The sequence below is a fragment of the Amycolatopsis sp. NPDC058340 genome, from assembly GCF_042723975.1.
Classification (GTDB): Bacteria; Actinomycetota; Actinomycetes; order Mycobacteriales; family Pseudonocardiaceae; genus Amycolatopsis.
In genome coordinates this window covers 1-43,165 of the sequence record NZ_JBHXIB010000067.1, presented here as the reverse complement: position 1 = coordinate 43,165, position 43,165 = coordinate 1, and the positions used below count along the sequence as shown (strand labels likewise).

The 43,165-nt window shown below is 69.8% G+C and carries 39 protein-coding genes; 28 read left to right on the top strand and 11 right to left on the bottom strand.

Features of this window, described 5'->3' with window-relative positions:
• Positions 1–57: 57 nt before the first annotated feature.
• Complete coding sequence (locus ACFWIW_RS38575; RefSeq protein ID WP_378373019.1) at positions 58–855, bottom strand: SDR family NAD(P)-dependent oxidoreductase; 798 nt, start codon at positions 853–855, stop codon at positions 58–60.
• Between the two features lie 14 nt (positions 856–869).
• Positions 870–1,589 carry an SDR family NAD(P)-dependent oxidoreductase gene (locus ACFWIW_RS38570; protein ID WP_378373018.1) on the bottom strand — a complete coding sequence of 240 codons (720 nt, stop codon included), beginning with the start codon at positions 1,587–1,589 and terminating at the stop codon, positions 870–872.
• Between the two features lie 114 nt (positions 1,590–1,703).
• On the opposite strand from ACFWIW_RS38570, the gene ACFWIW_RS38565 reads away from it, so the two are divergent.
• The 4 genes from ACFWIW_RS38565 to ACFWIW_RS38550 all read left to right on the top strand — a co-directional run bounded on the left by ACFWIW_RS38565 (position 1,704) and on the right by ACFWIW_RS38550 (position 6,809).
• Positions 1,704–3,569: a primary-amine oxidase gene (locus tag ACFWIW_RS38565; RefSeq protein WP_378373017.1), complete on the top strand. Its 1,866-nt coding sequence runs from the start codon at positions 1,704–1,706 to the stop codon at positions 3,567–3,569.
• Positions 3,570–3,750: 181 nt separating this feature from the next.
• Complete coding sequence (locus ACFWIW_RS38560; RefSeq protein ID WP_378373016.1) at positions 3,751–4,542, top strand: molybdenum cofactor biosynthesis F family protein; 792 nt, start codon at positions 3,751–3,753, stop codon at positions 4,540–4,542.
• A 3-nt stretch (positions 4,543–4,545) separates the two neighbouring features.
• Positions 4,546–6,180 (top strand): amidohydrolase, encoded by a 1,635-nt coding sequence (locus ACFWIW_RS38555; RefSeq protein ID WP_378373015.1) that lies wholly within the window; start codon positions 4,546–4,548, stop codon positions 6,178–6,180.
• 41 nt (positions 6,181–6,221) lie between these two features.
• Complete coding sequence (locus ACFWIW_RS38550) at positions 6,222–6,809, top strand: TetR/AcrR family transcriptional regulator (protein WP_378373014.1); 588 nt, start codon at positions 6,222–6,224, stop codon at positions 6,807–6,809.
• 66 nt (positions 6,810–6,875) lie between these two features.
• Here ACFWIW_RS38550 and ACFWIW_RS38545 read toward each other — a convergent pair whose 3' ends face one another.
• Together ACFWIW_RS38545 and ACFWIW_RS38540 are read right to left on the bottom strand one after the other, a co-directional pair.
• Positions 6,876–7,811 carry an alpha/beta hydrolase gene (locus ACFWIW_RS38545; RefSeq protein ID WP_378373013.1) on the bottom strand — a complete coding sequence of 312 codons (936 nt, stop codon included), beginning with the start codon at positions 7,809–7,811 and terminating at the stop codon, positions 6,876–6,878.
• Entirely contained in the window at positions 7,808–8,794 is a 987-nt protein-coding gene (locus ACFWIW_RS38540) for a methyltransferase dimerization domain-containing protein (RefSeq protein ID WP_378373012.1), read from the bottom strand. Before ACFWIW_RS38540 ends, ACFWIW_RS38545 begins: the two co-directional genes overlap by 4 nt.
• Before the next feature lie 234 nt (positions 8,795–9,028).
• On the opposite strand from ACFWIW_RS38540, the gene ACFWIW_RS38535 reads away from it, so the two are divergent.
• The 5 genes from ACFWIW_RS38535 (at position 9,029) to ACFWIW_RS38515 (ending at position 14,935) form a co-directional block, all read left to right on the top strand.
• Positions 9,029–10,771, top strand: coding sequence for a dipeptide ABC transporter ATP-binding protein (locus ACFWIW_RS38535; RefSeq protein WP_378373011.1), 1,743 nt, complete (start codon positions 9,029–9,031; stop codon positions 10,769–10,771).
• Positions 10,768–12,348, top strand: a complete 1,581-nt coding sequence (locus ACFWIW_RS38530; RefSeq protein ID WP_378373010.1) for an ABC transporter substrate-binding protein — start codon at positions 10,768–10,770, stop codon at positions 12,346–12,348. The genes ACFWIW_RS38535 and ACFWIW_RS38530 overlap by 4 nt, the downstream gene beginning before the upstream one ends.
• Positions 12,345–13,289, top strand: a complete 945-nt coding sequence (locus ACFWIW_RS38525) for an ABC transporter permease (protein WP_219152478.1) — start codon at positions 12,345–12,347, stop codon at positions 13,287–13,289. Before ACFWIW_RS38530 ends, ACFWIW_RS38525 begins: the two co-directional genes overlap by 4 nt.
• Positions 13,286–14,206: an ABC transporter permease gene (locus ACFWIW_RS38520; RefSeq protein ID WP_378373009.1), complete on the top strand. Its 921-nt coding sequence runs from the start codon at positions 13,286–13,288 to the stop codon at positions 14,204–14,206. Before ACFWIW_RS38525 ends, ACFWIW_RS38520 begins: the two co-directional genes overlap by 4 nt.
• Positions 14,207–14,281: 75 nt before the next feature.
• On the top strand, positions 14,282–14,935 hold the full coding sequence (locus ACFWIW_RS38515; protein WP_378373008.1) for an alpha/beta fold hydrolase: 654 nt from the start codon (positions 14,282–14,284) through the stop codon (positions 14,933–14,935).
• Between the two features lie 55 nt (positions 14,936–14,990).
• Here the strand turns inward: ACFWIW_RS38515 and ACFWIW_RS38510 are convergent, their stop codons facing one another.
• Positions 14,991–15,932 carry an aldo/keto reductase gene (locus ACFWIW_RS38510; protein ID WP_378373007.1) on the bottom strand — a complete coding sequence of 314 codons (942 nt, stop codon included), beginning with the start codon at positions 15,930–15,932 and terminating at the stop codon, positions 14,991–14,993.
• Positions 15,933–16,001: 69 nt separating this feature from the next.
• Between ACFWIW_RS38510 and ACFWIW_RS38505 the strand changes: the two genes are divergently transcribed.
• Positions 16,002–16,718: an SDR family NAD(P)-dependent oxidoreductase gene (locus tag ACFWIW_RS38505; RefSeq protein WP_378373020.1), complete on the top strand. Its 717-nt coding sequence runs from the start codon at positions 16,002–16,004 to the stop codon at positions 16,716–16,718.
• Here ACFWIW_RS38505 and ACFWIW_RS38500 read toward each other — a convergent pair.
• Positions 16,635–18,014 carry an amidohydrolase gene (locus tag ACFWIW_RS38500; RefSeq protein ID WP_378373006.1) on the bottom strand — a complete coding sequence of 460 codons (1,380 nt, stop codon included), beginning with the start codon at positions 18,012–18,014 and terminating at the stop codon, positions 16,635–16,637. The two genes, ACFWIW_RS38505 and ACFWIW_RS38500, sit on opposite strands and share 84 nt — an antisense overlap.
• Positions 18,015–18,064: 50 nt before the next feature.
• On the opposite strand from ACFWIW_RS38500, the gene ACFWIW_RS38495 reads away from it, so the two are divergent.
• The 3 genes from ACFWIW_RS38495 to ACFWIW_RS38485 are packed head-to-tail and all read left to right on the top strand — an operon-like array spanning position 18,065 to position 21,056.
• Positions 18,065–19,168, top strand: coding sequence for a zinc-binding dehydrogenase (locus ACFWIW_RS38495; RefSeq protein WP_378373005.1), 1,104 nt, complete (start codon positions 18,065–18,067; stop codon positions 19,166–19,168).
• Positions 19,169–19,176: 8 nt separating this feature from the next.
• A complete protein-coding gene (locus tag ACFWIW_RS38490) occupies positions 19,177–20,136 on the top strand; it encodes an aldo/keto reductase (protein ID WP_378373004.1) in 960 nt (319 codons plus the stop codon).
• Positions 20,133–21,056, top strand: a complete 924-nt coding sequence (locus tag ACFWIW_RS38485) for an alpha/beta hydrolase (protein ID WP_378373003.1) — start codon at positions 20,133–20,135, stop codon at positions 21,054–21,056. The genes ACFWIW_RS38490 and ACFWIW_RS38485 overlap by 4 nt, the downstream gene beginning before the upstream one ends.
• Here ACFWIW_RS38485 and ACFWIW_RS38480 read toward each other — a convergent pair.
• Positions 21,040–22,485, bottom strand: coding sequence for a GMC family oxidoreductase (locus ACFWIW_RS38480; protein ID WP_378373002.1), 1,446 nt, complete (start codon positions 22,483–22,485; stop codon positions 21,040–21,042). The two genes, ACFWIW_RS38485 and ACFWIW_RS38480, sit on opposite strands and share 17 nt — an antisense overlap.
• A gap of 138 nt (positions 22,486–22,623) precedes the next feature.
• Here ACFWIW_RS38480 and ACFWIW_RS38475 point away from each other — a divergent pair, with 138 nt between their 5' ends.
• Entirely contained in the window at positions 22,624–24,057 is a 1,434-nt protein-coding gene (locus ACFWIW_RS38475; protein ID WP_378373001.1) for an aldehyde dehydrogenase family protein, read from the top strand.
• Positions 24,054–24,725 carry a GntR family transcriptional regulator gene (locus ACFWIW_RS38470; RefSeq protein WP_240598958.1) on the top strand — a complete coding sequence of 224 codons (672 nt, stop codon included), beginning with the start codon at positions 24,054–24,056 and terminating at the stop codon, positions 24,723–24,725. The genes ACFWIW_RS38475 and ACFWIW_RS38470 overlap by 4 nt, the downstream gene beginning before the upstream one ends.
• A 15-nt stretch (positions 24,726–24,740) precedes the next feature.
• Here the strand turns inward: ACFWIW_RS38470 and ACFWIW_RS38465 are convergent, their stop codons facing one another.
• Positions 24,741–25,634 carry a hypothetical protein gene (locus ACFWIW_RS38465; RefSeq protein ID WP_378373000.1) on the bottom strand — a complete coding sequence of 298 codons (894 nt, stop codon included), beginning with the start codon at positions 25,632–25,634 and terminating at the stop codon, positions 24,741–24,743.
• A gap of 184 nt (positions 25,635–25,818) precedes the next feature.
• Here ACFWIW_RS38465 and ACFWIW_RS38460 point away from each other — a divergent pair, with 184 nt between their 5' ends.
• Positions 25,819–27,207, top strand: a complete 1,389-nt coding sequence (locus ACFWIW_RS38460; RefSeq protein WP_378372999.1) for an alpha/beta fold hydrolase — start codon at positions 25,819–25,821, stop codon at positions 27,205–27,207.
• A 34-nt stretch (positions 27,208–27,241) separates the two neighbouring features.
• Positions 27,242–28,153 carry a DUF2268 domain-containing protein gene (locus ACFWIW_RS38455; protein WP_378372998.1) on the top strand — a complete coding sequence of 304 codons (912 nt, stop codon included), beginning with the start codon at positions 27,242–27,244 and terminating at the stop codon, positions 28,151–28,153.
• On the opposite strand, the gene ACFWIW_RS38450 is transcribed toward ACFWIW_RS38455, so the two are convergent.
• Both ACFWIW_RS38450 and ACFWIW_RS38445 read right to left on the bottom strand, forming a co-directional pair.
• Entirely contained in the window at positions 28,131–28,742 is a 612-nt protein-coding gene (locus ACFWIW_RS38450) for a VOC family protein (RefSeq protein WP_378372997.1), read from the bottom strand. The genes ACFWIW_RS38455 and ACFWIW_RS38450 overlap by 23 nt on opposite strands.
• Before the next feature lie 77 nt (positions 28,743–28,819).
• On the bottom strand, positions 28,820–30,406 hold the full coding sequence (locus ACFWIW_RS38445; RefSeq protein WP_378372996.1) for a choice-of-anchor A family protein: 1,587 nt from the start codon (positions 30,404–30,406) through the stop codon (positions 28,820–28,822).
• Positions 30,407–30,582: 176 nt separating this feature from the next.
• On the opposite strand from ACFWIW_RS38445, the gene ACFWIW_RS38440 reads away from it, so the two are divergent.
• Together ACFWIW_RS38440 and ACFWIW_RS38435 are read left to right on the top strand one after the other, a co-directional pair.
• Positions 30,583–31,545, top strand: coding sequence for a permease (locus ACFWIW_RS38440; protein ID WP_378372995.1), 963 nt, complete (start codon positions 30,583–30,585; stop codon positions 31,543–31,545).
• A complete protein-coding gene (locus tag ACFWIW_RS38435; RefSeq protein ID WP_378372994.1) occupies positions 31,542–32,189 on the top strand; it encodes a TIGR03943 family putative permease subunit in 648 nt (215 codons plus the stop codon). Before ACFWIW_RS38440 ends, ACFWIW_RS38435 begins: the two co-directional genes overlap by 4 nt.
• Here the strand turns inward: ACFWIW_RS38435 and ACFWIW_RS38430 are convergent, their stop codons facing one another.
• Entirely contained in the window at positions 32,190–33,098 is a 909-nt protein-coding gene (locus ACFWIW_RS38430; protein WP_378372993.1) for an XRE family transcriptional regulator, read from the bottom strand.
• Positions 33,099–33,288: 190 nt separating this feature from the next.
• Between ACFWIW_RS38430 and ACFWIW_RS38425 the strand changes: the two genes are divergently transcribed.
• The 9 genes from ACFWIW_RS38425 (at position 33,289) to ACFWIW_RS38385 (ending at position 43,049) form a co-directional block, all read left to right on the top strand.
• Positions 33,289–35,415 (top strand): metallophosphoesterase, encoded by a 2,127-nt coding sequence (locus ACFWIW_RS38425; protein ID WP_378372992.1) that lies wholly within the window; start codon positions 33,289–33,291, stop codon positions 35,413–35,415.
• 299 nt (positions 35,416–35,714) lie between these two features.
• Positions 35,715–36,929 carry an MFS transporter gene (locus tag ACFWIW_RS38420; protein WP_378372991.1) on the top strand — a complete coding sequence of 405 codons (1,215 nt, stop codon included), beginning with the start codon at positions 35,715–35,717 and terminating at the stop codon, positions 36,927–36,929.
• A complete protein-coding gene (locus ACFWIW_RS38415; RefSeq protein ID WP_378372990.1) occupies positions 36,926–37,825 on the top strand; it encodes a TolB family protein in 900 nt (299 codons plus the stop codon). The genes ACFWIW_RS38420 and ACFWIW_RS38415 overlap by 4 nt, the downstream gene beginning before the upstream one ends.
• Complete coding sequence (locus ACFWIW_RS38410; RefSeq protein WP_378372989.1) at positions 37,822–38,850, top strand: hypothetical protein; 1,029 nt, start codon at positions 37,822–37,824, stop codon at positions 38,848–38,850. Before ACFWIW_RS38415 ends, ACFWIW_RS38410 begins: the two co-directional genes overlap by 4 nt.
• 8 nt (positions 38,851–38,858) lie before the next feature.
• A complete protein-coding gene (locus ACFWIW_RS38405) occupies positions 38,859–39,959 on the top strand; it encodes a sensor histidine kinase (RefSeq protein ID WP_378372988.1) in 1,101 nt (366 codons plus the stop codon).
• Positions 39,956–41,026 carry a histidine kinase gene (locus ACFWIW_RS38400; protein ID WP_378372987.1) on the top strand — a complete coding sequence of 357 codons (1,071 nt, stop codon included), beginning with the start codon at positions 39,956–39,958 and terminating at the stop codon, positions 41,024–41,026. Before ACFWIW_RS38405 ends, ACFWIW_RS38400 begins: the two co-directional genes overlap by 4 nt.
• Positions 41,005–41,661 carry a response regulator transcription factor gene (locus ACFWIW_RS38395; RefSeq protein WP_240598989.1) on the top strand — a complete coding sequence of 219 codons (657 nt, stop codon included), beginning with the start codon at positions 41,005–41,007 and terminating at the stop codon, positions 41,659–41,661. Before ACFWIW_RS38400 ends, ACFWIW_RS38395 begins: the two co-directional genes overlap by 22 nt.
• 82 nt (positions 41,662–41,743) lie before the next feature.
• Positions 41,744–42,283: a hypothetical protein gene (locus ACFWIW_RS38390; RefSeq protein ID WP_378372986.1), complete on the top strand. Its 540-nt coding sequence runs from the start codon at positions 41,744–41,746 to the stop codon at positions 42,281–42,283.
• A gap of 142 nt (positions 42,284–42,425) precedes the next feature.
• Positions 42,426–43,049 carry a hypothetical protein gene (locus ACFWIW_RS38385; RefSeq protein ID WP_378372985.1) on the top strand — a complete coding sequence of 208 codons (624 nt, stop codon included), beginning with the start codon at positions 42,426–42,428 and terminating at the stop codon, positions 43,047–43,049.
• Positions 43,050–43,165: the final 116 nt, after the last annotated feature.

The window sequence follows — 43,165 nt, the reverse complement described above, 5'->3', positions numbered from 1 at the left end:
CGCGAAAGCCACTTTCGCAACCTTGAAGGTTGCGAAAGTGGCTTTCGCATCACCGCGCTAAGAGCCCATCCCCGCCCGTTCGAAGGCCAGCGTCGGCAGATCGACCGCGTGCGCGCCGCCGTCCGCCACGATCACCGCACCGGTGATGTACGACGATTCCGAGGATCCCAGGAACCGCACGATCGACGCGATCTCTTCCGGTTCGGCGGGACGGCGCAGCGGGACCTCGGCGGTCACCCGCCGGTAGCCCTCGTCGTGGCCGCCGTCGAAGCCCGCCGCCTCGGCGAACTGGTCCATCTCGCCGTCCGCCATCGGCGTGCGCACCCAGCCGGGACAGACCGCGTTCGCGCGGACGCCTTTCGGCCCGTAGTCGCGGGCGATCGAGCGCGTCAGCCCGATCAGCGCGTGCTTCGCGACGGTGTAGCCGGCGACGTTCGGCCCGGCGAACAGTCCGGCCAGCGACGACACGATGACGACCTGGCCGCCGGTTTCGATCAGCGAAGGCAGCGTGGCCCGGCAGAACACGAAGGCACTCGACAGATTCGAGCGCAGCGCCAGTTCCCATTCCTCGTCACCGGTGTCGACCACCGAGGACAACCCGTGCCCGCCGGCGTTGGCCACCACGACGTCCAGCCTGCCGAACTTGCCGGCGATCTCCGCCACGGCGTTCTCGGCGGCTTCGCGATCGCTGGCGTCGCACGAGACGACGTGCGCGCCGGTTTCCGCGGCCACCTTCTCCAACGGCTCGAGCCGCCGTCCGAGCACCACCACCTGGGCGCCTTCATCGGCGTACCGGCGGGCGACGGCGGCGCCGATTCCGGTACCGCCACCCGTGATCGCGACAACCTTCTTCACTTGCGGAGTCCTTTCTAAGCGGGAAAACCGGAGCGGGCCGAGACGCCGAAGTCGGCGAGCACGGCCTGGCCGTTGACCGCCCGCGAGCGCGCGGACGCGAGGTGGAGCACCTGCCAGGCGACCTCCTCCGGAGCCTGCACCGGGAACGCGGGATCGTCGAGCACTTCGCCGAGATCGCCGCGTGCCATCGGGGTGTCGACCACCGACGGGCAGACGCAGTTCACCCGGACACCGGGGAGATCCACCGCCAGCGCCCTGGTCATCGCGACCACGGCGCCCTTCGAAGCGCAGTACGGAACCATGCCGGGCGCGCTGGTGAACGCCGAGTCGCTGGCCAGCAGCACCACCGAGCCACCCGACGCGGTGAGCCAGGGCGCGGCGTGTTTGACCAGCAGGAACTGGCCGGTGACGTTGACCGCCATGAGCGTGGCGAAATCCGCCGCGGCGGTTTCGGTGACCGGCGTCCCCACCGGGCCGGAGATCCCGGCACAGCCGACCACGACGTCGAGACCGCCGAAGCGGCTCACCACGGTGTCGATCGCCGCGGCCACCGACGGCTCGTCGGTCACGTCGGCCCGCACCGCAAGGAGTCCGTCGGCCAGGGTGGGCACGGGTGCCCGGTCGAGGGCGCCGACCCGCGCGCCCTCGGCGAGGAACGCCTGGACGCAGGCAAGGCCGATACCGGATGCCGCGCCGGTCACCAGCACGGCCTTGCCCGCGAGATCCAGTCCCATGACGTCATCCTCCGGTCCGGACCTTTCACGGAGCTTGGCCGTCAGTGCACCCTTCTTGTCGGCAGCCGCATGACGGCCTTTTCAGCCGCGGCGGGAGCGGCAAGACTGCGAAGCATGACCAGGCCGCATCCACTCGACCCGCTGACCGCCGACGAACTCACCGCAGGCCGAGCGATCCTGACCGCCGAAGGCCTGCTCACCGCCACCACCCGGTTCCCGGCCGTGCTGCCGGTGGAGCCGGAGAAGGGCGACGCCTCCCCCGACCGCCGAGTCCGGTACACGCTGCTGGACACCGCGACCGGCGAGGCCCGCGACGTGGTCGTCTCGCTGGCGAAACGCGAAGTTGTCTCCACCGAGGACTGTGGCCCGGGCCAGCCCGCGTACCTGTTCGAGGAGTACGACCTCGCCGCGTCGATCACCAAGGCGTCGCCGGAATGGCAGGCCGCCATGGAGCGGCGCGGGCTCGGCGACCGGATCGAGCACGCCTTCTGCGCCCCGCTGGCGCCCGGGTTCTTCGGCAGGCCGGACGAGACCGGCCGGGTCATCCGTTCGCTGACGTTCCTGCGCGACGACGCGTCCGACAGCCCGTGGGCGCATCCGGTCGAGGGCCTGATCGTCCACATCGACCTGACCGGGCAACGGGTCATCCGGGTGGAGGACGAGGGGGACATCCCCGTGCCGCCGGAGCACGGCCGCTACGGCGACGTCCCGGCTCGCACCACACTCAAGCCGATCGAGATCACCCAGCCGGAGGGGCCGAGCTTCACCGTCGACGGCAACGAGGTCACCTGGGAGGGCTGGGAGCTCCGCGTCGGCTTCAACGCCCGCGAAGGCTTGACGCTGCACCGGATGAGCTTCCAGGACCGGTCGGTGCTGCACCGCGCGTCGGTACCGGAGATGGTGGTGCCCTACGGCGACACCGCGCCCGGCCGGTTCTGGATCAGCTACTTCGACGCGGGCGAATACCTGCTCGGCAAGAACGCCAACGACCTGCGGCTGGGCTGCGACTGTCTCGGCGTCATCCACTACTTCCCCGCGTTCGTCGCCGACGACCACGGCCACCCGGTCGAGATCCCGCGCGCGATCTGCATGCACGAGGAGGACTACGGGATCCTCTGGAAGCACACGGATCTCGACGGCCGCGCCGAGGTCCGCCGGTCGCGGCGGCTGGTGATCTCGTCGATCTCCACCATCGGCAATTACGACTACGGCTTCTTCTGGTACCTCTACCTCGACGGCACGGTGGAACTGGAGGCGAAGGCCACCGGCATCGTGTTCGCCGGCGCCGCAAGTCCGGGCACGGATCACCCGCACGCCAACGAGATCGCCCCCGGCCTGTTCGCGCCGGTACACCAGCACCTGTTCTGCGCGCGGCTCGACGTGGCGATCGACGGCGAACGCAATTCGCTCGTCGAGGTCGACGTCGAACGGGTCCCCATGGGCGAACGGAACCCGTACGGGAACGCGTTCACCTGGAAGGAAACCCCGCTGCGCACCGAGCAGGAGGCGCGGCGGTTCGCGGATCCGGCCAAAGCGCGGGTCTGGGAGATCCGCAGCGCGGAGCGGACCAACCGCCTCGGCTCCCCCACGGCGTACCAGCTCGTGCCACGGCCGTCCGCGACCCTGATGGCGCAGCCGGAATCGACCGTCCACCAGCGGGCGACGTTCGCCACCCGTCACCTGTGGGCGACGCCGTACCGCGCCGATGAGCGTTTCCCGGCGGGCGACCGCCCGAACGCGCATCCGGGCGGCGCGGGGCTGCCCGACTGGACGGCCGCCGACCGCGACCTCACCGACACCGATCTCGTGCTGTGGCACGTGTTCGGCCCGACCCACATCCCGCGTCCGGAGGACTGGCCGGTCATGCCGGTCGACTACTCCGGCTTTTCTTTGCGCCCCTATGGGTTCTTCGACCGAAACCCGGCCCTCGATCTGCCCTCCGGCGCCGCTGACGACCACTGTTCCGCCCACGAGCACTAGGGGCCTGTTGGCGGAGCTGAAGATGTAGCCCGAAAGCGACCAAGGCGTGAACCGCCCGGCCGAAGGCCCCGCTATCGCGGTGGCAGGGCGCCTGAACCACCAACTTGACATGAATACCAGACCACGCCCTGCCGACGCCGATCGCGGACGCGGGTTCACCACAGACACTAGGACTTCCCCGATGCCCGAACTGACCCTCTCCGACACCTCCACCTGGCTGCCGCTGGACGGACTCGCCCCCGGCTTCGACGCGAACAAGGCGCCAACGGTCGGCGACCTGCACGGCCGGACCTTCGAACTCGCCTGCGAAGACGGCACGACGTTCACCGCCGCCTTCTCCGGCACCCGGATCGAGTGGACCTACCGCGGCTCGGGCACCGACCGCTGCGAGACGTTCCTGGTCGACGACGACCTGTACTACGTCCAGTTCCACCCGCAGGCCCGGCAAGAGGAAGCGTTCACCTTGCTGCTCGATGTGCGTCGCGGCCGCGCGCTCCTGGTGCTCAGCAAGATCGGCGACACCTCGCCGCGGGTCACGCAGTCCTTCGTGGCGGCCACGATCGGCGGTATCGAGCCGACCGGGGAACCGGTCGCGCCGACCACGTCGCTGGTCGGGCGCCGGGTGCTGTGGGTGTACAGCACGGAGCACGCGTACGAGCACGTCTACCTCAGCCCGCACTGGTACACCTGGCAGTGCCTGGCCGGGCCGGAGCGTGGGCTCGCCGACACCGACGAGAACTCGGTCTACGAACTGCGGCCGGGGATCTACGTCTTCGCCTGGCGGGAGAAGGTGATCCCGTGCGCTTCGGTGACCGTCGCCGACCATCGTGACGCGAAGCGGCTGCGTTCGCACGGTGTCCTTTTCGGACTGGACGCCACCGGCAGCACTCCCACCCACTTCACCTTCGGCGCGCACGGCAGGCTGCTGAGCACCACCGTGCACCCCGAGGCGTACGACCCGGCCGGGAGCTGAGCCTTGACCGCCGACATCGTCCTCACCAACGCCACGGTGTACACAGTGGACGGTCATCGTCCGTGGGCGTCCTCACTGGCCGTCAAGGACGGCAAGGTCCTGTCGCTGGAGGACATCGAACGCGGGCCGAGCACCGAGGTCGTCGACCTCGGCGGCGCGTTCGTGATGCCCGGCCTGGTCGATGTGCACAACCATCACGCCCTGGCCGGGCGCGCGGCGCTGTTCGAGCTGAACTTCGGACTCGACGCGGACCTGGACGACATCCTCGCCGCGGTCCGCGAGCGTGCCGCCGGGCTCGGGCCGGACGAATGGGTGGTCGGCGGTGCTTGGGCGTCCACGCTGGTCGGCACCCTTTCGCGGGTCTCGGCCCGGCACGCGCTCGACGAGGCTGCCGGCGGGCGTCCGGTCATGCTGTCCGACGACAGCAGGCACAACCGCTGGGTGAGCAGCCGGGCCTTGGAACTGGCCGGCGTCACCGCTTCGACGCCCGATCCGGCCGGTGGGGAGATCGTCCGCGCCCCCTCGACCGGGGAGCCGGTCGGCGTCCTGCTCGAAGCGGCGGGCGTCGCCGTCGAGCGGGCGCTCAGCGAGACACGGACGCTCACCGCGGAGCAGCACGTGGCGGCGTCGCGGCACGGCATCGGCACGCTGCACTCGTACGGCGTCACGGCGTTCCAGGACGCAGGTGTCTCCGCGGACATCCTGGGCGCGCTCAAGGCGCTCGACGACGCGGGCGAACTGCACGCCTGGGTGGTTTCGTCGCTGCTGATCAACGACCCCATCTTCGGTTTCGACCCGATCGGGGCACCGTTGCTGGAGGTCGCCGGGCAGTACCGGAGCGAGCATCACCGGCCGGACTTCGTGAAGATCTTCCTCGACGGGGTCCCGCCGACGCGGACCGCCGCCTTCCTGGAGCCGTACCTGCCGGACGCCGCGCACGGGGCCTGCCACCACGGCGCCACCACCATGCCGGGTGACGAACTCGTGGGCTGGCTGCGCACGGCGGCCGCGGCGGGGCTGTCGGCCAAGGTGCACTGCACCGGGGACGCGTCGGTGCGCGCGACGCTCGACGCCGTCGAGAAGGTGCGCGCCGAAGGCTTCGCCGACGCGCGTTTCCAGGTCGCGCACGGCCAGTTCGTGCACCCCGACGATCTCCCGCGCTTCGCCGCGCTGGGTGTCGCCGCGGACATCTCGCCGTTCCTGTGGGTACCCGGCGTCATCCCGGCGGCCATCGCCGAGGTGCTGCCCGGCGACCGGGCAGGCCGGATGCAGCCGAACCGGTCGCTGCTGGACGAGGGCGCACTGGTGGCGGGCGGTTCGGACTGGCCGGTCAGCGAGTCGCCGAACGCGTGGGAGGGCATCCACGGCCTGGTCACGCGCCAGGATCCGACCGGCACGTTCCCCGGCGCGCTGTGGCCCGAGCAGGCGATCACCCTCGCCGAGGCGATCGAGGTCTTCACCCTGGCCGCCGCGCGCGCGATGGGGCTGGGCGACGTCACCGGTTCGCTGGCCCCCGGGAAGTCGGCGGATTTCGTCGTGCTGGACCGCGATCCGTTCCGAACCGATCCGTCCGCGCTCGTCAAGACAAAGGTGACGCAAACGTGGTTCGCCGGGCACCGCGTGTATCAGCGGGCCTGATCTCCTACACTGGTAGAAGAACCAGTGCGGGAGGTCTGCCGATGCCGAAGATCATCGACCACGACGAGCGGCGCAGCCATATCGTCGACGTCACCTGGGACTTGATCACCCAGGGCGGGATCGAGGCCGCCACCATGCGCGAGATCGCGGCGGCCGCCGGCTTCGCCAACGGCGCGCTCAAGCTGTACTTCCCGAGCAAGGAAGACATCATCCAGGCCACCTACGAACGTGCGCTCGGCATGATGCGCGAGTACGTGGAGCTGGACGAACTACGTGGGCTGACCGCGCTCCGCGAGCTGTGCGTCTCGTCGATGCCCATCGACGAGGACCGCATCGCCGCGGGGCGTGTCCTGCTCACCTTCTGGCAGCTGTCGCTGACCAACCCGAAACTGCAGGACAAGTACCTCGAGCACATCCGCTCGTGGCGGGGCCTGCTGCACCGGTACATCACCGAGGGCCGCGAAGACGGCGACATCGTCACCGAGACGCCCGACGAGCAGCTGGTCGACGAGGTCGTGCTGATCAACGCCGGGGCGAACGTGATGAGCCTGGTCGCCGGGGAGTTCTCGACGATCGCATTGCAGCGGCAGCACCTGGAGTCGTTCTTCGAGCGCCTCACCCGCCCCTGACGCTCGTGAGTGGTAAGGACGGTTCTAACCGTCCTTACCACTCACGAGGCCCAACGCGGTCGGGACCTACCTACGATCGTCGAGGGTCCGGGTCAGGAAGCTCGCCACGTGCCGGTGCGAGCGCGGCGAAGCGGGAAGATCCGTATAGAGACCGTAGAACCCGTGGATCTGGCCCGAATACCGCGTCAGCTCCACCTGGGTCCCGGCATCGGCCAGGCGTCGCGCGAACTCCTCCCCTTCGTCGCGCAGCACGTCGTACTCGGCCGTGAGCACCAGCGCCGGCGGGAGCCGGGTCAGATCGTCGGAGCGCAGCGGCAGGAGGTACGGATCGTTCAGGTGCGCCGGATCCGGCACGTACTGCTCGAAGAAGAACCGCATCGCCCCGGCGGTCATGCCGAAGCCCTCGGCGAAGTCCACATAGGACCGGAAGCCGTCGTCCGGATGAGCGTAGACCGGGCAGATCAGCACCTGCGCGGCCAACGGCGGGCCGCCACGGTCACGGGACATCATCGACACCACCGTCGACAGGTTGCCGCCCGCGCTTTCCCCGCCGATCGCGATCCGCGTCCCGTCCACCGAGGGACCGGCGCCGCCCGCGGCGAGCCATTCGACGACCGCGTAGCAGTCGTCCGGGGCCGCCGGGTACGGGTGCTCGGGTGCGAGCCGGTAGTCGACCGCGACGACGGCGACCCCGGCCGCGTTGCACACCGCCCGCGACGCGACCTCGTTCTCGTCGATCGAGCCGATCGTCCAGCCACCGCCGTGGATCCAGACGAACGCGGGCACCGGCGCCGCGGCTTCGGGCAGATAGATCCGCACCCGCACGCCGGAAGGCAGGACGTGGTCGGTCACCGAGGCGACCTCTTCCACCGAATCGGGACGTCGCCACGAAGCGGCGAAGGCGGCGCGCAACTCGGGAGCCGTCAGGGGCCCGGCCGGCGCTTCCGCCGGAGCGCTGCGGGCCAGCAGTTCCTTGACCGCGGGATCGAGGGTCACGGTCACACCGCTTCCGCGACGAGGACGCGCGGGCTGCCCGGCAGCGCGAGCCGGTCGGTGACCCGCCAGCCCGCCGCCTCCAGCCAGCCACGGACTTCGGCCTCCGGATAGACGACCGTCCCGTCGATCACCAGGTACTCCCCCGCGTGCAGCGCGTCGATCGGCCGCTGGACGGCGTCGTCGTCGAGGAAGAAGTCGAGCAGCAGCAACGTCGCCCCCGGCGCGGCCGCAGCGCGGGCGTTGCGCAGGATCTCCGCGTTCTGCATCGCGTCGAAACGGTGGACGACGTGGTTGACCATCACCAGGTCGAACTCGCCGTCGGGGCGCGCGGTGGGCGTTTCCGCGCCGATGACCGTCGCACGATCCGCGAGCCCCGCCTCGGCGGCCGCGGTGGCGACCGACTCGGCGAAGGCCGGGTCGAAGACGAAGGTGGTGCGCAGTTCTTCGTTGGCCTTCATGGCTTCGACGGCGAACGCGCTCGACAGGCCACCGAGGTCCAGCGCCTTCCGGTGCGGGCCGAAATCGTACGCGCGGGCCAGCATCCTGGCGTGCAGGGCGTTATACGTCATGACGCCTGCCATGAACGTGCCCCAGCGCGCGTCGTCCATCTCCAGCTTGCCCGGCTCGCCGCTGTCGGCCGTGTGGCCGAACTGCAGCCAATGCGGGTAGCTGATCGAGTCGAGGAACGTCAGGAACGGCGCCAGATCGAGGTCCCCGCCGCCCAGGTACTCCGCGGCATCGGCGGCCAGCGCGTAGCGACCGTCCACACGGGACAGAAGGCCGAGTGATGACATGGCGTCACCGAGGATGCGGGTGATCTTCTCCGGTTTGCCGGTCTTCTCCGCCAGTTCCGCGGCCGTCAGCGGCCCGGCGGCGAGCGCGGTGAACAGGCCGGTCCGGCTCGCCGCGAAGAGTTGCTTGGCCGCCATGTACCCCACGGCGATGTCCACGATCCGCTCGGGACCGGCAGTCTTGGTCGACCCGCTCACGGGCGCCCTCCTTAGCTCGTTTCCGCCGAGAGTCTACATGTGTAGACAAAAGAATCCAGTGCTAGTTTTCGCCTACTGCCAGGGAAAACCCGTCGGATATCAACTTCCTACATTCGTAGAATATACCCATTGACAGCGCACTCCCCCAGTGTCAACATGCGTAGAACCACCCCCGCCGGAGGTCCGTTCCCCGGCAGTGCGGTCCGCTCCGGGCGGGCTCGGGAAAGGGGATTCATGACCCTGCTCGAATTACGAGAACTCACCGTCGGTGTGATCGCCGACGAAACCGAACGCGAACTGGTCCGCGAACTCTCGTTCGACCTCGACCAAGGCCGGACACTCTGCGTGGTCGGCGAATCCGGCAGCGGTAAAACGGTGACGGCCTTGTCGATCATCCGGTTGCTGGAATTCGTCGCGCCGGTGTTCACCCGCGGCGAGATCACTGTCGACGGCGTCGATCTCACGCGGCTTTCCGCCGACGAGATGCGCGCGTACCGCGGCCCGCGGATCGGCATGATCTTCCAGGAGGCGCTGGATTCGCTCAACCCGGGTCAACGGGTCGGCAAGCAGCTGATCGAGGCGTACCGGAAGCCCGGTTCCCTGCCACGGCAAGCCGCGCGCAAGGGAACGCCGTTGCACCGCGAGGCCGAAGCGAAGGCCCGAGGCCTGTTGACCGAAGTCGGCCTCACCGACACCGATCGCGTGCTTTCCCTGTACCCGCACCAGATGTCGGGCGGGATGCAGCAGCGCGTGATGATCGCGCTCGCCCTGATGGCCGATCCGGGCCTGCTGATCGCCGACGAGCCGACCACGGCACTGGACGTGACCACACAGGCGGAGATCCTCACCCTGTTCGACCGCGTCCGCCGCGACCACGGCACCGCGTGCGTCTTCATCACGCACGACATGGGCGTGGCCGCGCAGGTGGCGGACCGGATCGCGGTCATGTACCGCGGCGAACTGGTCGAGCTCGGGTCCACAGAGGACATCCTGCACTCGCCGAAGCACCCCTACACCAAGGCGTTGCTCGACTGCGTCCCGCGGCTCGGGGTGAGCAGACGCGACGGATTCCCCACCATCTCCGAAGCACTGCTCGAAGCCGCGATGAACGGCGAATCCGCGGTCGCGACCGAGACCAGGTCCTTGAGCCGCCCAGAAACCCGGGAGACGAGCGAGGGCACCGCGCTCGTCATCGACTCCGTGTCCAAAGTGTACGGACGACGCGGCCGGTTCTCGCTGAGCCGCGAGCCCGAGGTGCACGCGGTCAAGGACGTCTCACTGGAGATCGCGCCGGGTGAGTTCTTCGGCCTGGTCGGGGAATCCGGTTCGGGCAAGACCACGCTCGGCCGTCTGGTGAGCGCACTGGAAACCCCCACCGAGGGCACCATCTCCTTCGGCGAGCACCGGTGCACGCCGTCCGGGCTCGATGGCGACGAGCGCGCGTTCCGCCGCCGTGCGCAACTCATCTTCCAGGACCCGCAGAGCTCGCTCGATCCCCGGCACACCGCCGCCAGGATCATCGCCGAGCCGTTGCGGGAGCTCACCGGACTCCGCGGCGCGGAACTCGACCGCCGTGTCACCGAACTGATCGACGAGGTCGGACTTCCCTCCGACACCGCGAAGAAGCTGCCCTCGCAACTGTCCGGCGGACAGCGGCAGCGCGTCTCGATCGCCCGCGCGATCGCGGCCGAACCCGACCTCATCGTCGCCGACGAGCCGACCTCCGCGCTCGACGTCTCGGTGCAGGGCCAGGTGATGAACCTGCTGCTCGACCTGCGGCGCACCCGCGCGCTCAGCTTCCTGTTCATCACGCACAACCTCAGCCTGGTGCTGTCGGTCGCCGACCGGGTCGGCGTCATGTACCGGGGCGAACTGATCGAGATCGGCGGACCGGACGAGATCCGGCTCCGCGCCCGGCACGACTACACCCGCCGTCTGCTCGCGGCGAATCCCGAAATCGGAGTGCGGAACCCATGAGACGAACCCTGACCTCGGCCGCCCTCGGCTTGGCGACCGTCCTGCTGATCGGCTCGTGCATGGGAGGGCAGGCAGCCGGTGGCGCCGCCGACGGTCCGCCGAAGCCCGGCGGCAACCTGAACGTCGCCGTGCCGACCGACCCGCAGTCCCTCGACATGGTCGCGAACCCCGGCCAGGTCACCGCGCATATCGGCAACATGATGTACGAAAAGCTGTTCGAGGTGGACCGCGGTTTCACCGCCCGGCCCATGCTGGTCGAGGACTACACCACCAGTCCGGACAGGCTCACCTACACCTTCAAGCTGCGCCAGGGCGTCACCTTCCACGACGGCAATCCGCTCACGTCCGAGGACGTCGTGGCGAGCCTGAAGCGGTGGCAGCAGGTGCACCGCACCGGTCAGCTGGTCACGCCGGACATCGAGGCGATCACGCCGACCGACCCGGCGACGGTGACCATCAAGCTCAAGAAGCCGCGCTACCCGCTCATCAACGAACTCGCCGGCGCGGGCACGGAGATCTACGAGGCGAGGAACCTCGCCGGTGTCGCGCCGACCGGTTTCGGCCAGGAGAAGGCGATCGGGACCGGGCCGTACAAGCTGAAGAGCTGGGACATCGGCCGCGAACTGGTGCTTGAGCGCTACACCGGCTACAAGTCAAGGTCCGAAGAGGACTGGGGCGGGCAGGCGGGCGCCAAGCACGCCTACCTCGACACCGTGACCTACAAGGTGGTCTCCGACCAGGACGCGCTGATCAACGGCCTCCAGACCGGCCAGTGGGACCACATCATGCCCACGAACGACCAGTACGAGCCGCTGCGAAACAACCCGGCCGTGGTCGTGCACAACCTGCCCGGCGGCAACGACAACGTGGTGATCCCGAACTTCAACACCGGCTCGAAATTCGCCGACCCCCGTGCCCGCGAAGCGCTGAACCTGCTGCTGGACAAGCCCGCCATCAACGCGGCAACCGGCGGCAGCAAGGACCTCACCCTCGAAACCGGCGCCTTCGCCTCGCCCGACAACAAGCAGTTCTATTCCACCGCGGGCGAAGAGGTCTACAAGGCGCACGACCCGGAGAAGGCCAAGCAACTGCTGGCCGCGGCCGGGATCACCGCCGGGGCGACGATCCGCATCGTCACCACGAACTCGTACCCGGAGTTCGGCAAGTGGGCCGTGCTGATCCAGGACAGCCTCTCGAAGATCGGCATCAACACCAAGATCGACACCTTCGACTTCGCGACCATGCTCGGCACACTGACCAAGGAACCGGGCGGCTGGGACATCACCACGCTGTTCTTCGACTCGGCGCTCACCTCGCCCGCGCAGATGCCCGCGCTCACCCTGGGCACGCTGAACGGTTCGACCTCGCCCGAGCTGGACGGCCTCATGGCCGAGTTCAACGCCTCGACGACGCCTGAGCAGGCGAAGGCGGTGGTGGACAAGCTCCAGGCGTTCACCTGGAAGCAGCTTTCGGTGATCACGCTGAGCCAGTCCAAGCTGTATGCGGCCTACTCCCCCAAGCTCAAGGGCTACGGCGACTTCTACCGCGTCTTCTGGAACACCTGGCTGGCGTCATGACCGGTCTGCTGCTGCGGAGGCTGCGCGACCTGGTGATCATCTTGGTGATCGTCGGGACGATGATGTTCTTCGTCATCCGCCTGATCCCCGGCGACCCGGCGCAGGCGATCCTCGGCCCGACCGCGCGACCGTCCGATGTGGACGCCCTGCGGGAGAGCATGGGGCTGAACGGGACGCTCTGGGAGCAGTACTTCAGCTGGGCCGGAAACGTGCTGCGAGGCGACTTCGGTACGTCGATCACCTATCACGCGCCGGTGCTCGGCGTGGTCGCCGACCACATCCTGCCGACGCTGACCCTCGCCGTGCTCTCGACGGTGATCAGCTTCTTCCTCTCGGTCGCGATCACCTCATGGCAGGCGGTGTCGCCGCGCAATCCGGTGGCACGGGCGCTGGACCGGCTCTCTGCGCTCGGCATGGCGATGCCGGACTTCTGGATCTCCCTGATGCTCGTGCTGGTGTTCTCGGTGACGCTGCGCTGGTTCCCCTCCAGCGGCTACGAGAACCTGTTCACCGATCCGGCGACGGCGGTACCCGCGCTGGTGCTCCCGCTGACCGTGCTGGTCATCGGGCAGACCGCGTTGTTCGTGCTCACCCTGCGGGAAAGCCTGCTCGGTGAGCTGCCGCTGGCATACCTGCGCACCGCGCGGGTCAAGGGGCTGTCGGAGCGGCAGGTCATGACCAAGCACGTCCTGCCGAACGCGCTGATGCCGCTGATCACCCAGCTGGGCAGCAACTTCGCCATGCTGGTCGGCGGGATCGTGATCATCGAGTCCATCTTCGTCGTGCCGGGGCTCGGCCATCTGCTGATGGGCGCGGTGTCCACCCGCGACTTCCCGCTGATCCAGGGTGTGACACTGTTCGTCGCGGTGCTGTTCGTGCTGGTCAACCTGCTGGTGGACCTGTCGTACGCGCTGCTCGACCCGAAGGTGCGTGTCTCGTGAGCGTGGCTCTCGTGGAAAAGACGTCGCCGGTGCGCGAGAAGCCCTCGTCCGGCCGGGCGGCCCGGGTGTTCCGGCGCAACCGGATGCTGGTGATCACGACGGCGATACTGGCGGTGATCGTCCTGGCCGTGATCGTGCTGCCGTTCTTCCTGCCGAGCGTCAGCGCGACCGACCCGGTCAACCGGCTGCTGCCGCCATCGGCCGCGCATCCGCTCGGCACCGATTCGTTCGGCCGGGACGTGCTCGCCCGGCTCGTGTCCGGCGGCCGTGCGTCGCTCGGGCTTTCCGCCCTGATCACCCTGTGCGCCGCCTTCACCGGACTGGTGATCGGGCTGATCAGCGGCTTCTTCCGCGCGGCCGACGCGGTGCTGATGCGGGTGATGGACGCCTGGATGTCGTTCCCGGCGATCATCCTCGCGATGGCGCTGGCGATCTCGCTCGGCGCGAGCATCTGGACCGAGCTCATCGCGCTGACGGTGATCTTCACCCCCTTCACCGCCCGCGTCATCCGCAGCCGCGTGCTCGGCATCGCCGGCCGCGCCTACATCGGCGCCGCCCGCGTCTCGGGGATGAGCCGGTGGAAGATCCTCGTCGTGCACGTGTTCCCGAACGTGCTGCCGCTCGCGCTGGTGCAGGTGGTGATTCTGTCCGCGGCGGCGATGCTGGTGGACGGGGCGATGAGCTTCCTCGGTCTCGGTATCGCTCCCCCGACCCCGACCTGGGGCAACATGATCGCCGAAGGCCGGTCGTACCTGGTCCAGGCGCCCTGGCTGGTGATCGCTCCCGGCGTGACGATCATGGTGTGCGTCTTCCTGCTGAACCTCATCGGATCGTCGCTGCGGATCGCCGTCGACGCCCGCGCGCGGACGCTGAGCGAAATGCAGCGCCTGCGCACCCGCCGCCCCTCCGGCAGCTGAGAAAGGATCCCGTTGTCCGCCACTACTTCCCTGGCCGTGCGCCGGTTCGCTCCCGAAACCGTCTCAGGCCCGCCTGTGCTGTTGGTGCATGGCTTCGCCTCCGACGGGCACACCGACTGGATCACCACCGGCTGGCCGTCCGCGCTCACCGCCGCGGGGCGGGAGGTGTTGATACCGGACCTTCCCGCGCACGGCTCCAGCCCGGCCCCCTCGGGTTCGCTCGGTGCCGCCGCGATCACCGGGGAACTGACCCGGCTGGTCCGTGATCTGTCCGAAGTGGACGTTGTCGGGTATTCGCTGGGCGCCCGGCTGGCTTGGGACCTGCCCGCGCGCGCACCGGTCCGGCGGCTCGTCCTCGCGGGGGTGAGCCCGTTCGAACCGTTCGGCGCCGTCGATGTGGCGGCGGCGCTGGCCTTCGCCGGCGGCGGGAAGGCTCCGTCGGATCCGCTGACCGGGATGATCGCGCGGATGATCACCGCGCCGGGGCGGAATCCCGCCGCGCTCGCCCGGTGCATCGAGGATCTCCGCACCGAACCTTTCGCGCCGGTTGCCGGGGCCGTTTCGGTTCCTACGCGGTTCGTGGCGGGGGTCGAGGATCCGGTGAGCCAGGGCATCGAGACGTTGGTGGAGCTGGTGCCCGGCGCTGATCTCGTGCGGGTTCCCGGGGATCACGGCGGGGCTTTGCGGAGCGCTGAGTTCAAGGCGGCCGTCCTCGATTTCCTCCAGTAGGCCTCGTGAGTGGTAAGGACGGTTCTAACCGTCCTTACCACTCACGAGCCCAAGATCAGAAGGTTCCGTCCGCGGCCACGCCCCGGTCCAGCCACAGCTCCGCAAGAGCCGCCCGCACCTCCGCACCCCGAGAAGCCGCCAGAGCGACAGCGCCCAGATTGTCCTCCAGCTGCGCGAGACGGCTCACCCCGAACAGCACGTTCGCCACCGGCTCGTACGCCAGACAGAACGCGAGAGCCAGCTGCGAAGAACTCACCCCGAAGTCCCCGGCCACGGCGGCGACGCGCGAAGCGGCGTCACGGATGGAGTCCCGGATGCCGCCCGGATCCGCGCCGATCTTCCGCGAAGGGGTCTTGCCGAGCAACACACCACCCTCGAACACGTCCGACGCCTGCAAGGTCAGCCGCCCCGCCTCGAAATGCCTGCCGTAGAAGGAACCTTCGGCCATCGAACGGCGTGCGACGCTGTACTTCAGCTGGGCGAACCGAGGAGCCGGAAGTCCTTCGCGCGCGGCGAATTCCAGCGCGAGGTCGAGGTCCGGGGCACGCCAGTTGTTCACGCCCCAGACGTCGAAACGGCCGAGGCGGATCTGTTCGGCCACCTCGGTGACGATACGAGGGATGTCCGGCCGCTCGAAGTAGTCGCCGACCACCACGGCTTCCGCGCGGTCGACGCCGACGCGGTCGAACGAGGTGCCGAGCTGCTCGGCGAAACCGGTGTTCGGGTAGTCCCAGAGCCAGAGTTTTCCGCACAGCTGGTACTCGTCACGTTGGATCCCGGCGGCGCGGACGGCCTCGCCGAAGAGAAGATCCGTGCGCGATTGTTCGGCGTGCGGACCCATGTCGTAGTGGGCCACGTCGAACAGCGTGATCCCCGAGTCGACGGCGTGCCGGACCAGGCGCACCGCGTCGCCGAAATCCATGCGGTCCCACGTGTTCCAGGATCCCAGGCTCAGCACCGAAGTGGCGAAGCCCAGCCCGTCCTGCTTCTCATCCACGAGTTTTCCTTTCGACGGCAACGGAAACAAGTTTTAGTCTACGATCGTAGAATGAACAAGAGACTCGTAGTGGTGACCGGCGGTGCCAGTGGCATCGGCCGCGGTGTCGCCGAAGCCTTCCAGTCCGCGGGCGACCGTGTGGTCATCGCCGACGTCGACATCCGGGCGGCGCACGACCTCGCCACCGGACTCGGCGCGGAGCACGTCGAACTCGACATCTCCGACCCCGGCTCGGTCGACGCGGCATTGGCGCTCGTCACCGATCGCTTCGGCCCGGTCGAGGTCCTGGTCAACAACGCCGGTCTCGCCGGCGGCGGCGGACCTTTGGTGGGACTGGACATCGGGGTCTTCGATCTGTGCATGCGGGTGAACTTCCGCGGCACCTTCCTGATGACCCGCGCGGTCGGCGCGCATATGGTCGAGGCGGGCACCCGCGGCGCCATCGTGAACATCACCTCCATCGGCGCCCGCCAGCCGACCCCGGGGCTCGGTCACTACGAGGCCACCAAGGCCGCCGTCGAGGCGCTCACCCGCTCGGCCGCGCTCGAGCTGGCGCCGCACGGCATCCGAGTCAACGCCGTCGCCCCCGGCCCGGTGCTCACCCCGATGACCGCCGGTTTCGCTTTCGACACCGCCGCCCGCGCGGCGTGGGAAGCGAGGATTCCCTTGGGAACCATCGCTTCCGTCGCCGATGTGGTGCCCTCAGTCCTGTTCCTCGCCTCCGCCGACGCCTGCCATCTCACCGGGGTGAGCCTCCAGGTCGACGGCGGGCAACTGCTCACCTGAGTACACGACGCGGCCGCCGGACACGGTGAGCTCCACACCGACGTCCGGCAGGTCCGCGAACGCGAGCCCGAGCGGATTCGCCGCCAGCACGCAGAAGTCCGCGACACGGCCGACGGTCAGCGATCCCTTCCGGTCCGCCGCGCCGTCCTGCTCGGCGGCCGCGACCGTGTAGCAGCGCAGCAGCCGGGCCATCAGGTCAGTGTCCACTTCGGACGCCCCGAGCATCCGGGCGGCCGCCGCGATATGCACCCGCCAATCGGGCGTCACCACCGGCGCGTCGCTGCTCAGGGTCAGCGGGACACCCGACGCCAGCATCTCCGCGAGCGGCCACGCACGAGCGCCGGCCTCGGGACCGAGCGCGTCCGACAGCATTCCCCGCATCGCCACCGCGATCGCGGGCTGCGTGGTCAGGCCGACACCCGCCGAGGCCATCCGCGCCAGCTGATCCGGCGTCACCAGATCCCCGTGCACCAGGTGATCGCCGCGGCGAAGCGACCCGAGCGCGGCTTCGATACTGCGATCCCCCGTGGCGTGCACGGCGACCGTCATCCCCGCGTCATGGGCGAGCCTGATCATCGCGGCCAGATTGCCCGCGCGCCCCGGATCGTCGTCACCGTCGACGAGGAGCACGCCATGCGAACCGTCGGCATAACAGTGCCGTGTCCACGCGGAGCGCATCGGCGGAATACCGTCGGCGAAGATCTTGACGCCGGGCACGGTGAGCCACAACGGATCCGCGGACGGCGACGGGGCCGCCAGCCCTCGCTCGAAATCCGCCAGCGAGCTGGCGCCGTCGAGAAGGCCGAACAGCCGCAGCGCCGTCACCCTCGCACGCAGCAGACCTTCCTCGGCCAGCGCCGCATACTCCTCCAGCACTTCCGCGCCGAAGCAACCCGTCTCGCCGGGCCCCAGACCGGGTTCGGTGTAGCTCGTGATGCCCAATGACGCGCACAGGTCACCCGCACGCAGGATGGCGGCCCGCCGTTCGGCCGCCGTCCGCACGGTTTTCTCTTCTCCCCCGGTGAATCCGGCGCCCCCGATGAGCGTGTCCGGCCAGCGTGCGCCGAGCCAGGTCGCGTGCAGGTGAGAATCGTTGATACCGGGCAGAACGGTTCTCCCCGCGAGGTCGATCACCTCGGTCTCCGGACCGATGTGGTCCAGCGCGACGTCACCGAGGGCGACGATCCGATCGTCGCGCACGGCCATCGCCCGGACGACGGTGCCCGCCGGGTCGAAAGTGAGCACAGGACCGCCGCGAACCACGAGCGAAGCGGGGCGAATACGTTGCGACGGCATGGTTTCCTCCAGGATCTGGACTTTTTCTCCTACGACTGTAGACTAAAAAGATGGTCAACAGAACCGAAGCGGCGGTGCTCTCCGAACACGGCTCCGCGCTCACCTTGCGGGAACTGCCGCTGCCCGAAGAGCCGGAACCGGGCGCCGCGCTGGTCCGGATCACCTGCACCACGTTGTGCGGCACCGACGTGCACCTCTGGTCCGGCCGGATGACCTTCCCCGGCATGCTCCCGATGGTGCTGGGGCATGAAATGGTCGGCGAAGTGGTGGCCGTCGGACCGGACACCACCGACACGCTCGGCCGCGAGATCACCGAGGGCGACCGCATCGGCTGGTCCGAGTCGACCTGCGGAAAGTGTTACGGCTGCGCGATCCTGCGTGAACCGGTCGCCTGCGAGAAGCGCGGATACGGGTTCCTGCAGCGCTCCGACGTCTTCCCGTACGCCACCGGCGGACTCGTGCGGTACTGCTACGTGACTCCCGGCGCGGCCAAACTCCTGCTCCCCGACGACGTCAAGGACACCTGGGCCTCGATGTCGGGCTGTGCGGGCAAAACCGTGTTACGTGCCGTCTCCCGATCCGGCGGGATCCGTCCCGGTGCGACGGTCGTGGTGCAGGGCGCGGGCGCGTTGGGCGTGTTCGCCACCGCGGTCGCGCGGATCTCCGGCGCGGGCGCCGTGATCACCATCGGCGGGCCCGCCGACCGGCTGAAGACCGCCGAGCGTTTCGGGGCGACGGCGACGATCCCGGTCGACGGCACCGTCGACGACCGCATCGAACAGGTCAAGGAACTCACCGATGGCCGGGGCGCCGACCACGTCTTCGACTTCGCGGGCGGGCCGACCATCGGTGAGGAAGCCGTCGCCTTCGCCGCCCAGCGGGGAACGGTCGCGATCGTCGGATCCACCGGTCCCGCGCCCTCCCCCGTGGCACTGGGCACGGTGATGGGCAAGGAACTCACGATCGTCGGTTCGCTCAACGGCGACATCTCCGACTACCACCGCTCGGTGGACTTCTTCCGCACCTTCGCCGATCGGCTGCCCTGGGACGGGCTGTTCAGCGAACCGGTCGGCCTTTCCCAAGCGTCCCAACGCGTCGAGTCGATGTCGCGGCTCGGCGAACTCAAAGCCGTCATCGATCCCCGCCTCCCCTAGGAGAATCCGTGACCGTCATCCCCCAGCGCCGCATCGGCCGCGACGGCCCGCTCACCGGTGTGCTCTCGCTCGGCTCCTGGCACACCTACGACCGGATGGACTTCCGCGAGGCGGTGGACCTCGTCCGCACGGCGGTCGATTCCGGCATCACGCTCTTCGACGTCGGCGTCTACGGTTTCCCCGGCGCCGCACCGGTCTTCACCGACGTGCTGTTCTCGGCGATGGTCCGCGCCGCGGGTCTCCGCCGCGAGGACTACTTGCTTTCGGCCAAGCTCTGGCTGGAGGGCTATCCCGAGCACAACCTCCGCGACCAGCTGGACAACGCGCTGTTCCGCGCGGGGGTCGAGCACGCCGATCTCGTGGTGCTGGGCGATCTCCGGCGCGACGACACCGACCTGCACCGGCTCGTCCTGGACCTGAACGAGCTCCGCGAGGCCGGGCTCATCCGGCAGTGGGGCGTCAACAACTGGTCCGCCACCACGATCCGGGCGCTGCACGATTTCGCCGCGGCCGAGAACGTGCCCGGCCCCGCCATCGCACAGTTGAAGTACAGCGTCGCACGACGGTCCATTCCGGACGGTGAGCCGTTCGGGAAGGTCTTCGGCGAACTCGGGGTCACCCTCCAGTCGTCGGACATCTTCGAGGGTGGTGTCCTGCTGGGCAAGAACAGCGGCGCGCGCCAGGTGGGCCGCGACCCCGGGGCCATCCGCGAGCGGATCGCCGCCTCCGCCCCGGTGCTGGCGAAGATCGCGGCCGAGCTGGACGCGACACCGGCGCAGCTGTGTCTCGCGTTCACCCTCACCCATCCGGCCAACACGACCACGCTGTTCGGCGCGACGAGCACCGAGCAGCTCAAGGACAACCTGGGCGCCGTCGACCTCGTCGAGCGCGTGGGCGCGGAGCATCTTCGCGAACTTGTCGAGCCGTACTGGGCCGACCGGGGCGTCGTCGATCCGGAGGGACCGTGACGGCCTTCGACCCCGAACTCGCCGCGGCCCTCGAAGGTCTGCCGCCCGGACCGCCGCTGGGCGCCGAATCGCTGGCGGAGATCCGGCGGGCGATGGCCGAGGGCAACCTGACCTGCGCCGAGGCGATCGGCGACCGGGATCTCGTCTGGGAGGACCATGAAATCCCCGGTACCGCCGTCGTCGTCACGGTCGTCAAGCCCAGGGAGGCCGAGGACGCGCCGGGGTTCTACAACATCCACGGCGGCGGCATGGTGCTGGACGACCGGTTCGCCGACCTGCCCCGGATGGTCGCGCTGGTCGAGGAGTTCGGCTTCGTCGCGGTGACCGTCGACTACCGGCTCGCGCCGGAGCACCCGCATCCCGCGCCGATCGAAGACTGCTACGCGGGCCTGACGTGGATGGCCGAGCACGCGGCCGAACTCGGCTTCGATCCCGGCAGGCTGATCGTCGGCGGCGGCAGCGCGGGAGGCGGGCTCAGCGCGGGGATCGCCCTGCTGGCCAGGGATCGCGGCGGGCCGGCGCTGGCCGGTCAGCTCCTGCTGTGCCCGATGATCGACAGCCGCAACGACTCGGCGTCCACAGTGGAATTCGCGGAACACGGTGTGTGGGGACGCGAGGCCAACGAGTTCGGCTGGCGATCGCTCCTGAACGGACAGACGTCGCCGTATGCGGTCCCCGCGACCGCGGAAGACCTCGCCGGCCTTCCGCCCGCCTTCATCGAGGTCGGCGCGGCCGAGATCTTCCGTGACGAGGACGTCGACTACGCGCGGCGGCTCTGGCAAGCGGGCGTGCCCACCGAACTGCACGTCTGGGCGGGCGCGTACCACGGCTTCGACCGGATCGCCCCGGACAGCGAGGTGACCCGGGCCACGCTCGCCGCCCGGACCTCCTGGCTGCGCCGCACTATCGGCCGAGCATGAACCGGGCGGCCTGCTCGCCGACCAGCACCGCCGGCGCGTTGGTGTTGCCCGTGGTCACCCGCGGCAGCACCGACGCGTCGGCGATCCGGAGCCCGCTGATCCCGTGCACGGCGAGTTCCGGGCCGACCACGGACTCCGCGTCGGTGCCCATCCGGCAGGTCCCGACCTGGTGGTGGTAGGTGATCGCGGTGCGGCGGACGTACTCGCGGACATCGGCCTCCGGCCCCGGATACAGCTCACGGGCACCCCACTCGTCGGCCAGCGCGGGCGCGCGGCCGATCTCCCGGCACTGCTCGACCGAGGCGACCAGGCTCTCGAAGTCGGCCGGATCCTCCAGCGCGGCGAGATCGATCAGTGGCATGTCGTCCGGGTCCGGTCCCGAAAGCCGCAGACTGCCCCGGCTTCGCGGCGTGACCATGCCCGCCATCAGCGAGAACCCGGTTTCCGGACCGGTCATCCACGATTCGTACATCGGCACGCTGAAGTGGATCGGCTGGGTGTCGGGCACGGCCAGGCCGGGGCGGCTGCGCCAGAACAGATGGGTCTGCGTGACCGAACGGCCGGGCTCGGGTGGATCGACCTGGCGGCGATCGGTCGCGAAGATGACCGGCGAGAGCAGGTGGTCGTGGAGGTTCTTCCCGACGCCCGGCAACTCGGCGACGACGTCGATGCCGTGCACCTCCAGTTCGCCGACCGGGCCGACGCCGCTGCGCAGCAGGATCGCCGGTGACGCCAGCGCGCCCGCGGCGAGCACGACCTCGTCGGCGAAGACCTTGCGCAGCTCGCCGTCGACCTCGGCCAGCACGCCGGTCACCTTGTCGCCCTCGAAGAGCAACCGGTGGACGAGCGCTCCCGTGTGGACGGTCATCCGCCCGGCGACGGGCAGGCCGTAGGCGAGCCACGTGTTGAGGCGTTTGCCGTCGCGGGTGGTGACCCGCTGCACGGAGACTCCGTCGAGCTCGGCGCCGTTGTAGTCCGGGTTGAACGGCAGCCCGATCTGCACCGCGGCGTCCACAATGGACTGCTGGATCGGGTGCAGCGGCTCGTTCGGCACGACGTCGAGCAGATCCTTCTCGATCCGTTCGAACACCGGGCGCACGTCGTCCCAGCGCCAGCCGGGCAGGTCCCAGCCGTCGTAGTCGGCCGGGGCGCCGCGCACCCAGATCATCGCGTTGAGCGAATGCGACCCGCCGAGCACCTTGCCGCGAGGCAGATGCAGCCGCCGGTTCGCCGCGTGCGGCTGCGGCACGGTGTAGTAGTCCCAATCCTCCGGGCCGTGCCACAGCTCTCCGGCCCGCGAAGGGTCGTGAATGGCCGGATTGGTGTCCGGCCCGCCCGCTTCGAGCAGGGTGACCCACGCCCCGGAGTCGGCCAGTCTCCTGGCGACCACCGAACCGGCCGAACCCGCTCCCACCACGATGACGTCCATGTCCCCCACCATCGCAAGGCGCGCGGACGTCCGGCGGATTCGGTTCGCTGGCCGACAATCGGCGTGCCCTGGCGGGCAAGACCGGAGAGCTCACCGCGCCCGATACTCGATCGCACACCGGTCGAGGAGGAGCTAGCCATGGCCACACGCCTGTTCATCGACGGACAGTGGACCGCCGCGGGAGGCGGGTCCCTGCCGACGTACGATCCGGCCACCGGCCAGGTGATCGAGGAGGTCGGCACCGCGTCGGCCGCCGACGTCGACGCCGCCGTCGGTGCCGCACGGAAGGCACTGAACGACCCCGCCTGGACGGGTCTGCTGCCGGTCCAGCGGGCCGCGCTGCTGTTCAAGCTGGCGTCGCTGGTCGACGAGCACCACGAGGAGCTCGCCGCGCTCGAAACCCGCGACCAGGGCCAGCCGATCGGGATCTCCCGCCAGGTCAGCGTCACCGGAGCTGCCGAACACCTGCGGTACTTCGCGGGCTGGGTCACCAAGATCCAGGGCACCACGAACCCGGTGTCCTTCCCGGACACACTGCACTACACCCGCCGCGAACCGGTCGGGGTGAACGCGCTGATCACCCCGTGGAACTTCCCGCTGATGATCCTCGTGTGGAAGCTCGCGCCCGCGCTGGCCACCGCCAACACCGTGGTGATCAAACCCAGCGAGGTCACGCCGCTGACCAGCATCCGGCTGGTGGAGCTCGTGCACGAGGCCGGCTTCCCGCCGGGCGTGGTCAACCTGGTCACCGGCGACGGCGCCGTGGGCGCGCTACTGAGCAGGCACGACGACGTCGACCACCTGTCCTACACCGGGTCGACCGCGGTCGGGAAGCTGATCACCGCGGCGAGCGCGGAATCGAACCTCAAACGGCTCACCCTCGAACTCGGCGGCAAGGCGCCCAGCATCATCTCGGGCGACGCCGACATCGACGCCGCCGTCGCCGGCAACCTCGCGGGCGCGACGCTGAACAGCGGTCAGGTCTGTGCCGCGTACACCCGGTTCTTCGTGGACCGCAAGCGCGAACAGGAGTTCGTCGCGAAACTGGCCGCCGGGCTCGAAGGCCTCAAGCTCGGCCCGGGGCTGGACGAGTCGACGCAGCTCGGGCCGCTCGTGTCCGCGAAGCACCGCGAGCACGTGGACTTCCTCGTCTCCACCGGCAACGAGCAGGGCGCGGAGCTGGTCACCGGCGGCAAGCCCGTGGATCGTGAGGGCTACTTCTACACGCCGACACTGTTCGCCGGGGTCGCCGACGACATGACGATCATGCGCGAGGAGATCTTCGGCCCGGTCCTCGCCGTCACCGCCTACGACGATCCGGACGAGCTGCTGGCGCGGGCGAACGACACCGAGTACGGGCTCGCGGCCACCGTGTGGACTCGCGATCTGGGCGTCGCGCAGCGATTCGCGAACGGTATCCGCGCGGGCGCGGTGTTCGTCAACATGCCGCCGATCCCCGACATGGCCGCGCCGTGGGGCGGGTACAAGGCGTCGGGCTGGGGCCGCGAGATGGGTCCGTGGGCGATCGACGCGTACACCGAGATCAAATCAGTCTGGCTGCACTACTCGTGACCGCGGGCGACGCGGTGAACTCCACCGCGATGAGCAAGTCGCAGATCGCCTATCACTGGATCAAGGCGAGGATCGACGACGGCACCTTCTCCCCCGGCTACCGCCTCGTGTTCGGGCAGATCGCGCAGGAACTCGGGGTCAGCACCGTGCCCGTGCGCGAGGCGGTGCGGCGGCTGGAGGCCGAGGGGCTGGTGACCTACGAGCACAACATCGGCGCGCAGGTCGCGATGGCCGACGAGAGCGACTACCAGCACACCATGCAGACGCTCGCGCTGGTCGAGGGGTACGCCGCCGCGCTGGCGGCGCCGTCCTTGCCCGGCGAGGCACTCGACGAGGCGAAGGGACTCAACGCGGAACTGACCGCCTGCCTTGACAACTTCGAGCCGTCGCGGTTCACCGCGCTGAACCGCGACTTCCACCGGGTCCTGTTCGGCACCTGCCCCAATCCGCAGGTGCTCGACCTGGTCAATCGCGGCTGGAACCGCCTGGCCGGGCTGCGCACTTCGACGTTCAGCTTCGTACCCGGCCGCGCGCACGAATCCGTGCAGGAGCACCAGAAGATCCTCGACCTGTTCGACCGGAACGCGCCCGCCGGGGAGATCGAACTCGCCGTGCGCGAGCACCGGTTGACCACATTGGAGACCTTCCTGGCCTGGCGGCATCCCTGAGCCGGGCCGGGTATGTCACGCCCCCGCCGGAGCCGCCTCCGGTGGTGGGAAAGCGTAGAAGCGCACGGAAAGCTCCTTCGCTCGCGCCGCCGGACGACGACGGCAGTACCGCGTGATCAGCTCGCGGTATTCGGCTTCCAGTTCCCGGAATTCCGCCTCGGTCAGCCGGGTCGAAGTTCGCTGCGCCGTCGCCCACGGCCCGAACTCGTCGCGGTGCTTCGCGGCCCAGGACAGCACGGCGACCTCGTTCGCGTACTTGGCGTCGAGGAACGCGGTGACCCGTTCCCGGTCCGCGCCGTCGTAGTCGTCCGGCTTCGGCTCGCGCAGATCCTGCGGGATCGCGATCCAGTTCCCTTTCCGGCCACGGCGCACGAAACCGGTTTCCTGCAAGGTTTTCAGGCATTCGGCGACTTCATCGCGCGCCAGCCCGGTCCGGCGCGCGACGTCGTGCTCGGCCGCGGGAAGCTCGCGCGTCACCAAGTGATACCGCGGGTCCTCGCGCATCTCGATGTCACGCAGGTCCACCGATCGCTTCGGCAGCGCGTCACCCAGCAGCCGCCGCGCGGCGAAGGCCAGCACCACGGCGACCGGGATCTCGACGAGGACGGCGAGCGCGACACTGGTCCATCGCTCGGGCGACGTCCAGCCCAGCATGACGTCGAACCACGCGTCACAGCACAACATCGCGGCCGTCGCCGACAGCAGCGGCACGGCCGCCCGGCGGCGGCGCGTCCCCAGCCAGGCCCCGGCCGCGAAGCAGAGCAGGAGGGCGATGTCGAATCCGACCCAGGCCGCGCGCCACTGACCGGTGTCGTACCGGTCGGGCAGGGTGTGCGCGAGGTAGACGGTCCAGGGCACGAGCAGGACCGCCGCACCGGCGAGCACCGTCAGGAGTATCCGTCGGATCATGATCACGACGGTAGAAGCGGGCGGCGGCGCGGGCATCCGGGCTTTCCCCTGGTCCCGTCTCAGGGTCGTGGTTTGAGCGGTGTCAGAGCCGTCACGGACGAACCCGCCCGGTGGTGGTCCGCCGACCGGACCAACTTGGGCGAAACCCGAGCGCCGTCCCGTCATCCCTGGTCAGAATCGGTCCATGCGATCGAAGACGCTCGCCCTCGCCGTTATCGTCGCGTTGACCGCGGGGCTCGCCGGACCCGCCACCGCCTCGGCCGCCAGGCCGCGGCTGGAGGACGCGCGGCCTTGCGCGCACGACGCGCGGTTCACCTGTTCGACGTTGACCGTGCCGCTCGACCATCGCGGCCGGACACCGGGCACGCTCAAGCTCCAGGTCGCCACCGCGAACAACGCGAACGCGGCCAAAGGGGTGCTGTTGTTCCTCACCGGCGGGCCGGGGCAGCCCGGGGTCCCGTTCAGCACCGGTCTCTTCGACCGGATGCCGGAGGTGTTCGCCGACCACCGCCTGGTGATGATCGACCAGCGCGGGACCGGCGCGAACGCCCTCGACTGTCCGGATCTGCAGACCCAGGTGGGCAGTTCCGACATCGAACCGCCGACCCGCGAGGCCGTGACCCGGTGTGCCGCGGCACTCGGCGACAAGGCCCGGTTTCATGGCAGCGACGCGACGGTCGCCGATCTCGATCTGCTCCGCCGGGCCCTCGGCGCGCCGAAGATGGTGGTGGACGGGGTCTCCTACGGTTCCTTCACCGCGTCGCGGTACGCCATCGCGCATCCCGGCAACGTCTCGAAACTGGTCCTCGATTCGGTGCTCCCCCACCATGCGACGGCCGATCAGTCGCTGTACCTCCAAGCGCTGAAGGCGACCGCGCGCGTCCTGCGGGACGCCTGCGCCGAGCCGCCCGCGTGCGGCTCGGATCCGGCGGAGGATCTCGCGTGGCTGGTCCGGAACCGGGACACGGCGGCGGGCGTCGCGCTGTTCGACATGATCGTCACCTACGAGTTCGTCGACCCGAGCTATCGGGACCCGTCGGCGCTGGGGGCCGACCTGATCACCGCGCTGCGGACCGCGCGCGGCGGCGACACCACGAAACTCGACTCCCTGCTGCGGAATCTCGCGTCCGGCGGCGACCCGCTCACGTCGTTCAGCGCGGGCCTGCACGCCGCGACACTGTGCGCGGACATGCGTTTCCCTTGGGGTGACGCGGGAACGCCGGCCCCCGCCCGCGAGCCGTCGCTCGACCTGACCGAGAAGCGGTTGAGCACGCGGGACACGTGGCCATTCAGTCCCGCCGTCGCGACGGGGGTCGGGTTCGTCCAGACCTGCCTGCCGTGGCCGGTCGTCCCGCCGACCTCGAACCCGGGCGGGAAGCTGCCGGACGTCCCGGTGCTGCTGCTCAACGGCGACCGCGACCTGTCGACGCCGATGGAGTGGGCGTACGCGGAGGCGAAAGCGGCGCCACGGGGCAAGGTCGTGATCGTCGAAGGAGCGGCCCATTCCATCCAGAACCGGGAGCCGGGGGTGGCCGGGCGGAAGGCGGTGGCGGAATTCCTCGCCGCGACTTGAGTCTCCACCCACTGGAGACTCTACCGTCGTTCCCATGACGATCACCGTTCTCGACACCTACCCCGCCATGCGCGAGATCCTGCGCGCGCCACGGGCGGACCGCGCGCCGCTGCTCGAGGCGATGGTCGAGCCCGCCGCCGGGATGTACCGCTACTTCCCCGGCGAGGTCGACCTCGTGGCGATGCACGCGATGAGCTCCGGGTTCCCGCTCGACCGCGACGAGGATCGCTGTCTGGAGGCGCTCGACGCCCTGCACGACGCGGATGCCTGGAACCGCATCCAGCGGGCGCTGGACGACGCCGTCGCCGTGCAGCTCGCCGCGACACCCGGGCTGACGATCCCGGACATCACCGTGCTCACCGTGCTGGGTGATCCCGCCGACCGGCATTTCATGGGCCCGAACCTGGGAATGTCGGCCAACGGCAGCGTGACCGGCTACATCTACCTCACCTTCTGGCCGTATCCGGAGAATCTGGCGAGGCTGGAGGCCACCGCCGTCCACGAGCTGAATCACAACCTGCGCTACAGCCCCGGTGGGGTGATCTGGGATCCGGCGACCGTCACCGTCGGCGAGCAGATCGTGTCCGAGGGCCTGGCCGACGCGTTCGCCCGCCAGTTGTACGGCGACGAACTCGGCTACGCCCGCATCGGTGTGCCGCATCTGCGGGACGACGCGGTGTTCGAGAAGGTGGTATCCGGTCTGGAAATCACCGGTATGCAGAACTTCGCGGCCTGGGTGCACGGGGACGAGACGGCCGCCCGCTACGGCGGCACCCCCGTCGGCCTGCCGACCGGCGCCGGCTACGCGGTCGGCAACCGGCTCGTCGACGCCTACCTGGCCGCGACCGGCCGGACCGCCGCGGAGGCCCTGCTGGTGGACCGCCGCGACGTCATCGGCACCGCCCTCGCCGCCGACGTGCGGATCAGCCAAGCCCCTCAGGAGTGACCAGGCAGAACGGGTGCCCGACCGGATCGGCGTACACGCGGTAGCCGATGGGTTTGTCCGAGCCGTCGAGGAGCCGCCCACCGAGGGTGAGTACCTCCTGCTCCGCTTCGTCCAGGTCGGCCACGAGCAGATCAAGGTGCAGTTGCTGCGCCGGTTCGCCCTTCTTCCAGTCCGGCCGGACGAAGTGATCCGTGCGGTGCAAGGCGAGGGTGGGCTGGTCGGCGCCCAAGGCGATCCGGACGTGATCGGGACCGTCCGCGGCCCGGCGCACGCCCAACAGGCCTTCGTAGAACGGAGCCAGGGCCTGGGGTTCGGGGCAATCCACCACCACGACCGCCAGTTTCGGACGTGGCCGGAACAAGCGGTCGAGGTGGTAGTCGACGGTGGCCAGGACCTCGCCCTGCTGACGCTCGTCCACGCCGGCAGGCGCGCGCAGGAGATTCGCCATGCTCCACAAGAGATGCGCCTCCCGGGCCGGATCACGGTCCGCGGCGATGTCGCCCGCCTCCTGTGCGGCCCGCAGTTCACCGGTCAGGACATCGATTCCGGCCCCGGCCAGGTGGGTGCGCAAGAGCTCTCTGGGAGACAACGGCTCCTCCTCGGTGTCCTGCGGGGATCACTACCCGAAGGAGCATTCCTACACCCGCGACCCGCACGGAGCGAGTATCAGGACTCGCGGCGCCTCGACCGGATCGTGAGCGCCACCAGCGCACCACCGAGGAGCAGCAGGAACAGGCCGGACACCAGCAGGCCTCGGACCTCACTGCCGGTCGAAGCCAGCGGGCCGCCGTCGGACGGTCCGCCGCCTGGCGTGGTCGCTCCCGGCTGTCCCGGCGTGGTGGAGGTCGTCACGCCGGGGCCCGGAGTCGTGCTCGATGAGCTACTGGTGGTGGTAGGCGAAGCGCTACTCGACGACGTGGTGGCGCTGCTCGAAGTGGCACTAGATGACGTCACGCTGGACGAAGTGCTGCTCGACGTGGGGCTGGTCGACGTACTGCTCGTCCGGCTCGACGAGGTGCTCGACGTCGGTGCCGTCGAAGTGGACGTGGCCGACGTCGAGGAGCTGGACGTGGTCGTGGCCGACGTCGGCGAGCTGGACGTGGACGTCGAGGTGGAAGTCGGGCTCGTCGGCGTGGAACTGCTGCTCGTCGAGGTCGAACTCGAACTCGACGAAGAAGAACTGCTCGGCGTGGTCGTCGGTGTGCTGCCGCATTCGGGCAGGTCACCGTCGAACGGGTAGGCGTGGAATTCCTGCCCGCCACCACCGGTCGCCTCGGAGCTGTGCACCAGCGAGCCCGTGGTGAAGAACCGGCCGTTCATCCCGGACGCGGTGACGGTCGCGGTGCTCCCGGGCTCACCGATCAGCACGCTTCCCTGGAACTGGGCGCCACCGGCGATCTTCACCTGGGTGGCGTCCGGGAAGTTCCACAGCAGCCGCTCGCGCAGTTTGTTCAGCGGGTCCTGGTCGTTCAGGTCGCCGGTGTAGGTGTTGATCGTCCGGGCGGCCCCCACCATGTTGACCAGGATCGTCGCCCCGGCCGGGATGCCCTCGAACTCGATCCCCTGCATGCCGCCGGTGGCGCCGGTCAGGTCGAAGTCCACGGTGAACACCTGCAGCGCGGATTTGCCGTCCCCGGTGAACAGGGTGCGATAGCCCTGGTTGATCGCCGTGCCCGTGGCAGGCCGCGGGGTGGTGCCTTCGCGTGCGTAGCACTTGCTCGCCACTCGGAGATCCTCGCGCAGGCTCACATAGGGTTTCGCCGCGTCGGGATCCTTTTCGAGTTTGCCGGTCACCGTCCCGGTGACGGTGCCCGCGTGCCGGACGACCCCGCCCTCGGCGAGCAGCCGCTGGTCCGCCGCGACGCTGACGTTTCCACCGGTGGTCAGGAAGTCCGCGCCGTCGGGCGGCGGAACGCGTGATCCGACACCGGCGATGCCGACGTTGTACACAGAGGACGCGCCCGCTCGTTTCGCCATGTCGAAATCGCCGAGGACGACGACCCGCCCTTCGGCTTCGGCCGCCGCCTCCCGTACCTGGAATTCGCCGCCGACATAGACGTTGATGCCGTTGTCCCGGCCGGCGTAGTCCTTGTTGTTCACCGGCGGGTATTCGTCCGGGCAGGCCGGGCCGACACACGGTCCCAGGCCACCCGGTAAAGGGGCGGCGGCCGCACCGTCGGTGACCACGAGAGCCGCCACGCACACCGCGGCGGCGGCACCGGCGGAAAGAGAGGCGAATCGCCTTGCACGCATGCGGCGATTCTTGTGCCCGCCGACCGGGGGAACACAATCGGAATCCGGAAATACCCCCGACCGGGCGAGGCGGGTAACCCGGCCCATTCACCGGCGTCCAGCGTTATCCAGACAACGAAATTCCAGGTGGACCGCGAAATCCCTAAAGTCCTGACCGACGATGGGAGGTTCGCCACATGACGGACACCGAAGCGGGACGGCGCACCGGTTCGGTGGAAGTGCTCGCGGGTTTCCTCGTGCTCGTCCTGCTCGCGCGGGTCCTGCTCGGCGACGTCCTCGGGACGCCGATCGTGCAGACCTGGACGACGGTCTTCGTTTCGATCGTGCTCCAGGCGGTTCCGTTCCTCGTCTTCGGCGTCACCCTTTCCGCGGCGATCGCGGTCTTCGTGCCGCGGGAATTCTTCGCGAAAGCCCTGCCGAAACATCCGGCCCTCGCGGTTCCGGCGGCCGCGGCGACCGGAATGGTCCTACCGGGATGCGAATGCGGTTCGGTCCCGGTCGCCGGTGCCCTGGTGCGCAAAGGGGTCACCCCGGCCGCAGCGCTCGCGTTCCTGCTCGCCGCCCCCGCCCTCAACCCGGTCGTGCTGGCGGCGACGGCGATCGCGTTCCCGGATCGGCCGTCGATGGTCTTCGCCAGGGCCGCGGCCGGGCTCGCCGCTTCGGTCGTGATGGGCTGGCTGTGGCTCGGCCTCGGCCGGACGGAGTGGATCAAGCTGCCCGAACACGCCCACGGCGACACGCGCTGGCGAGCGTTCGCCGGCGCCGCAGGCCACGACCTGGTGCACGCGGGCGGCTTCCTGGTCGTCGGGGCCATGGCGGCCGCGACACTCAACGTCCTGATCCCGGGCCGCTGGCTGCAGGCCGTCGCCGACAACCCGGTGCTCGGTGTCCTCGCGTTGTCACTGCTGGCGGTCCTGCTGTCGATCTGCAGCGAGGCGGACGCCTTCGTCGCCGCCTCGCTGACCCAGTTCTCCCTCACCGCCCGCCTCGCGTTCCTGGTGGTCGGGCCGATGGTCGACCTGAAACTGTTCGCCATGCAGGCAGGCACCTTCGGCAGGCGGTTCGCCACGCGGTTCGCGCCCGCCACGTTCGTGGTCGCGCTCGCCTGCGCGACGGTGACCGGGACGGTGCTCTGGTGAACCGGACCGCCGCGACCGTCGTGCTGCTCCTGCTCGGCGCGGCGGTGCTCAAGGTCTGCGTGACCGGCCAATACCTGCGCTATGTCAAGGAAGGGCTCTGGCCGTTCCTGCTCGCGTCGGGTCTCCTGGTCCTGGTGCTCGCGGCGGCGAACCGTCATCGCCACCCGAAGGTGGGATGGCTGCTCCCGCTTCCGGTGCTCGCCCTGCTGCTGGTCGCCCCGCAGCCTCTCGGCAGTTACGCCGCGGGCAACGCGGGCATGGCGCTGACGCGGTCCGACGAATACCCGCCACTGCCCGACGGTGATCCGGTGAAGGTGACCGTCTTGGACTACGCCTCGCGCGCGGTGTTCGACGAGGGCCGGTCACTCGGTGCGAGACGAGTCGTGCTCACCGGTTTCACCGCCACCGGCGCGGACGGCGCGTCGCTGCTCGTCCGGATGATCCTCACCTGCTGTGCCGCCGACGGGCGGCCGGTCAAGGTCGTGCTGGACGGCCGCGTCCCGAGCGAACCCGACACCTGGATCGAGGTCACCGGCACGTTCCGGCCCGGGTCCGTGGTGGACGAGGTCAACGGGGAACGCATCCCGTTCCTGAAGGTCGAAAGCGCCACCCCGGTCCCCGCGCCCGAACGTCCTTACGAATAGTCAGGTCCAGCTCCACTGGATCCCGTACTGACCGGGCAGCGGATCGAGGGTGATGAACTGGAAACTGCTGGTGTCCCGGTCGAACGTCGCCTCGCACCGTTCCTCGGGCGGCAGGACACCGCGGGGCCGGAAGAAACCGGCGCATCGCCGCGGCAACCGGCCGGGATCGAAGCTGACCTGCACCGCGACGTCCCGCGACGGCCGGTAGAGCGCGACCTGTACGTGCGTCCGGCCTTGGCCAGGCGGATAGCGCACACCGAACTCCACGACGGCGAGTTCGCCCGCCGCCAAGGTGCGGTCGAGGACGAATTCGAAGACGCAGGTGGACGACGGGACGTCCGCACGGAACCGCGCCGGGCGGCAACCGTCGGTGAACAGCACGGACGGCGGCTGGGTGATGCTGGAACACCGGTTCACGAAGACGAACCGCGAGGTGCCGTCCCGATCGGCCCGGATCAGCCGCCGGACCCGGACCGATTCCTGGTTGCCGTCACCGTCGACACGGTAGGACAGGAATTGCGAAAGCCGGTGCGGGGTATCGAGTTCGTCGGGTGTCGCGTCCATTTTGGCCAGTGCGCGCACCACCTCTTCCGGCCGCCGCCACACCTGGTCGTAGGGCAGGGCGTCGCCGGTGCGGACGGTCCAGCGACCGCGGGGGCGGCGCGGGCCGAGCAACCCGGTCAGTGTTTCCGGCGGCTGCCCGAGAATGGCTTCCAGCGCGGCCACCGCGGCGAGCGAACTCGCGCGTTCCGGCCGGTTCTCGCCATTCTGCCAATAGCTCAGCGCGCTGATGCTGACCGGCGTCTCGCGGTCACGCAATCGGCGGCTGATCTCGCTGAGACTCAGCCCGCTGCGTTCGATCGCGGCGCGCAGTGCGGCACCGAATTCCGCCGGAGCGAGACTCGTCATGAAAGCGCAGCGTACCGTCCGAAACGCCCGACTTTCGTCGGGTGAACCGGCGCCGTTCAGAGTTATCCAGCCTCGCCCCGGCTTTTCGTTGACGCTCTCCCGGCCGCGATTAGGGTCGGAATCGTCGGAAGAATCCCCGAATCACCGACTCGCACGTCCTCCCGCCGATGACCGAAGAGGATGATCTCCCATGCGCTCACCCACCACACGATGGCGCCGCCGCACGCTCGCCGTCGCGACCTCCACCTTGGCGGCCGGCGCCTTCCTGGTCGCCGCGCACCCCCAAGCGGGTGGGGCCGCACCGCCCGCCGTGCCCGAAGTGGCCGATCAGGTTCCGCAACTGACCGAAGCCGGCGTCACCGGCGGCCCGGCGGCGGTATCCGGCGGCGGCGCGTCCACTTCGGCCGACCGGTCCGTCTGCGCGCCCGGCGCGCATTGGCTCCGCGTCCGGTTCACGGAGCTTTCGTTGCGTGGCAACGACTCCGTGACCTTGACCGGCAGCAGCGCGGGCTCGTACACGCTCACCGCGCGGCACTGGCCGGGCAAGGCGTTCCACACCCGCGCGTTCGAAGGCGACTGCGTGCGGGTGTCGGCGGCGCTGTCCGATCCCGCCAGCCGTTTCGCCATCGACGCCTACCAGGCGGGTGACCGGCCGCTCGCCGAGGCGACGACCACGGTGGCCGCCGTCGGCGACGTCTGCGGGTCTTCGTGCAACCAGACCGCGCCGCTGATCAAGAACATGAATCCGCAGGCGCTGATCCTGGCCGGGGACAACGCCTACAGTTCGGGCACGCTCTCGGAATACAAGAACAACTACGACCCCTACTACGGGCAGTTCAAAGCGATCACCTATCCGACGCCGGGCAACCACGAATACAACACGTCCGGCGCCTCCGGCTACTTCGATTACTTCGGTGCGCGGGCCGGTGAACGCGGCAAGGGCTACTACAGCTTCGACGTCGGAGACTGGCATTTCGTGGCGCTCAACTCCAACATCTCCCGGAGTACCGGTTCGGCGCAGGAGACCTGGCTGAAGAACGATCTGGCGGCGAGCACCAAACCGTGCACTGCGGCGTTCTTCCACCACCCGCGGTTCAGCCGCGGCACGCACGGCGACGACTCGTCGGTCACGCCGTTCTTCCAGGCGCTCTACAACGCGAAGGCCGATCTCATCGTCGTCGGCCACGACCACAACTATCAGCGCTACGCACCGTCCCGGCCGGACGGCACCCGCGACGACGCGAACGGCGTCCGCGAGCTGCTGATCGGTACCGGCGGACGCGGCTACTACAACTTCGACCAGTCCTCGGCCGCCGTGCAGGAGGCGGGTAACACCAACACCTTCGGCGTCGGGAAGCTGACGCTGAGCGCGACCGACTACCGCAGCGACTTCGTGCCGGTGTCGGGCCGCACCTTCACCGACACCGCGACCGGCAAATGCAAAAAGGCCGCGTCGTCCTCCCCCGGCTTCACCGTCGGCGCCGAACCGTCGTCCGTCTCGGTGAAACCGGGCGGGACCGCTTCGGTGAAGGTGAACGTCGGCAGCACCGGCGGCTTCACCGCGGCGACCGCGCTTTCGGTCTCCGGCCTGCCCTCGGGCGTGACCGGGACGATCTCCCCCTCGTCGGTCACCCCGCCCGCGAACGGCACCGCGACCGCGACGCTGACCTTGACCGCTTCGGACACGGCGTCCGGATCGGCGGCCGCCACCATCACCGGGTCCTCGGGCTCCACGACCCAGACGGCGAAGGTCACGGTGAGCGTCGGCGCGGCGGGCGGTGAGGCGTTCGCCGACGACTTCGAGACCGACAAGGGCTGGCGGCTCAACGCGGCCGGGGCCGACACCGCCACGGCGGGCAAGTGGGAACGGGGCGACCCCGAACAGACCACCTCGACCTACAGCAACCAGATCAAACAGCGCGGCGACACCACCAGCGGCGTGAACTGCCTGGTCACCGGGCGGCTTGCCGGTTCCGAGTACGGCGTCAACGACCTCGACGGCGGGGCGTCGTCGATGGCCTCACCGTCGTTCACGGTGCCCGCGGGCGGGAAACTGACCTTCTCCTACACCTTCGCGCACGGCGACAACGCGACCTCGGCGGACTACCTGCGGATCCGGGTCCTCGACGGGACCACGCCGACGACGGTGTTCGAGAAGACCGGGTCCGCGACCGAGGTGGCCGGGGTCTGGCAGAACGGGACGGCGGACCTGTCGTCGTTCGCCGGCCGTAGCGTGCGGCTGCTGGTCGAAGCCGCCGACGCGAGCACCGCGTCGCTGTGGGAGTCCGCGGTCGACGACATCCGCGTCACCGCGTAGCGCCGTGCGGCTGCGATTCGCGCTGTAAGACCGCATGGTCTCGGCCTGGTCGATGGTGGGATGAAGGCTCCCTTCGCCGAGTCCCATACGGTGAAGGGAGCCTTCACCCCTGGCCCGGTGGTCGTGAGTGGTGTTTCGGGTTAGCACCCGAAATGTCACTCACGACCCGCACAAGGTGGCCGAACCGGGCGTCCCACTCTCGCAATTGTCCTTTGTGGACATTCACGTCACGGTCCCCTCATCTCATGCGGTGAAAGTCCCTTCAGCCACTCACGACAGCAGCGCCGGGAAGGCCCGCCATGTACGTCTCCTCCCTCCGTTCGGCGGACCACGCCCGGCCCGCGGCCCACTCGAAGCACGCGGTCCCGGGCACGGTCATCGGGCTGGGCGTGGTCAGCCTGATCACGGACATGTCCGCAGAGATGGTCACCGCCGTCCTCCCGCTCTACCTCGTGTACGGCCTCGGCGTCGGGTTCCTGCAACTGGGCGCGATCGACGGGCTGTACACGGGGGCGACGGCGTTGCTGCGGCTGGCGGGCGGCTACTTCGCCGACCGTCTCGGCCGTCCGAAGGCCGTGGCCCTGGTGGGCTACGGCCTTTCGGCGGCGACCAAACTCGCCTTTCCCGCCGCCGGATCCTCGCTCGGCGCGATCGGCCTGGTGATCGGCGCGGACCGGGCGGGCAAGGGGATCCGCACCGCGCCACGGGACGCGATGATCACCCTCGCCACCCCGGCCGACGGCCTTGGCCGCGCGTTCGGTGTCCATCGCGCCATGGACACGGCCGGCGCGCTGCTCGGGCCGATCGCCGCCTTCGGCCTGCTGACCGTGCTCGTCGGCGACTACCCCGCGGTGTTCGGGGTGAGCTTCTGCCTCGCCGTGATCGCGGTGATCGTGCTGGCGGTGTTCGTCCGTGCCCCCGCCGGGGCCGTCGAGCGGTCGCGGGTCCGGTTGCGCGCCGGATTCGCCTTGCTGAGCAGGCCAGGACTCCGCGGAACCTGCCTGGCCACGGCGCTTCTCGGTGTGTGCACAGTCGGCGACATGTTCCTGTTCGTCGGCGTGCAGCGGTCCGCCGGGTTGCCGCCAGGGGCGCTTCCCCTGCTGCCGCTGGCGACGGCGCTGGCGTTCATGGCGCTGGCTTCGCCGATCGGACGGCTCGCGGACCGGCTCGGACGGTGGAAGGTGTTCCTGGCAGGGCATGTCGTGTTGCTCGCCGCGTACGTCGTCCTGGCCGTTTCGGCGACCGGATGGCTCGTCGCGGTGGTGGTCCTGGCGGCACACGGCGTGTTCTACGCGTGCACGGACGGCGTGCTGATGGCCCACGCGGCCCCGCACGTCCCGGAGTCGTTGCGGGCCACCGGTCTCGCGTTCGTCCAAACCGGACAGGCGCTGGCCAGGGCCGCCGGCGCGGTGCTGTTCGGCGTGCTCGCGGCGGGGGTGGCGCTGGGCCCCGCGTTCGCGGTGTTCGCCATGGCGCTGCTGATATCGGTACTGGCCGGATCGAGGATGGCATGAGGCGGATCTGGGCGGGCGTCGCGGCGCTCGTGGTCACGGTGGTGGCCGGGGCGGTGTTCGTCGGGCTGCGCTCCGGCGACGCGGTGGCGGAACAGCGGCTGGACCTCGCTCACGGAGGGATGCTGTACGTCGACGAGTCGGGCCGCGTCCGGCAGGACGACCGCGCCGGCCCGTCCTGTCAGCGCGTGGACGTCGCCGCGGGCACCCTGGCGTGCCTGCGCGCGACGGCCGTGCCCGACCAGGCCGAACTGGTCGTCACGCGACCGGGGGCCGAACCGACTCGGATCTCCGAATGGGGAACGCCGTCGCGGGTCAGGGTTTCGCCGTCCGGGCGGCTGGTGGGCTGGACGGTGTTCCGTGCCGGGGACTCGTATCTGGGCGGGGCGGGCACGTTCTCCACCACCGCCGGGATCTACGACCTGGCCACCGGGAACCACTACGGCTCATTGGAGGACTTCGCGCTCACCGTCGACGGAAAGCCCTACCCCGCCAAGGATCTGAACTACTGGGGCGTGACCTTCGCCCGCGACGATCTCACCTTCTACGCCACCGCACGGTCCGCGGGCGGTACCTGGCTGGTCCGAGGCGATCTCCGCGGCCGCACGCTGACCACACTGCGGCGCAACGTCGAATGCCCCTCCCTCTCGCCGGACGGCACCCGCGTCGCCTACAAGTTCCGCGACGGCGACCGCTGGCGCCTGCACGTCCTGTCCCTTGTGGACGGACGTGACGTCCCGCTCGCCGACCCGGCGCATCTGGACGACCAGGCGCAGTGGCTGGACGACCGGACCGTCGCCTACGGCCGGGACAAGGCGATCTACTCCGTCCCCGCCGACGGCACCGGCGCGCCCTCGCTCGTCCGCGCGGGCGCCTCCTCCCCCGCGGTGGTGCGGTGATCCCCCGTGACTGCACCCCGATCGGCCTCGCGCTCGCGACGGTGGCCGCCGTCGTGGTCGTGGTCCTGCCCGCGCCGGTCCCGGCGGCCAAGGCTCCGGTCTCCGCGTCCGTCACCGACGTCTGGCCCGGCGCGCGGATCGCCGCGAACACCGTCACCGGGTCGCCGTACACACCCTTGGCGTACCTCGATTCCGAAACCTCCGCCGGGATCACCCGGGCGAGCGATTCGATCCGGCTGAAACTGGGAGAACGAGTCCTCCGCGAGGTCCCGTCGTCGGGCTCACCCCGGTTCGTTCTCGCCACTTCCCCGGACTCGCTGGTGTGGCTGGAACTGTCCGACATCACCGGGACGGGCGCGTTGTGGCGCTCCGGACCACGCGGGGAGAACCCCGTCCTGGTCACCGCCGACACCGGACGGGTCGTGCTCCTGGACTCCGAGTACGACCTCGTCGTGCGCGAAGGCCACGCGTCCTGGGCCGCCGTGCGAGGCGACGCCACCGAGGTGCGGACGGTCGCGTTGTCCGGCGGCCCGGTGACCCGCACCCCGCTGCCCGGCGATTTCGCGCTCACCGCCTGGCCGTTCGCGACGTCGGCCGCCGTCGAGCAGGCGGGACCGTCGGAGCTGGTGGACCTCCGCGACGGCCGGGTCACCCGGGTCGGCGGGCAGAACGTCGAACTGGTCGACTGCACGCCGTCCTGGTGCCGGGTCCAGGTCCTGCGCCAGAGCGGGACGGCGCGGTTCGATCTGATGAAACCCGACGGCTCCGAACGCAGACGGGTCGGTGGGAAGGGGATCCGGCCCGCGTTCGGCGACGTCGTCGTGCTCGACCGGTACGCGGTGGTGGTCGACGACGACCGCGGTGTGCTCGCCCTCTACGACACCGCCACCGGCCGGATGGCCGACCTGGCGGCGGAGTTCGGCACCGTGCTGGCGCGGGGGCCGTACGTGTGGTGGTCGGTGGGCGGGAACGAGGCGCTCACCTGGCGGGTACTGGACCTGCGCACGCTCGAGGCATCTGTTTGACTGCTGCCGTGCCGTCCGATCGTGAGACCTCCGTCGAAGCGGAGTTCTCTCGGGTGGTCGGCCGGTTCGCCGGCCCGGCCAGGGGCGCCGGACTGCTCGTGATCAGCGTTTTCGGCGTGCTCGCCACGCCGTCGGGCGCGCTCCCGCTCGCCTTCGGCCTGCTGGCACTGGCCTTGGTCACCGCCGTGGCCGAGTACGTCGTCGGGAAGACGGGCCGGGGCAGACCGGTGGCGTTCGCGCTGACCTTGGTGCGCGCCGCGGCGATCTGCGGCACCCAGTTCCTGACCGCGCCCGAAGCGGGCGAGCTGAACCAGTGGGCGCTCAACGTGCTCACCCTCACCGCCATCACCCTCCAATGGGAATGGCCGCCGAAGCTCACCGTGCCCGCCATCGCCTGCCTGCTGGCGATCGAAGTGGTGCCGCTCGGCTTCGAGGACGGCTTCTCGGTGATCCTGCGGGTGCTCATCGAAGCCACTCTCGCCCGCGTCGCCTTTCTTCTGCTGTCGCGGACGACGCGCCGGATCGACCACCTCCGCGAGCGCCGTGCCCGGCTGACGCGTGAGGAATCCCTTGCCGTGGAACGACGCTTGCGGGAACGGGAGTATCTGGCCGTCCTGCACGACACGGCCGCGGCCACCTTCCTCACCGTGGCGCAGCGCGGGGAGACGACGGATCCGGCCGAGGTCGCCGGATACGCCCGCCGCGATCTCGCGATCCTCACCGGCGAATCCGGTCCCGGCAGTGTGGTCGATCTCGAAACCTCGTTGCGCGGCGTGCTCGCGCAGAGCCCGGTGAAGGTCGAGACCCGCTGGTCGCCGGTCGCGCCGATCCCGGCGTCGGCGGCGCTCGCGCTGGTCCGCGCCGTGCGTGAGGCGCTGCTGAACGTCGACCGGCACGCGGGTGTCCGCGAAGCCCGGCTGACGGTCGAAGACGGCGTACGCGTGACAGTCCGGGACGAAGGCCGCGGTTTCGACCCGGCGAAGACCCCGGCGCAGCGGCGAGGTATCCGCGAGTCGCTCGTCGAACGCATGGCCGCGGCGGGCGGCCGGGCCGAGGTGATCTCCGCGCCCGGCGCGGGGACCACGGTGGAACTGGTGTGGCCCGCATGAACGAGACCGCGGACCGCGTCCTCGGCGGCTGCCGGATCGCGGTCCTGCTCGCGACGGCGGCGATCCAGGTCGGGCTCAGCCTGGCCCGGCTGACCGGCACCCCGGGCCGGATCGCGTTCGCGGCGCTCGCCCTCGTCCTCGTCGTGGCGGCGTGGTGGGTGCTGCGCTGGAAGCCGGTCCCCCTGCCGGTCGCGCTCGCGGGGGCGGTGGTGGTGCTCGCCGCGTCGACGCTCGCCGTCTGGACGCTGCCCGCGGACCGGCTCTTCGGCGACGAGAACTGGGCGTCCGGTCTCGCGGGCTGGCATCTGCTGGTGCTGCTGATGGACCGCCCCGCGATCGCGATGGCCGCGCTCGTCCTCCAGATGACGCTCGCCTTCGTCCGGCAGTTCGGCGCGGAGCTCACCGATCGCGGCCAGATCGGCAGCGTGGTGATCGTCGGGCTCAGCGTGCTCACCTTCCAGGCCGCGACGCTCGCGCTGATCGGGGTGGTCAACCGGCGGGCGGGCGAGGCCGCGGAGGCCTCGGCCGAACGGGACCGCCAGGCCCACCGCAAGGCGCTCGCCGAGGAGCGGGAGGCCGACCAGCGGAACCGGTTCGCCGGACAGCTCGGCGCCACCCTGCCGCTGCTGGCCGGGCTGGCCGACCGCACCCTCGACCCGCGTGACGACGAGGTCCGGCGGCGGTGCGCGCTCGCGGCGACGCAATTGCGGCGGTTGTTCGCGGAGAACGACGACGTCCCCGACCCGCTGCTGCACGAGGTCTCGGCGTGTGTCGACCTCGCCGAGCGGCGGGGCCTGACGGTGACACTGGCGGTCAGCGGCGAACCGGCCCCGGTCCCGACCGCCGTCCGCCGCGCGCTGACCGCTCCGCTGATGACCGCGCTGGTCGCCGCCCGGTCCCAGGCCAGGGTCAGCGTCCTGCGCGCCGACGACGAAATCCGTGTCGCGGCGATCACGGACGGTGAACCAGGCGTGACGGAGAACGGATCGGGCGTCGTCGACGTCGAATGGCACGCACTGGGAGAACGATCGTGGATGGAGGCGAAATGGCGTTCGCGACCGAACTGACCGCGGTGGTCGTCGACGATCATCCGGCCGTACGGGCCGGGGTCGTGCACTGGCTGTCCTGCGGCACCCCGCCGGTCACCGTCGTGGCCGAAGGCGAGGACGTGCGGGCCGCGTGGATCGGCGAGGGCGCGCAGGCCGACGTCGTCATCCTCGACCTGCACCTCAACAGCACCACCCCGGCGATGGGCGATCTGCGGCGGCTCACCGAGGCGGGCCGTCGCGTCGTCGTCTACTCGATGCGGGCCGACGACGAGACCGTCCTGCAGTGCCTCGAACTCGGCGCGCTCAGCTATCTCACCAAGGCCGAGGGCGCGGAACACCTCCTCGAAGCGGTGCGCACCGCGGCGGCCGACCGGTCGTACACGCCGCCGTCGCTGGCGGGTGCGATGGCCGGAGACCGCTCCGAGCGGCGCCCCGCCCTCTCCGCGCGCGAGACCGAGGTGCTCATCGAGTGGTTCCAGTCCGAGTCGAAAGATTTCGTGGCGCACCGGCTGGGGATCTCGCCGAACACGGTCAACTCGCATCTCGAGCGGATCCGGGTCAAGTACGCCCAGATGGGCAGGGAGGCCCCGACCAAGGCCGCGCTCGTCGCGCGGGCGATCCAGGACGGGCTGATCGGCGTAAGCGATTTGTGATCGGTTGTGGTGCGATCGGACCACTCTCCCCTCCTCCCGTTGCGGCTACGTTGCGTGACGAGCCACGAGTCCGAGGAGATCCATGAAGTCCGCCCTGATCGCCACCTGTTGCGCCGCGGCGCTGCTGCTTTCGGCCTGCGGCGGGGAAGAGAAGGGTGACAAGACCGTCAGGGCCGACGGCACCCTGGCGCCCGGCAGCACGCTGAAGGTCGGCGAACGCGCCGTCGTCCCGTTCAAGGACGCGGACAAGTCCGGCACGATCGCGATCACCGTCAAGTCGATCGACATCGGCCCGAAGGAGGACCTCGCCAAGTTCAAGAACAAGGGCGAGGGCACGCTTCCGGTCTACGTCCGGATGGTGATCGAGAACGTCGGCGGCACGGATCTCTCCGGCACTTCGGTGTCGGTGCGCGCGCTGGGCCCGGACGGCAAGAGCACCAAGGTGATCATGGCCAACAGCACGGCGACCTGCACGGGCGAGGAGGCGGCGGCCGACTTCACCACCGCCGGCGCGACCTACGAGACCTGCAAGACCGAAGGCGTCAAGGACGGTGACGAGGTCGGCGGCGTGGCGTTCCGCGACGGCGAGTACCAGGACGACCCGATCACCTGGAAGAAGTGAACCCGTCCCCGTTAGGCCGATAAGCGTAACCGATTCGTGACCTGCACTGGTGCGAATGGACCACACCGATGTAGTCCTTCATCAACTACGGTGCGTGGCGAGAACGCCGGAGCAGAGTTCGGCGGGGAGTCCGAGGAGATCCATGAAGTTCGACCGTATCGCTCTGTCCGCCACCGGCTGCGCCGCCGTGCTGCTGCTTTCCGCCTGCGGCGGTGAGGAGAAGGGTGGCAGTCCGGCCCCCGCCCCGTCGCCCGCGCCGACGTCGGCCGCCGCGTCCTCGCCCGCGACCAGCGGTACCGTCCCGGTCTCGAACGCGGACGCCACCGCGCCCGGCACCTCGCTGAAGGTCGGTGAACGCGCCGTCGTCCCGTTCAAGTACGGCAACGACAAGAGCGGCACCATCGCGATCACCGTCAAGTCGATCGAACTCGGCCCGAAGGAAGACCTCGCCTCCTACGGCGAGAAGGCCAAGGGCATGACGCCGGTCTACATCCGGATGACGGTCGAGAACGTCGGCGGCACGGACCTCACCTACAGCACGGTGCGGATGCGCGCGGTCGGCCCGGACGGCAAGAGCACCGGCGTGATCATCACCGGCGAGACCACCGCCTGCCAGTCCGAGTCGGCGAAGAAGGACTTCAAGACCGCCGGCGCGACCTACGAGACCTGTGAGCTCCAGGCCATCAGGGACGGCGGCGAGCTCGGCGGCGCGGAATTCAACGACGGTGACGGGTACAAGGACGACCCGATCGTCTGGAAGAAGTAGCCGCTGGCGAGCGGCAAGTCCGTGAAGGCCTCCTTGAGGGACCCTGGGTCCCTCAAGGAGGGCTTGACGGGCGTGCGAACCGGGCCACGCCGCCGTGGGCGACGCGGGGGGGGAGC

Coding starts and splice junctions, on each gene's coding strand:
- ACFWIW_RS38500 (WP_378373006.1), bottom strand. CDS start 18,014: ATGCCGTCGCAACGTATTCGCCCCGCTTCGCTCGTGGTTCGCGGCGGT.
- ACFWIW_RS38415 (WP_378372990.1), top strand. CDS start 36,926: ATGAGGCGGATCTGGGCGGGCGTCGCGGCGCTCGTGGTCACGGTGGTG.
- ACFWIW_RS38550 (WP_378373014.1), top strand. CDS start 6,222: ATGCCGAAGATCATCGACCACGACGAGCGGCGCAGCCATATCGTCGAC.
- ACFWIW_RS38440 (WP_378372995.1), top strand. CDS start 30,583: ATGACGGACACCGAAGCGGGACGGCGCACCGGTTCGGTGGAAGTGCTC.
- ACFWIW_RS38565 (WP_378373017.1), top strand. CDS start 1,704: ATGACCAGGCCGCATCCACTCGACCCGCTGACCGCCGACGAACTCACC.
- ACFWIW_RS38535 (WP_378373011.1), top strand. CDS start 9,029: ATGACCCTGCTCGAATTACGAGAACTCACCGTCGGTGTGATCGCCGAC.
- ACFWIW_RS38480 (WP_378373002.1), bottom strand. CDS start 22,485: ATGGACGTCATCGTGGTGGGAGCGGGTTCGGCCGGTTCGGTGGTCGCC.
- ACFWIW_RS38530 (WP_378373010.1), top strand. CDS start 10,768: ATGAGACGAACCCTGACCTCGGCCGCCCTCGGCTTGGCGACCGTCCTG.
- ACFWIW_RS38475 (WP_378373001.1), top strand. CDS start 22,624: ATGGCCACACGCCTGTTCATCGACGGACAGTGGACCGCCGCGGGAGGC.
- ACFWIW_RS38455 (WP_378372998.1), top strand. CDS start 27,242: ATGACGATCACCGTTCTCGACACCTACCCCGCCATGCGCGAGATCCTG.
- ACFWIW_RS38465 (WP_378373000.1), bottom strand. CDS start 25,634: ATGATCCGACGGATACTCCTGACGGTGCTCGCCGGTGCGGCGGTCCTG.
- ACFWIW_RS38390 (WP_378372986.1), top strand. CDS start 41,744: ATGAAGTCCGCCCTGATCGCCACCTGTTGCGCCGCGGCGCTGCTGCTT.
- ACFWIW_RS38385 (WP_378372985.1), top strand. CDS start 42,426: ATGAAGTTCGACCGTATCGCTCTGTCCGCCACCGGCTGCGCCGCCGTG.
- ACFWIW_RS38445 (WP_378372996.1), bottom strand. CDS start 30,406: ATGCGTGCAAGGCGATTCGCCTCTCTTTCCGCCGGTGCCGCCGCCGCG.
- ACFWIW_RS38395 (WP_240598989.1), top strand. CDS start 41,005: ATGGCGTTCGCGACCGAACTGACCGCGGTGGTCGTCGACGATCATCCG.
- ACFWIW_RS38570 (WP_378373018.1), bottom strand. CDS start 1,589: ATGGGACTGGATCTCGCGGGCAAGGCCGTGCTGGTGACCGGCGCGGCA.
- ACFWIW_RS38560 (WP_378373016.1), top strand. CDS start 3,751: ATGCCCGAACTGACCCTCTCCGACACCTCCACCTGGCTGCCGCTGGAC.
- ACFWIW_RS38525 (WP_219152478.1), top strand. CDS start 12,345: ATGACCGGTCTGCTGCTGCGGAGGCTGCGCGACCTGGTGATCATCTTG.
- ACFWIW_RS38400 (WP_378372987.1), top strand. CDS start 39,956: ATGAACGAGACCGCGGACCGCGTCCTCGGCGGCTGCCGGATCGCGGTC.
- ACFWIW_RS38420 (WP_378372991.1), top strand. CDS start 35,715: ATGTACGTCTCCTCCCTCCGTTCGGCGGACCACGCCCGGCCCGCGGCC.
- ACFWIW_RS38430 (WP_378372993.1), bottom strand. CDS start 33,098: ATGACGAGTCTCGCTCCGGCGGAATTCGGTGCCGCACTGCGCGCCGCG.
- ACFWIW_RS38495 (WP_378373005.1), top strand. CDS start 18,065: ATGGTCAACAGAACCGAAGCGGCGGTGCTCTCCGAACACGGCTCCGCG.
- ACFWIW_RS38460 (WP_378372999.1), top strand. CDS start 25,819: ATGCGATCGAAGACGCTCGCCCTCGCCGTTATCGTCGCGTTGACCGCG.
- ACFWIW_RS38425 (WP_378372992.1), top strand. CDS start 33,289: ATGCGCTCACCCACCACACGATGGCGCCGCCGCACGCTCGCCGTCGCG.